General features: G+C 71.4%; 51 protein-coding genes (2 of these 51 cut by a window edge). 14 read left to right on the forward strand and 37 right to left on the reverse strand.

The features are described 5' to 3' along the window. On the reverse strand, positions 1-2,060 hold the 5' portion of the coding sequence (locus ACGFNN_RS26230) for a LuxR C-terminal-related transcriptional regulator (RefSeq protein ID WP_393559461.1). It extends 691 nt beyond the left edge of the window; the window shows 2,060 of its 2,751 coding nt (coding positions 1-2,060); its start codon is at positions 2,058-2,060; its stop codon lies beyond the left edge, outside the window. Positions 2,061-2,220: 160 nt separating this feature from the next. Between ACGFNN_RS26230 and ACGFNN_RS26235 the strand changes: the two genes are divergently transcribed. After that, complete coding sequence (locus ACGFNN_RS26235; RefSeq protein WP_393559463.1) at positions 2,221-2,994, forward strand: alpha/beta fold hydrolase; 774 nt, start codon at positions 2,221-2,223, stop codon at positions 2,992-2,994. 72 nt (positions 2,995-3,066) lie between these two features. Here ACGFNN_RS26235 and ACGFNN_RS26240 read toward each other — a convergent pair whose 3' ends face one another. The 9 genes from ACGFNN_RS26240 to hisD form a co-directional block, all read right to left on the reverse strand. Further along, positions 3,067-4,002: an alpha/beta hydrolase family protein gene (locus ACGFNN_RS26240; RefSeq protein ID WP_393559465.1), complete on the reverse strand. Its 936-nt coding sequence runs from the start codon at positions 4,000-4,002 to the stop codon at positions 3,067-3,069. 182 nt (positions 4,003-4,184) lie between these two features. Then, the gene (gene hisF / locus ACGFNN_RS26245) at positions 4,185-4,940 is read right to left on the reverse strand and encodes an imidazole glycerol phosphate synthase subunit HisF (protein WP_393559466.1); all 756 of its coding nucleotides are present in this window, start codon (positions 4,938-4,940) and stop codon (positions 4,185-4,187) included. Continuing rightward, positions 4,937-5,335 carry a RidA family protein gene (locus tag ACGFNN_RS26250; RefSeq protein ID WP_362547668.1) on the reverse strand — a complete coding sequence of 133 codons (399 nt, stop codon included), beginning with the start codon at positions 5,333-5,335 and terminating at the stop codon, positions 4,937-4,939. Before ACGFNN_RS26250 ends, hisF begins: the two co-directional genes overlap by 4 nt. Next, a complete protein-coding gene (gene priA / locus ACGFNN_RS26255) occupies positions 5,332-6,057 on the reverse strand; it encodes a bifunctional 1-(5-phosphoribosyl)-5-((5-phosphoribosylamino)methylideneamino)imidazole-4-carboxamide isomerase/phosphoribosylanthranilate isomerase PriA (protein WP_362547665.1) in 726 nt (241 codons plus the stop codon). The genes ACGFNN_RS26250 and priA overlap by 4 nt, the downstream gene beginning before the upstream one ends. Further along, positions 6,057-6,698, reverse strand: a complete 642-nt coding sequence (hisH, locus tag ACGFNN_RS26260; protein WP_362547662.1) for an imidazole glycerol phosphate synthase subunit HisH — start codon at positions 6,696-6,698, stop codon at positions 6,057-6,059. The genes priA and hisH overlap by 1 nt, the downstream gene beginning before the upstream one ends. 7 nt (positions 6,699-6,705) lie before the next feature. Further along, on the reverse strand, positions 6,706-6,873 hold the full coding sequence (locus tag ACGFNN_RS26265; RefSeq protein WP_014156783.1) for a hypothetical protein: 168 nt from the start codon (positions 6,871-6,873) through the stop codon (positions 6,706-6,708). Then, a complete protein-coding gene (gene hisB / locus ACGFNN_RS26270) occupies positions 6,870-7,466 on the reverse strand; it encodes an imidazoleglycerol-phosphate dehydratase HisB (RefSeq protein ID WP_362547659.1) in 597 nt (198 codons plus the stop codon). The genes ACGFNN_RS26265 and hisB overlap by 4 nt, the downstream gene beginning before the upstream one ends. Beyond that, positions 7,463-8,590 carry a histidinol-phosphate transaminase gene (locus ACGFNN_RS26275; protein ID WP_393559469.1) on the reverse strand — a complete coding sequence of 376 codons (1,128 nt, stop codon included), beginning with the start codon at positions 8,588-8,590 and terminating at the stop codon, positions 7,463-7,465. Before ACGFNN_RS26275 ends, hisB begins: the two co-directional genes overlap by 4 nt. Continuing rightward, positions 8,587-9,909 (reverse strand): histidinol dehydrogenase, encoded by a 1,323-nt coding sequence (gene hisD, locus ACGFNN_RS26280; protein ID WP_393559470.1) that lies wholly within the window; start codon positions 9,907-9,909, stop codon positions 8,587-8,589. The genes ACGFNN_RS26275 and hisD overlap by 4 nt, the downstream gene beginning before the upstream one ends. A 163-nt stretch (positions 9,910-10,072) precedes the next feature. On the opposite strand from hisD, the gene ACGFNN_RS26285 reads away from it, so the two are divergent. From ACGFNN_RS26285 to ybaK, 4 genes are all read left to right on the forward strand, one after another. Further along, complete coding sequence (locus tag ACGFNN_RS26285) at positions 10,073-11,674, forward strand: oxidoreductase (protein ID WP_393559472.1); 1,602 nt, start codon at positions 10,073-10,075, stop codon at positions 11,672-11,674. Positions 11,675-11,895: 221 nt separating this feature from the next. Beyond that, the gene (locus ACGFNN_RS26290) at positions 11,896-12,936 is read left to right on the forward strand and encodes a hypothetical protein (protein ID WP_393559473.1); all 1,041 of its coding nucleotides are present in this window, start codon (positions 11,896-11,898) and stop codon (positions 12,934-12,936) included. Between the two features lie 11 nt (positions 12,937-12,947). Then, positions 12,948-13,721: an LON peptidase substrate-binding domain-containing protein gene (locus ACGFNN_RS26295; RefSeq protein WP_393559475.1), complete on the forward strand. Its 774-nt coding sequence runs from the start codon at positions 12,948-12,950 to the stop codon at positions 13,719-13,721. Between the two features lie 17 nt (positions 13,722-13,738). Then, the gene (ybaK, locus tag ACGFNN_RS26300; RefSeq protein WP_362547641.1) at positions 13,739-14,239 is read left to right on the forward strand and encodes a Cys-tRNA(Pro) deacylase; all 501 of its coding nucleotides are present in this window, start codon (positions 13,739-13,741) and stop codon (positions 14,237-14,239) included. A gap of 60 nt (positions 14,240-14,299) precedes the next feature. Here the strand turns inward: ybaK and ACGFNN_RS26305 are convergent, their stop codons facing one another. The 4 genes from ACGFNN_RS26305 to ACGFNN_RS26320 form a co-directional block, all read right to left on the reverse strand. Continuing rightward, positions 14,300-15,010: an ABC transporter permease gene (locus tag ACGFNN_RS26305; protein WP_393559477.1), complete on the reverse strand. Its 711-nt coding sequence runs from the start codon at positions 15,008-15,010 to the stop codon at positions 14,300-14,302. Between the two features lie 34 nt (positions 15,011-15,044). Then, positions 15,045-15,893, reverse strand: coding sequence for an ABC transporter permease (locus ACGFNN_RS26310; protein ID WP_393559479.1), 849 nt, complete (start codon positions 15,891-15,893; stop codon positions 15,045-15,047). A 55-nt stretch (positions 15,894-15,948) separates the two neighbouring features. Beyond that, a complete protein-coding gene (locus ACGFNN_RS26315) occupies positions 15,949-16,932 on the reverse strand; it encodes an ABC transporter ATP-binding protein (protein ID WP_393559618.1) in 984 nt (327 codons plus the stop codon). Positions 16,933-17,050: 118 nt separating this feature from the next. After that, a complete protein-coding gene (locus ACGFNN_RS26320) occupies positions 17,051-18,322 on the reverse strand; it encodes an NYN domain-containing protein (RefSeq protein ID WP_393559481.1) in 1,272 nt (423 codons plus the stop codon). Positions 18,323-18,582: 260 nt separating this feature from the next. On the opposite strand from ACGFNN_RS26320, the gene ACGFNN_RS26325 reads away from it, so the two are divergent. Continuing rightward, positions 18,583-18,762, forward strand: a complete 180-nt coding sequence (locus tag ACGFNN_RS26325) for a hypothetical protein (protein ID WP_393559483.1) — start codon at positions 18,583-18,585, stop codon at positions 18,760-18,762. Between the two features lie 80 nt (positions 18,763-18,842). On the opposite strand, the gene dnaE is transcribed toward ACGFNN_RS26325, so the two are convergent. Beyond that, positions 18,843-22,382 (reverse strand): DNA polymerase III subunit alpha, encoded by a 3,540-nt coding sequence (gene dnaE / locus ACGFNN_RS26330; protein ID WP_393559485.1) that lies wholly within the window; start codon positions 22,380-22,382, stop codon positions 18,843-18,845. A 214-nt stretch (positions 22,383-22,596) separates the two neighbouring features. Here dnaE and ACGFNN_RS26335 point away from each other — a divergent pair, with 214 nt between their 5' ends. The 4 genes from ACGFNN_RS26335 (at position 22,597) to ACGFNN_RS26350 (ending at position 27,353) form a co-directional block, all read left to right on the forward strand. Beyond that, positions 22,597-23,922: a DUF2252 domain-containing protein gene (locus tag ACGFNN_RS26335; RefSeq protein ID WP_393559487.1), complete on the forward strand. Its 1,326-nt coding sequence runs from the start codon at positions 22,597-22,599 to the stop codon at positions 23,920-23,922. 60 nt (positions 23,923-23,982) lie between these two features. Further along, the gene (locus ACGFNN_RS26340; protein ID WP_393559489.1) at positions 23,983-24,708 is read left to right on the forward strand and encodes a hypothetical protein; all 726 of its coding nucleotides are present in this window, start codon (positions 23,983-23,985) and stop codon (positions 24,706-24,708) included. 42 nt (positions 24,709-24,750) lie between these two features. Further along, the gene (locus ACGFNN_RS26345) at positions 24,751-25,566 is read left to right on the forward strand and encodes a DsbA family protein (protein WP_393559491.1); all 816 of its coding nucleotides are present in this window, start codon (positions 24,751-24,753) and stop codon (positions 25,564-25,566) included. A gap of 122 nt (positions 25,567-25,688) precedes the next feature. Continuing rightward, on the forward strand, positions 25,689-27,353 hold the full coding sequence (locus ACGFNN_RS26350; protein ID WP_393559493.1) for an alkaline phosphatase D family protein: 1,665 nt from the start codon (positions 25,689-25,691) through the stop codon (positions 27,351-27,353). A 63-nt stretch (positions 27,354-27,416) separates the two neighbouring features. Here ACGFNN_RS26350 and ACGFNN_RS26355 read toward each other — a convergent pair whose 3' ends face one another. Then, a complete protein-coding gene (locus tag ACGFNN_RS26355) occupies positions 27,417-27,995 on the reverse strand; it encodes a dienelactone hydrolase family protein (RefSeq protein WP_393559620.1) in 579 nt (192 codons plus the stop codon). A 37-nt stretch (positions 27,996-28,032) separates the two neighbouring features. Here ACGFNN_RS26355 and ACGFNN_RS26360 point away from each other — a divergent pair, with 37 nt between their 5' ends. Next, a complete protein-coding gene (locus tag ACGFNN_RS26360; RefSeq protein ID WP_393559494.1) occupies positions 28,033-29,178 on the forward strand; it encodes a mechanosensitive ion channel family protein in 1,146 nt (381 codons plus the stop codon). A gap of 88 nt (positions 29,179-29,266) precedes the next feature. On the opposite strand, the gene ACGFNN_RS26365 is transcribed toward ACGFNN_RS26360, so the two are convergent. From ACGFNN_RS26365 to ACGFNN_RS26385, 5 genes are all read right to left on the reverse strand, one after another. Continuing rightward, on the reverse strand, positions 29,267-30,853 hold the full coding sequence (locus tag ACGFNN_RS26365) for a Na+/H+ antiporter (protein ID WP_393559496.1): 1,587 nt from the start codon (positions 30,851-30,853) through the stop codon (positions 29,267-29,269). A 110-nt stretch (positions 30,854-30,963) separates the two neighbouring features. Then, complete coding sequence (locus ACGFNN_RS26370; RefSeq protein ID WP_393559498.1) at positions 30,964-31,437, reverse strand: GNAT family N-acetyltransferase; 474 nt, start codon at positions 31,435-31,437, stop codon at positions 30,964-30,966. Next, positions 31,434-32,375 carry an RluA family pseudouridine synthase gene (locus ACGFNN_RS26375; protein ID WP_393559500.1) on the reverse strand — a complete coding sequence of 314 codons (942 nt, stop codon included), beginning with the start codon at positions 32,373-32,375 and terminating at the stop codon, positions 31,434-31,436. Before ACGFNN_RS26375 ends, ACGFNN_RS26370 begins: the two co-directional genes overlap by 4 nt. Positions 32,376-32,445: 70 nt before the next feature. After that, positions 32,446-33,057 (reverse strand): signal peptidase II, encoded by a 612-nt coding sequence (lspA, locus tag ACGFNN_RS26380; RefSeq protein WP_393559502.1) that lies wholly within the window; start codon positions 33,055-33,057, stop codon positions 32,446-32,448. 167 nt (positions 33,058-33,224) lie between these two features. Further along, a complete protein-coding gene (locus ACGFNN_RS26385; protein WP_393559504.1) occupies positions 33,225-34,067 on the reverse strand; it encodes a TraR/DksA family transcriptional regulator in 843 nt (280 codons plus the stop codon). Positions 34,068-34,643: 576 nt separating this feature from the next. Here ACGFNN_RS26385 and ileS point away from each other — a divergent pair. Beyond that, positions 34,644-37,793 carry an isoleucine--tRNA ligase gene (gene ileS / locus ACGFNN_RS26390; protein ID WP_393559506.1) on the forward strand — a complete coding sequence of 1,050 codons (3,150 nt, stop codon included), beginning with the start codon at positions 34,644-34,646 and terminating at the stop codon, positions 37,791-37,793. Positions 37,794-38,128: 335 nt separating this feature from the next. Here the strand turns inward: ileS and ACGFNN_RS26395 are convergent, their stop codons facing one another. The 16 genes from ACGFNN_RS26395 to rsmH all read right to left on the reverse strand — a co-directional run bounded on the left by ACGFNN_RS26395 (position 38,129) and on the right by rsmH (position 56,144). Further along, positions 38,129-39,271 carry a DivIVA domain-containing protein gene (locus ACGFNN_RS26395; protein WP_393559508.1) on the reverse strand — a complete coding sequence of 381 codons (1,143 nt, stop codon included), beginning with the start codon at positions 39,269-39,271 and terminating at the stop codon, positions 38,129-38,131. A gap of 49 nt (positions 39,272-39,320) precedes the next feature. Further along, the gene (locus ACGFNN_RS26400; RefSeq protein WP_014156754.1) at positions 39,321-39,617 is read right to left on the reverse strand and encodes a YggT family protein; all 297 of its coding nucleotides are present in this window, start codon (positions 39,615-39,617) and stop codon (positions 39,321-39,323) included. Positions 39,618-39,684: 67 nt separating this feature from the next. Next, positions 39,685-40,296, reverse strand: a complete 612-nt coding sequence (locus ACGFNN_RS26405; protein ID WP_362547593.1) for a cell division protein SepF — start codon at positions 40,294-40,296, stop codon at positions 39,685-39,687. Positions 40,297-40,423: 127 nt separating this feature from the next. Then, a complete protein-coding gene (locus ACGFNN_RS26410; RefSeq protein ID WP_362547590.1) occupies positions 40,424-41,143 on the reverse strand; it encodes a YggS family pyridoxal phosphate-dependent enzyme in 720 nt (239 codons plus the stop codon). A 3-nt stretch (positions 41,144-41,146) separates the two neighbouring features. Continuing rightward, positions 41,147-41,881, reverse strand: a complete 735-nt coding sequence (gene pgeF, locus ACGFNN_RS26415) for a peptidoglycan editing factor PgeF (RefSeq protein WP_393559511.1) — start codon at positions 41,879-41,881, stop codon at positions 41,147-41,149. Positions 41,882-41,898: 17 nt separating this feature from the next. After that, positions 41,899-43,116 carry a cell division protein FtsZ gene (gene ftsZ, locus ACGFNN_RS26420; RefSeq protein WP_393559513.1) on the reverse strand — a complete coding sequence of 406 codons (1,218 nt, stop codon included), beginning with the start codon at positions 43,114-43,116 and terminating at the stop codon, positions 41,899-41,901. A gap of 276 nt (positions 43,117-43,392) precedes the next feature. Further along, the gene (locus ACGFNN_RS26425) at positions 43,393-44,187 is read right to left on the reverse strand and encodes a cell division protein FtsQ/DivIB (protein ID WP_393559515.1); all 795 of its coding nucleotides are present in this window, start codon (positions 44,185-44,187) and stop codon (positions 43,393-43,395) included. A gap of 49 nt (positions 44,188-44,236) precedes the next feature. Beyond that, complete coding sequence (murG, locus tag ACGFNN_RS26430; RefSeq protein WP_362547578.1) at positions 44,237-45,331, reverse strand: undecaprenyldiphospho-muramoylpentapeptide beta-N-acetylglucosaminyltransferase; 1,095 nt, start codon at positions 45,329-45,331, stop codon at positions 44,237-44,239. 6 nt (positions 45,332-45,337) lie between these two features. Next, a complete protein-coding gene (gene ftsW, locus ACGFNN_RS26435) occupies positions 45,338-46,777 on the reverse strand; it encodes a putative lipid II flippase FtsW (protein WP_393559517.1) in 1,440 nt (479 codons plus the stop codon). A gap of 132 nt (positions 46,778-46,909) precedes the next feature. Continuing rightward, positions 46,910-48,385, reverse strand: a complete 1,476-nt coding sequence (murD, locus tag ACGFNN_RS26440; protein WP_393559519.1) for a UDP-N-acetylmuramoyl-L-alanine--D-glutamate ligase — start codon at positions 48,383-48,385, stop codon at positions 46,910-46,912. Further along, positions 48,367-49,437, reverse strand: a complete 1,071-nt coding sequence (gene mraY, locus ACGFNN_RS26445) for a phospho-N-acetylmuramoyl-pentapeptide-transferase (protein WP_365526825.1) — start codon at positions 49,435-49,437, stop codon at positions 48,367-48,369. The genes murD and mraY overlap by 19 nt, the downstream gene beginning before the upstream one ends. Then, positions 49,434-50,852: a UDP-N-acetylmuramoyl-tripeptide--D-alanyl-D-alanine ligase gene (murF, locus tag ACGFNN_RS26450; protein WP_393559521.1), complete on the reverse strand. Its 1,419-nt coding sequence runs from the start codon at positions 50,850-50,852 to the stop codon at positions 49,434-49,436. The genes mraY and murF overlap by 4 nt, the downstream gene beginning before the upstream one ends. Before the next feature lie 4 nt (positions 50,853-50,856). Then, positions 50,857-52,587: a UDP-N-acetylmuramoyl-L-alanyl-D-glutamate--2,6-diaminopimelate ligase gene (locus ACGFNN_RS26455; protein WP_393559523.1), complete on the reverse strand. Its 1,731-nt coding sequence runs from the start codon at positions 52,585-52,587 to the stop codon at positions 50,857-50,859. Positions 52,588-52,602: 15 nt separating this feature from the next. After that, on the reverse strand, positions 52,603-54,594 hold the full coding sequence (locus ACGFNN_RS26460; protein ID WP_393559525.1) for a peptidoglycan D,D-transpeptidase FtsI family protein: 1,992 nt from the start codon (positions 54,592-54,594) through the stop codon (positions 52,603-52,605). A gap of 4 nt (positions 54,595-54,598) precedes the next feature. Continuing rightward, on the reverse strand, positions 54,599-55,129 hold the full coding sequence (locus ACGFNN_RS26465; RefSeq protein ID WP_393559527.1) for a septum formation initiator family protein: 531 nt from the start codon (positions 55,127-55,129) through the stop codon (positions 54,599-54,601). 49 nt (positions 55,130-55,178) lie between these two features. Beyond that, entirely contained in the window at positions 55,179-56,144 is a 966-nt protein-coding gene (gene rsmH / locus ACGFNN_RS26470; RefSeq protein WP_393559529.1) for a 16S rRNA (cytosine(1402)-N(4))-methyltransferase RsmH, read from the reverse strand. Positions 56,145-56,552: 408 nt separating this feature from the next. Here rsmH and ACGFNN_RS26475 point away from each other — a divergent pair, with 408 nt between their 5' ends. Together ACGFNN_RS26475 and ACGFNN_RS26480 are read left to right on the forward strand one after the other, a co-directional pair. Beyond that, complete coding sequence (locus tag ACGFNN_RS26475; RefSeq protein WP_393559531.1) at positions 56,553-57,122, forward strand: beta-class carbonic anhydrase; 570 nt, start codon at positions 56,553-56,555, stop codon at positions 57,120-57,122. Positions 57,123-57,309: 187 nt separating this feature from the next. After that, positions 57,310-57,671 carry the 5' end (the start) of an AAA family ATPase gene (locus tag ACGFNN_RS26480; RefSeq protein WP_393559533.1) on the forward strand. 682 nt of this gene lie beyond the right edge of the window, so the window shows 362 of its 1,044 coding nt (coding positions 1-362); its start codon is at positions 57,310-57,312; its stop codon lies beyond the right edge, outside the window.

The raw sequence follows: 57,671 nt of genomic DNA on the forward strand, positions 1-57,671 counted from the left end.
CCGGCGGCCAGATCGGCGCGGGCGACCGCCCAGGTGGCGAGCGTGGCCGCCTGGGTGAGGCCGTGCGGCCCGGCTCCGGCGAGAGCGGCGTCGGCGTGGGCGGAGCACGCCTCGGCGGGCCCTTCGACCGACGCGGCCAGCGCGAGGACGGCGTGCAGGTTCGTGGCGGAGTTCTGCTGCCCGGTGCGACGGGCCGCGTGCAGCCCCTCCAGGGCGTGGGTGCGGGCCCTGGCGTGCTGCCCCGCGCGCAGTTCGGCGTAGGCCAGCTGCTCAAGGGCGTGCGGCAACAGGGCCTCCGGGCCCCGGGTGCGTACGGCGGCGAGGGCGCGGGCTCCCGCGCGGCAGGCGGCGTCGACCTCGCCGAGCACCAGAGCCGCGGCGCCCGCCCGCAGGAGTTCGCCGGCTTCCTCGGCGCGCTCCGCGGAGTCCAGGCAGCACCGCAGGAGGGCGTGGCCCCGGTCGGGGTGACCGGCGAGCACCGCGCACATCCCGGCCCGGTACTGCGCCATGGACCGGTCGGTCGCCGCGACGGGGATGCGGTTCATCGCGTCGAGGTAGGCGATCGCATCTCCCATGTCCCATGCCGCCTCGGCGGCTCCGAACAGTGCGTCCAGGGTGAGGGCGGGGTCGTACGGGGCGAGGAGTTCCGCCGCGTTCAGGAGTGCCTCGCGGGCGTCGGCCACCGGCCCGTCGCGCAGGGCGAGCATGCCGCGTACGTAGGGGGCCGTGCCTCCGGCCGGCTGGGGTCCGACGCGGGCGAGCATCGCTCGGGCGCGGCCGGTGTCGCCCGCGAGCCGCGCCTGTTCCGCGGCGGCGGCGAACCGTGCGGCGCGCAGGGCGTCGTCGGTGGAGAGCGCGGCGGCACGGGCGAGAGCGGCGGAGCGTTCGCCGTGCGGCCGGGGCGCGACGGCCGCCGCCTCCAGTTGCCCGGCGAGGGCCGCGTCGGGACCGGTGGCGGCGCAGGCGCGTTGGACGAGGGCGGGCAGCGGCGCGGCACCGGGCCCGGCGAGCAGCCCGGCGAGCAGTTCGTGCACCGCCCTGCGGCGGCCGGGGAGCGCACGGTGCAGGACCGCCCGGCGCAGCAGCGGGTGGCTGAAGTGCACCCGGCTGCCGGCTCGCTGGAGCGCTCCGGCCGTCCCGGCGGGGGCGAACAGCACGCGGTCCAGGTGGGCGGCCGTCAGTCCGGCCCGGCTGCCGGCCCGCAGGAGCAGGGCCGCGTCGGCCCCTGCTCCGTCCGGCTCGTGCTCCTCGGCGGCGGCGGCGAGCAGGAGCAGGGTGCGGGTGTCGTGGGACAGCCCGTCGAGGTGTCCGGCGTGGGCGTCCAGGACGCTCTCGGCGCCGGGCAGGGGGTAGGGCAGCGCGTTGCGTCCGGCGAGCTGACCGGGGGTGAGACGGTCGACGAGTCCGGCCAGCAGCCGCGGGTTCCCGGCGGCCTCGCGCAGCAGTTCGCTGCGGACCACGGGGTCGACCTCAGCGGTCGTCTCGGTGAGCCGGTCCAGGAAGGCGGTGGCCGCGTCGTCGTCGAGCGGTCCGAGGCGCAGCGCGGGCAGCCCGGCGAAGACGGTCTCGTCGGCGGAGCCGATGACGACCGCGACCCGGCTGCCCGCGCCGAGTCTGCGTGCGGCGAAGCCCAGCGCCGCACGGGAGTCGGGGTCCCAGGCGTGCGCGTCGTCCACGCAGACCAGCAGGGGCTGTTCGGCCCCCAGGCCCCGGAGCAGGCCGAGGAGTTCTCCCGGGCTGATGCCGGAGCGCAGGACGGTGTCGGGTGCGAGGGGCAGCGGGCCGGGGGCGGCGCAGAGCAGGGCGTGGAGCCCGCTGTAGGGCAGTCGTTGCTCGGTGGGCGACGCGGCGGCGTACATCACGGGGCCGCCGTGGCCGGCGCGGTAGTGGGCGGCCGCCTGCAGCAGCAGGGCGGTGCGGCCGAGGCCGGGGGGCGCGGTGAGCACGAGGGCTCCGCCGTCACCCGCCCGCAGTCGACTCGACAGGGTGTCCAGGATGGCCAGTTCACCGCTGCGGCCGTACAGCCGGAGCGGACTGTGCACGGTCGTCGATGGGGTCACGCTTTCACGTTACTTCCGCGTAAACAGCGTCGGAAGGCTCGCGTCCGCTCCCGGTTCCCGGACGGCCCCGAGCGGTGCGGGCTCCCAACGCGAGCGCGGACCCGGTGTGCGGGGGCACAGTCCGGGCCCGTTCCCCGGCGGCTGCCCCTAGCGTCGGTGCATGACTCGTGAATTGCGCACACATGACGGTTTGACCCTGCGTTACCGGTTCTGGTCACGCGATCCCGAACCCGCGCTGCCGCCCGTGGTGCTGCTGCACGGATTCGCCGCGGACGCCCGGATGAACTGGGAGGGGCCCGGGATCGTCGAGGCACTCGTGGCACGGGGACGCCGGGTGTACGCGATGGACGCCCGTGGTCACGGCGAGTCGGACCGGCCGCACGACGACACCCTGTACGGCGAGTCCCTGATGGCCCGTGACGTGAGTCTGCTGATCGACCGTATCGGCGCGGACGAGGTGGACGTCGCGGGGTATTCCATGGGCGCCGTGGTGGCGCTCCTCGCCACGGCCCGGGACAGCCGCGTGAGCCGTCTGGTGGCGGGTGGCGTCGGCGCGGGGGCCGTCGAGGTGGGCGGGCTGGACACCCGGGTCATGCCGCCCGAACTGGTGTCGGCGGCGCTGACCGCGAAGGACGCGGCGCACGCGCCGGAGCGGACCCGGGGCTTCAGGATGCTCGCCGACGCGGTCGGCGCCGACCGGCTCGCGCTCGCCGCGCAGATACGGGCGGTGCACCGGGGCGCGTTGCCGCTGGACCGGATACGTGTGCCCACCCTGGTTCTCGCCGGTGCGGAGGATCCCCTGGCCTCGCGGCCGGAGGTGCTCGCGTCGTCGATCGCCGGGGCGGAGCTCGCGGTCCTGCCCGGTGACCATCTGACGGTCGTACGCGATCCCGGGTTCGCCGGGGCGATCTGCTCCTTCCTCGCGCGGGACTGACCGGCCGTTCGACGACGGCGAAGGGGGCCGGACCGCGGTACGCGCGGCCCGGCCCCCGGTGTTCCCCCGTGGTCAGGAGGTGTGCGGGCAGTTGCCCTTGTACTCGGCGATCGTGAGGCTGGCCGACGGCAGCGGGCAGAGGAACTGCTCGTAGCGGGTGTCGTTGTCGATGAAGCGCTTCAGCCAGGAGATGCTGTACTTCGCGATCGTGGTGTTCGACGTGTTCGGGGTGAAGTGGGTGGCCCCGCGCAGCTCCAGGTACGCCTTGTCGAGCGAGCCCGGCAGCGAGTTGTAGAACGGCTTGGAGTGCGTGGCGACGGGGGCGATCGTGTCGCCGTCGGCGCCGATGACGAGGGTCGGGGTCTTGAGCTCGGGCCAGGTCTTGTCGGTGTTCCAGCCGGTCAGCGGGATGGCGGCCTGGAGCGACGGGCGGTCCTTGGCCGCTTCCAGCGTGCCGCCGCCGCCCATCGAGTGGCCCATCACGCCGAGCCGGGAGGCGTCGACCCGGCTGCGCACCGAGCTGTCCTCGGTGAGGTAGTCCAGCGCGGCCAGCAGCTGGTCACCGCGGCTGGCCGGCTGGTCCACCGTGGTGTTGGTGTCGATGGTGAACACCACGAAGCCCTGCGAGGCGAGCCGCTCCCCCAGCCAGGCGATGCTCGACTGGTAGGCGGTGAAGCCGGGCGAGATGACGACGGCGCCGAACGTCCCGTCGGAGGTGGTCGTCGGGTAGTAGATCGTGCCCCCGCCGAAGCCCCGGACCAGGAGCGAGGACACGGAGACGTCCGAGACGGAGTAGGGGCCGCGGAGCGCCTCGATGCTGGAGTTGCTCGGCGCGGGACCGCGCTCGTACGGGTTGGCGGCGGCCTGGGCGCCACCGGGGACGAGGGCGGTGAGCAGACCGGTGGTCGCCGCGGCGGCCACCAGTGCGCCCTTCAGGGTGCGGGAGCGGCTCTTCGACATCCGGTGGCGGCGCGGGGAGGTGTCGCCGGAGGGGAGGTGCTGCTGCACGAGGGAGTCCTCTCGGTATGGCGCACCACACCGCCGGCTCCGGACGGCCCGTCGTCCTGGGGTCCGGGGGGATACCGCGTGGGTGGCGCCGTCATGGGCTGACGGCGCCACTCTGGGGGCTGCGGCCCGGCGCGGACATCGGTGATATCACCGGTCTTCCGCCCCGGCGTTCGCCGCCGGGATCAGCGGACGGGGTGTCCCGCCTCGCGCAGCGCGCCCTTGACCTCGGAGATACGCAGGTCGCCGAAGTGGAAGACGGACGCGGCGAGGACCGCGTCGGCGCCCGCGCCGACGGCGGGCGCGAAGTCCTCGAGCTTGCCCGCGCCGCCGGAGGCGATGACGGGGACCGTGACGTGGGCGCGTACGGCCTCGATCATCTCGGTGTCGTAGCCGTCCTTCGTGCCGTCGGCGTCCATCGAGTTGAGCAGGATCTCACCGGCGCCGAGCTCGGCCGCGCGGTGCGCCCACTCGACGGCGTCGATGCCGGTGCCCTTGCGTCCGCCGTGGGTCGTCACCTCGAAGGTGCCCTCGGGGGTGCGGCGGGCGTCGACGGAGAGCACGAGCACCTGCCGGCCGAACCGTTCGGCGATCTCACGGATCAGGTCGGGGCGGGCGATGGCCGCGGTGTTGACGCCGACCTTGTCGGCGCCCGCCCTCAGCAGCTTGTCGACGTCGTCGGGGGTGCGGACCCCGCCGCCCACGGTGAGCGGGATGAAGACCTGCTCGGCGGTGCGGCGCACCACGTCGTACGTCGTCTCGCGATCGCCGCTGGAGGCGGTGATGTCGAGGAAGGTCAGCTCGTCGGCGCCCTCGGCGTCGTAGAGCTTGGCCATCTCGACGGGGTCGCCGGCGTCGCGGAGGTTCTGGAAGTTGACGCCCTTGACGACACGCCCGTTGTCGACGTCCAGGCAGGGGATGACGCGTACGGCCAGGCTCATCGCTCACCTGCCCGGTAGGCCTCGACCTCGACCTCGACGACGAGGGAGGGGTCGACGAAGCCGGACACGATGATCATCGAGGCCGCGGGGCGGACGTCGTCGAACAGCTCCTTGTGGGCGCGGCCCACCTCGTCGACGTCCCGGGCGTGCGTGATGTACATCCGGGTGCGTACGACGTCCTCGCGGCCGAGGCCCGCCTGCTTCAGCGCGTCGAAGGCGGCCTGGAAGGAGGCGACGGCCTGCTCGTACGGACCGCCCGCCGAGATCTGTCCGTTGACCACGGAGGTGCAGCCGGAGACGAGGACGAGTCCGTTCGGGAGCGCCACGGCCCGGGAATAGCCGAACTTCTCCTCCCAGGGGCCGTCCGAGGAGAGGCGGCGGACGGAGTCGGTCATGCGGCGACCGCCTTGAGGGCCTCCTCGAGGGTGAACGCCTTGGCGTACAGCGCCTTGCCGACGATGGCGCCCTCGACGCCTTCGGGGACGAGGAGCGAGATCGCGCGCAGGTCGTCGAGGGAGGAGACGCCGCCGGAGGCGACGACCGGCCGGTCGGTGGCGGCGCAGACGTCCCGCAGCAGGCCCAGGTTGGGGCCCTCCAGCGTGCCGTCCTTGGCGATGTCGGTGACGACGTAGCGGGCGCAGCCCTCGGAGTCGAGGCGTTCCAGCGTCTCGTAGAGGTCGCCGCCGTCGCGGGTCCAGCCACGGCCGCGCAGCGTCGTGCCCCGGACGTCGAGGCCGACGGCGATCTTGTCGCCGTGCTCGGCGATGACCTTGGCCACCCACTCGGGGGTCTCCAGGGCGGCGGTGCCGAGGTTGACCCGGCGGCAGCCGGTGGCGAGTGCGGCGGCGAGCGACGCGTCGTCACGGATGCCGCCGGAGAGCTCGACCTTGATGTCCATGGCGCCGGCCACCTCGGCGATCAGCGCGCGGTTGTCGCCCGTGCCGAAGGCGGCGTCCAGGTCGACGAGGTGCAGCCACTCGGCGCCGGAGCTCTGCCAGGCGAGGGCGGCTTCGAGCGGGGAGCCGTAGGAGGTCTCGGAGCCGGACTCGCCGTGCACGAGGCGGACGGCCTGTCCGTCCCGGACGTCGACGGCGGGGAGCAGTTCAAGCTTCGGCATTACAGCGTCTCGATCCAGTTGGTCAGCAGCTGGGCGCCGGCATCGCCGGACTTCTCGGGGTGGAACTGGGTGGCCCACAGCGCGCCGTTCTCGACGGCGGCCACGAACCGCTCTCCGTGTGCGGCCCAGGTGACCCTGGGGGCACGGATCTTGGCGTTGGTCACTTCGAGGGACCAGTCGTGCACCGCGTAGGAGTGCACGAAGTAGTACCGGGCCTCGGGGTCCAGGCCCGCGAAGAGCTGGGATCCCTCGGGGGCTTCGACGGTGTTCCAGCCCATGTGCGGGACGACGTCGGCCTTCAGCGGTCCGACGGTGCCGGGCCACTCGTCGAGGCCCGCCGTCTCGACGCCGTGCTCGATGCCGCGCTCGAACAGGATCTGCATCCCGACGCAGATGCCCATGACGGGACGGCCGCCGGAGAGCCGGCGGCCGATGATCCACTCGCCGCGCGCCTGCTTCAGACCCGCCATGCACGCGGCGAAGGCGCCGACGCCGGGGACGAGCAGTCCGTCGGCGTTCATCGCGGTGTCGAAGTCGCGGGTGATCTCCACGTCGGCGCCGACGTGGGCCAGGGCCCGCTCGGCGGAACGCACGTTGCCGAAGCCGTAGTCGAAGACGACGACCTTCTTCTTGTCAGTCACGGATTCCTCAGTCCCAGAGTCCCTGGATCCGCATGACGCCCGCCACCAGGCACATCACGGAGCCGATCCCGAGGAGCACGACGACGCCCTTGGGCATGCCCTGCTTCCAGAAGGAGTAGACCCCGCCGGCCAGGAAGAGGCCGACGAGGATCAGAACGGTGTTGAGGCCGGTCACAGGGCGCCCTTCGTGGAGGGGAGGATGCCGGCCGCGCGCGGGTCGTGCTCACTGGCGTACCGCAGGGCGCGGGCCAGCGCCTTGAACTGGCACTCCACGATGTGGTGGGCGTTGCGCCCGTACGGGACGTGGACGTGCAGGGCGATCTGCGCCTGGGCGACGAAGGACTCCAGGATGTGCCGGGTCATCGTGGTGTCGTACTCGCCGATCATCGGCGCCATCTTCTCCGGCTCGGTGTGCACCAGGTAGGGGCGGCCGGAGAGGTCGACGGTGACCTGGGCGAGCGACTCGTCCAGCGGGACGGTGCAGTTGCCGAAGCGGTAGATCCCGACCTTGTCGCCGAGCGCCTGCTTGAAGGCGGCACCGAGCGCGAGGGCGGTGTCCTCGATGGTGTGGTGGCTGTCGATGTGCAGGTCGCCCTCGGTCTTGACCGTGAGGTCGAAGAGCCCGTGGCGGCCGAGCTGGTCGAGCATGTGGTCGTAGAAGCCGACCCCGGTGGAGACGTCGACCTTGCCGGTGCCGTCGAGGTTGATCTCGACGAGCACGGACGTTTCCTTCGTGGTGCGTTCCACGCGGCCTACGCGGGGGCTCATGCGTCGTGCTCCTTCTTGAGTTCGCGTACCGCATCGAGGAACGCGTCGTTCTCTTCCGGGGTTCCCGCGGAGACCCGCAGCCATCCCGGTACGCCGTTGTCACGGACCAGGACGCCCTGGTCGAGGATCTGCTGCCAGGCGGCGTGGCTGTCGGCGAAGCGGCCGAACTGGACGAAGTTGGCGTCCGAGTCGGTCACGGCGAAGCCGAGCTCCCGCAGCCCGTCGACCAGCCGGTCGCGCTCGCTCTTGAGCTGGGCGACGTATCCGAGCAGCGTATCGGTGTGCTCCAGGGCGGCGAGCGCGGTGGCCTGGGTGACGGAGGACAGGTGGTACGGCAGGCGCACCAGCTGGACCGCGTCCACGACCGCGGCGGCCGCCGCGAGGTAGCCCAGGCGCAGTCCGGCCGCGCCGAAGGCCTTGGACATGGTGCGGGAGAGCACCAGGTGGGGGCGGCCCTTGATGAGAGGGAGCAGCGAGGGGTGGTGGCTGAACTCGCCGTACGCCTCGTCGACGACGACCATCGAGGGCCGGGCGGCCTGGGCGGCGTCGTACAGCGCGACGACGGTCCCGGCGTCGACGGCGGTGCCGGTGGGGTTGTTCGGCGAGGTGATGAAGACGACCTCGGGCCGGTGCTCGGCGATGGCCTTCTTCGCCGCCTCCACGTCGATGGTGAAGTCCTCGTTGCGGGGCCCGGAGATCCAGCCGGTTCCGGTGCCGCGCGCGATGAGGGCGTGCATGGAGTACGAGGGCTCGAAGCCGATCGCGGTCCGCCCGGGTCCGCCGAAGGTCTGCAGCAGTTGCTGGAGGACCTCGTTGGATCCGTTGGCCGCCCAGACCTGGGCGGCGGAGACCTCGTGCCCGGCGGTGCGGGTGAGGTAGCGGGCGAGCTCGGTGCGGAGCTCGACGGCGTCGCGGTCGGGGTAGCGGTTGAGGTCGCGTGCGGCCTCGCGGACCCGTTCGGCGATGCGCTCGACGAGCGCGTCGGGCAGCGGGTACGGGTTCTCGTTGGTGTTCAGCCGGACCGGTACGTCGAGCTGGGGCGCCCCGTACGGGGACTGGCCGCGCAGTTCGTCGCGGATCGGGAGCGCGTCCCACGCGTTCAGGGGGGTGCTGCTGTTCGTCACGCCTGCGGAACCTTCCAGCCGAACCTTGCCTTGAGTGCGGCGCCGTGGGCGGGGAGGTCCTCCGCCTCGGCGAGGGTCACCACGTGGTGGGTGACCTCGGCCAGCGCGTCACGGGTGTAGTCGACGATGTGGATGCCGCGCAGGAAGGACTGGACGGACAGGCCCGAGGAGTGGCAGGCGCATCCGCCGGTGGGCAGGACGTGGTTGGAGCCCGCGCAGTAGTCGCCGAGGGAGACGGGCGACCATGGGCCGACGAAGATCGCGCCGGCGTTGCGGACGCGGCCGGCGACCGCGGCGGCGTTCTCCGTCTGGATCTCCAGGTGTTCGGCGCCGTACGCATCGACGACCTTGAGGCCGTCCTCGATCGAGGAGACGAGGACGATCGCGGACTGGCGGCCGGCCAGCGCGGGCTCGATGCGCTCCTCGATGTGCTTGGTCGCGGCGACCTGGGGCTTCAGCTCGGCCTCGGTGGCGGCGGCGAGCTCCTCGGAGTCGGTGACCAGGACGGCTGCGGCCATCGGGTCGTGCTCCGCCTGGCTGATCAGGTCGGCGGCGACGTGCACGGGGTCGGCGCTCGCGTCGGCGAGGATCGCGATCTCGGTCGGGCCGGCCTCGGCGTCGATGCCGATGCGGCCCTTGAGGAGGCGCTTGGCGGCGGCGACGTAGATGTTGCCGGGGCCGGTGACCAGGTTGACCGGGGAGCAGTCCTCGGTGCCGTACGCGAACATCGCGACGGCCTGGGCACCGCCGGCCGCGTAGACCTCGTCGACGCCGAGGAGGGCGCAGGCGGCGAGGATCGTGGGGTGCGGCAGTCCGCCGAAGTCCTTCTGCGGCGGTGAGGCGACGGCGAGGCCCTCGACGCCGGCCTCCTGGGCCGGGACGACGTTCATCACGACGGAGGACGGGTAGACGGCGCGGCCGCCGGGGACGTAGAGCCCGACACGCTCGACGGGGACCCACTTCTCGGTGACGGTGCCGCCGGGGACGACCTGGGTGGTGTGCGTGGTGCGGCGCTGCTCGCGGTGGACGAGCCGGGCGCGGCGGATCGACTCCTCCAGGGCGGCGCGGACGGCGGGGTCGAGGCTCTCCAGGGCTCCGCTGATCGCCTCGGCGGGGACCCGGACCGATTCGAGCCGTACGCCGTCCAGCTTCTCCCCCCACTCGATCACTGCCGTCGAGCCACGATGGCGTACGTCCTCGCAGATGGGCCGCACCGTCTCCAGGGCGGCTTCCACGTCGAACTCGGCACGGGGCAGCAGGTCGCGCAGGTCGCCGCCCTCGGGAAGGGCGGTGCCGCGCAGATCGATTCGAGAGATCACACCGCAATTCTCTCAGACCGGTTCCGGCGTCCGGTCGCCCGTATCACTGGCTGATACATGTCCCGGCTGTCACTGCTGACCGTTAGCGTTCACGTCGTCACACAGAGGGAATGAAACGGGTGGACGGGGCGCGGCACGGGCCGCGCGGGGCGGAGGTGCGGCGGTGACCGAACCGCAGGACGGCGAGATCCCGGACGGGCTCAGCGCGGCGGAGCTGGGCATGTGGCAGTCGTTCCGCAACGGCACCACCTACGACCTCCGGTCGCACGACGCGGGACGCGACGATCCGTTCGCCCCGCACATCTGGGGTCCGGAGCGCAGCGTGGGCGCCCGGACGGTGGCGCGGCTGCTGCTGAGCGGGCCGTCGGCGCGGCCAGGCCGGGTGGCCGCCCTGAAGCTCCGGGGCGTCCGCATCACGGGGAAGCTGGATCTGGCGGGGGGCCGTGTCTCGCCGTACGTCGAGCTGACGGGGTGCCGCTTCGAGCAGGAGGTGGTGCTGCCCGAGTGTCATTTCACGACGTTGCGCATGGTGGGCTGCGCGGTGCCGAGGCTGGACGCGGCCCGGCTGCACACGGAGGGTGATCTCCATCTGCCGAGGTGCCGCGTGGAGCGGGGTATCCGGCTGACGGACGCGCAGATCGGCACGGACCTGCTGATCAACCAGATCCGGGTCGGGCCGGACCGGCGTGGCCGCTCGTTCGTCGGCGACGGGATGTCGGTGGCGCAGGACCTCCAGGCCGAGATGATCGAGACGCGCGGCGAGCTCAGTCTTCGCGGGGCGACGGTGGGCGGTTCGCTGAGCCTGCGCGGCAGCCGGCTGCGGGCGTCGGACGGCCGCCGGGCGCTGAACGCCCCGCAGCTGAGCGTGGAGCGCACGCTGTACATGACGGAGGCGTGGGTCAGTGTCGAGACGGGGAACCAGGGCACCACTCCCCCGTACGGCATCGCGCGCGGCGGCGGTCCGGCGCGTGGGACGCGCGCCCAGTTCTTCGAGTGCCGCGGCGCAGCGCGGCTGGACGACGGGCGCTTCGGGGACGCGGTGGACCTCCACAGCGCCCGTTTCACGCTGACCGGCGGCGAGGAGCTGTCGCTGCGCAGGATCGTCACCCCCGAGCTGCGGTTCAACCTGGAGCGCCCCCGCGAGGGCCGAGTCGTGCTGAACGGCGCGAAGGTCGTCACGCTGATCGACGTGGCCGCCAGCTGGCCGGGCCCGGGCGGCCTGGCCATGGGCGGGTTCGTGTACGAGAACCTCGTCCCGTACGGCCACTTCCCGCTCTCGAGGCGCCTGGAGTGGGTGCTGGCCGCGACACCGGAGTACGTGCCGGAGCCGTACGAGCGCCTGGCCACGGTGCTCCGCAGCTGCGGGGAGGACGCGGACGCCCGGGAGGTGCTGCTGGCCAAGCAGCGCAGGCGCCGCGAGACGCTGCCGCTCGCGGGCCGGATCTGGGGCCACCTGCAGGACCTGACGGTGGCGTACGGCTACCGCCCCGGGCGTGCCCTGGTCTGGATGGCGGTGCTCTGGGCCGCGGGGGCGGTGGCCTTCTCGCAGTACCGCCCCGAGTCGCTCAAGGGGAGCGAGCATCCCGAGTGGAATCCCGCGCTGTACTCCCTGGACCTCCTGGTGCCGGTGATCGACCTCGGACAGGACGGCTACTGGCTCCTGGAGGGCGGATGGCAGTGGGCGGCCGCGGCCCTGGTGCTGCTGGGGTGGATATTGGCCACGACGGTCGCGGCGGGCGCGTCCCGGCTGCTGCGGCGCGGATGACGGAAAGGGGCGGAGCCGGCCCGCCGCATCCCTGACAGGTCGGCGTCCGCGGGGGCCACCGGCACCTGGCGGGCCGGGCGGCGTCGATTACCGGAAAGGCGGAATCAAGCCATCGGCACTCCCCTCCTTTGCCTTTTCTTGACTCGCCCCAGGGCAACCCTCCGACTCGGCACAGAAGCTTCACAAGCCGCCTCTGGCGCCGCCCCCACCTGGGCTTTTCAATGGTCTGCACCATGGCTTTCCTCCGCGCACTGCTGACCACCGCGCGTTCCCGTCACGCCCCCGGGCAGACGGCCGGCCACACGGATCTGCCGGCGGACGACGCGGTGATGCTCGACGCCCCCGACGACCGGCTCTCACCCGCGCTGGTGGCCGCGGCGCTGGGGGACTTCGAGCCCGCGGCCAAGCTCCTCGCCACCACCAGGGACGCGGGCGACTGGGAGTTCCGCGACCGCACCCTGGCCCGCCTCGTCACCTTCGCCCGCAGCCGTGACGACTGGCTCACCGGCTGGCTGGCCTCCGCGCCCCGGGACCCCGACGCCCTGCTGGTGAAGGCCTCGCTCGCGGTACGCCGGGCCTGGGACTCCCCCGCCCACGCCGAGCTGCTGCGCGAGGTGGGCCCGCTGATCACCGCGGCGGCGGACGCCGAGCCACGCGACCCGGTGCCGTGGCGTCTGGCGCTCGACCACGCCCGGGGCACCCACGCGCCGCACACGGTCTTCGAGTCGCTGTGGGAGCAGGCCGTGCGCCGGGCCCCGCACCACTACGGCAGCCATGTCTCCGCACTGCGCTACCTCTCGGCCGAGTGGTACGGCTCCCACCGCGAGTGCTTCGACTTCGCCGAGCGGGCGGCCGAGGACGCCGCGGGCGACTCCCTGGTCCAGGCGCTTCCCGTCCGGGCGGCCTACGCACTGCTGCGGGACGAGAAGGCGGCGGCCCGGGCGACCTCCGTGCAGCAGGACCGGGTGGACGCCGCCGCCGATCTCGCGATCGGCTTCTCCGCCCGCTTCCCGGTGGCCGATCCCTGGCCGGCGGAGGTACGGAACCTCCTGGCCTGCGTCCTGGTGGCCAGGGGCCGCACGGACGAGGCGATGGAGGAGTTCCGGCGGATCGGACCGTACGCGACCTCCTTCCCCTGGGCGGGGATGACCGGCGAGGCGCTCGGAGGGTTCCTCGCCGCGCGGGCGGATGTCCGGGCCCGGGTCGCCTCGGCCACCGCTGTGCGCGGGAGGCCGGAGCACAGCGGCCGCCGCGGCCATTAGGCTTGGCGGCTGTGACCACCGCTCGCCTGCCCCTCTTCCCGCTGAACGCGGTGCTGTTCCCCGGCCTCGTGCTGCCGCTCAACGTCTTCGAGGAGCGTTATCGCGCCATGATGCGCGAGTTGCTGAAGATCGACGAGGACGAACCGCGCCGCTTCGTGGTGGTCGCGATCCGCGACGGCCGCGAGACCGCCCCGACGGCGACCGGGATGCCGGACACCGCGGCCACCGCTCCCCCCGTGGAGCGGGCACCGGCCGACGGCTTCGGCCCCGATCCCATCCAGACCTTCCACCGTGTCGGCTGTGTCGCCGACGCGGCCAAGATCCGTGAGCGCGCCGACGGCAGTTACGAGGTGCTGGCGACCGGAACCACCCGGGTCAGGCTGCTCTCCGTCGACGCGAGCGGCCCCTTCCTGACGGCCGAGGTCGAGGATCTGCCCGAGAATCCCGGCGCCGAGGAGGACGACACGCCCACCGACGAGGCCGGCGCCCTCGCGGAGGGTGTCCTGCGGGCGTTCCGCAGCTACCAGAAGCGGCTCGCGGGAGCCAGCGAGCGCTCGCTGACGACCGGTGCGGACCTCCCCGACGATCCGTCCGTCGTCTCGTACCTGGTGGCCGCCGCGGCCGTGCTGGACGTCCCCACCAAGCAGCGGCTGCTCCAGGCCCCGGACACCGCGACCCGGCTGCGGGAGGAGCTGGCGCTCCTGCGTAAGGAGACGGCCGTCATCCGGCACCTGCCGTCGCTCCCGGCGGCCGATCTGACCCGCGATCCCACGCACCCCAACTGAACCGAGGGACCTGCCCGGTGGCGAAGAAGTCCAGGAAACAGCAGCCCGGCGGAACCCCGGCCACGGTCGCGCTGACCGCGGCCGGGACCGAGTTCACCGTCCACGCCTACGACCACGACCCGGCGTCCCCGTCCTACGGCGACGAGGCGGCCCAGGCGCTCGGGGTCTCCCCGGACCGGGTTTTCAAGACGCTGGTCGCCGACGTCGACGGCGAGCTGGTCGTCGCCGTGGTGCCCGTCGCCGGGTCGCTGGACCTGAAGGCCCTGGCCTCGGCGGTGGGCGGCAAGCGGGCGGCCATGGCGGACCCCGCCGCGGCCGAACGGACCACGGGATACGTACGGGGCGGGATCTCCCCCCTCGGCCAGCGCAAACGCCTGCGCACGGTGCTGGACGAGTCGGCGGGGTCGCACCCGACGGTGTGCGTCTCGGCGGGACGCCGGGGCCTGGAGGTCGAACTCTCGCCGGCCGATCTCGCCGCCCTGACCGGGGCGTCCCTCGCCCCGATCGGCCGCGGCTGAGAGGGCCCTGCCCGCCGCCGGACCGCGGTCAGGGCCCGGGACGGCGGTCGGCGCCAGGTCTCAGGAGTTTCCCTCGGCGCGCTTGTCCGGCCACTGCTGGTACGGCGTGGCGCCCCCGGCCCCCGGGGTCTGCTCCCCAGCGGCGTACGGCATCCCCTGGGCGACGTCCCACTCGGGCTCGGGGTCCCGCGGCCCGAACAGTGCGGTCAGGCCGAGGTGGGCGATCATCGCCGCGACGGGCCAGGCGAGGACCGCCGCCCCCACGGCATGCAGTTCGAGCGGCGCGTCGAAGGTGACGCCCTTGCCGACCTCCTTGGCGTGGGCCACCACGTCGGAGGTGGGACCGAACCAGGTGCCGATCCCCCAGGCGAGCAGCGAGCCGAGGAGGCCGCCGAGGGCGAGCCCGACCACCAGCGGAATGCCGCCGCGCCTGCGGAAGAGGAAGACCGCGGCGCCGGTGACCAGACCGAAGGCCAGTCCGAGGAGGACGAAGGTGCCGTCGGCGCCGATGGCCTCCTCGGACTCGCTGTTCTTCAGGAAGACGGCGGTGTCGTCGGAGACAAGCGGCACCCGCGGCGCCAGCCAGAGCCAGAGCAGCCCGAGGGCGAGACCCGCCACGGTCAGCACCGCGGCGATCACCGCGCCCTGTCTGATCTCCGTGCGCCGCTCGTCGCCCGGCTGCTCTCCGGGCACGGCGTGCGATCCGGACGGCGTGGCCTGCCACGGGTCGTTCGGCTGGGGCTGGTGCGGCGGCGTCAACGGTGCGGTCACGGTGCCATCGTGCCAGGCGCCGGAAGGCACCGCTTCACCGGACCGCCGCGCGGCGGTAGGCCCAGGTGGCCACAGCCAGCGAGAGCACGCCGACAGCGGCGCAGACCGCGAGGTCCAGCGCCACGACCGCCCAGTCGGGGTGGGCGTCGAAGGACCGGGACAGCGCCTCGACCCCGTACGTGGAGGGCAGCAGATCGCGCGCCCACCCCACGGGCCCCGGCAGCCGCTCGGCGGGCAGCACGCCCAGCAGCAGGGCGGCGGACATGCCCAGCTGTCCGAGCAGCGTCGCCAGTTCCTGCCGGGGGGCCAGCAGCCCGAGTGCGGCGCCCAGCCCGGACAGCGCGGCCCCCGACAACGGGATGACCGCGACGAGGACCCACAGGTGTGTCATGGGCAGCCCGAACAGCGCGCTCCCCGCGACCGCCGTGACGATCGTGCCGGGCACGGTGAAGGACGCATACGCCCCGGCCGCCCCCAGTACCACCGCGGCAGGGGGCACCGGCAGGGTTGCGTAGTGGTCGAGTCCGCCGCCGGCGCGGAGCTGCCCGAAGTACTGGGCGAGCAGGTTGAGGGCGACGAAGGCCACGACCAGCACGCTGGACCCGGCCACGACGGCCCGTGCCTCGGCGCCGCCGTCGACGACCCCGCGCATCAGGACCATGATCCCGACCGACTGGAAGGTCGCCACGAAGAGCAGCGGGATGCGGGCGACCCTCGCCCGTGACAGCTGCGCCCGGTAGACGGCGGCCAGCGAAGGCAGCAGTCCGGCGCGCGGTGCCAGGTCGGCCGGGGCCGTGCGGGCGGACGGGCCGCCGGGGACGGCGGAGGTCCGCGCCTTCGTCTCGGACACCTGCACGACCTCCGTGGGAACGATGCTCGTCACCTTGCGACGCTCCCGTCCGACTCCGGAACGAATTCCGACACCTTCACCGTCCTGATCACGCCTTCACCAGCCCCTCGGTAGCCCTCGCGGCGTCCCCGCCGAGGGCGAGGTAGACGTCCTCGAGGCTGGGCGTGGCCAGCGTGAAGTCGTCGAGCGAGGAGAACGCCGCCCCGCCGGTCACCGCGGCGACCGCGGCGCGTGCCTCGTCGGGGCCGAGACGCAGCACCCAGGTACGTCCCGACTCCTGCGCCGATCCGCGGAGGGCCGCCACCTCCGGGACCTCCAGCGGGGCGCGCTCGCGCCAGACCAGCTCGACCCTGACCTCACCGGCCACCCGCTCCTTGAGCCCGGCCGGGGTGTCGCAGGCGATCACGGCGCCGCGCTCCATGACCGCGACGCGGTCCAGGACCGTCTCGGCCTCGATGACGTTGTGAGTGACGAGCAGCACGGTCGTACCGTGCTCGGCCCGGCGCCGGTCGACGGCGGACCAGACGGAGCGCCGGGCGACGGGGTCCATGCCGGTCGTCGGCTCGTCCAGCACCAGGAGGGGGCGTTCGCCCACCAGCGCCGCGGCGAAGCAGGCGAGCCGGCGCTGTCCGCCGGACAGCTTCTTGATAGGACGCCCGGCGAGCTCGGTGAGCCCGAGCTCCTCCAGCACCGCGTCACGCGCGGCCCGCGCCTGCCGTACCGGAAGGCCCCGCAGCCGGCCGGTGGTCTCGGCGGCGAGGGACACGGTCAGCTCGTCGAGGGCGGTGGACTCCTGCCCGAGGTAGCCGATGAGCCGGGACGCGCGCTCGGGGTGGCGCACGAGGTCGTGTCCCAGCACCTCGACGCTCCCGGAGTCGGGGCGCATCAGTCCGGTCAGCTGGCGTACGAGCGTGGACTTGCCCGCTCCGTTGGGGCCGAGCAGGCCGAAGATCTCCCCGCGCCGGACATCGAGGCGGACCCCGTCGGTGGCACGCACCTCGGGAGTGGCCGCGCGGCCGCGTCGGCCGCGGACGGCGGGGTAGGTCTTGACCAGGTCACGCACCGCGCACACGGTCCCGGTCCGTGCCTGTGCCGTGCCCGCAGCCTGTGCTGTGCCCGTACTCACGAGGTATGAGACTACGGGGTCGGATGCCCCGTATTGCGCCCGGGGCCGGGCAGTGCCGCCCCGCTCACTCCCCGGAGGGCACGTGCTCGGCTGCCGCGCGTACGTCGACCTCCCGCCAGAACCCCGCCCTGATGGCATAGCGGTCGTGCTCGTCGATCTGGTCGTCCTTGTGCGCGAGCAGACCGAAGCGCGCGGCGTACCTCAGGAGTTCACCGTCGATGCGGTGCGGGATCCGGGGGTACATGGTGGACAGCTTCTGCAGGTGGACGGTCTCCGGGAGGCGTTCCATCCACCGCCGGGCGAAGACCTGGCCGACCTCGAAGGGGTCGCCGCCGACGGTCGTGATGTCCTCCTCCCTGTCCGCCCAGCGCTGTTCCGCACTGGTGAGCTGCGCCAGGGTGGGCAGGGAGGCGGTCTCCGCCGGCTCCCCGAGGGGGCCACCGCGTTCCACCCAGCCCTTGTCGGAGGACCAGCGCAGCGTCGCGTTGGCGGCGGGCGGCTGGGGGGCGTGCTGGGCGGCGCGGTCGCCGGGGGCGCGCAGGCTCGCCAGGTCCTTGGGCGTCGGTACGCCCTTGTGCCCGGGCGCCGGCTGCGGGTGCGGGTGCGGGTGCGGGGTCTCCTCGGCGGGCGGTGCGGCGGCGGTGCCGTTGCGGGCGGCGGCCTGGGCCTCGGAGGCCCGTTCCGCGGAGGCGGCGAGCGCGGCCTCGGGCAGGGGGGCGGAGAGGATCGCGGCGATCTCGGGCCGGGTGACGGGCGCGGGCGCGCACACCCCGCCGGTCTCCTTGGCGCGTACGGCCTTGGTGATCCAGGCCCGGTCCAGGACGCGCCGTTCGTCGGCCTCGGCGACCAGGTCCTCGGACTGGTTGTAGTCGCCGTCGGCGGCCTGCACGGCCCAGAGATGGACCGCGACGCCGTGCTCCTTGGCGGACATCAGGCCGGGCAGCAGATCGCCGTCGCCGGTCACGAGCACCACGTCGGAGCAGGCGCGGTTCCTGGCCAGCTCGGTCAGTTCCGCGTGCATCGCGGCGTCGACGCCCTTCTGGGCCCATCGTCCGTCACTGCGGGTGAGGGCCCCGAGCCGGACGGTCACCCTGGGCATGACCCGGAGCCTGCGGTGTTCCGGCTGGGGCACGCGGTCGGGGGCGCCGTCGAACCAGTAGATGCGCAGCAGCGGCTGCTGGGTGTCGGCCTCGGCGCGTTCGCGCAGGCCCTGGATCAGGGCCGCGTGGTCGACGGTGATGCGGGAACGGGCGGGCTCTCCGGCCAGCAGGCTCGCGGCTGCGCCCAGCAGGTAGCCGGCGTCCACCAGGACGACGCAACGGTCCACGCGTTCCACCCTCTTCCAGTTCCGGGAGCGGATCGACGGATCCGGACATGGGGGTGGGTCCGCCGACTCGCTTACTCAGGGTTTCCTTCGAGTCTGCCCGACGGCAACGGCGTTAAGGTCCGGAACTCGATCATCGGCGTGGCGGATCCGGAAGCGGCGCATGATACCTCGCCTACTACGCTCGGTAATGATCCAACATGCGGCCTATGCGGTGATATGTGAGTCTGACAGCGGTTCTGGACCCCAGATCTCCCCCAGGAGGCATGACGATGGCGAAGAACAAGAACCGCAAGCAGGGCAGCCAGCGCGACCGCGCGACCGCCGCGGAGCGTGGCACCGAGGACGCGAAGTCGGCGGCGTACGAGTCGCAGACCCAGGCGCAGTCGCAGGCGCAGGGCAGCCCGGCGGACGTGGCGCGCAAGCACCAGAAGCGCTTCGGCCACAACTGACGGTTCGCGGGCCTCACAGGCCGACAGGGGCGCCCCGCCACATGGCGGGGCGCCCCTGTCGTGGGTGCGGGTGCCGGGCCTCAGCCGGCCAGGCAGGAGGGGCCGAGGAGGACCTTCAGGTCGCCGAAGAGGGCGGGGTCCGGCTTGACGCGGTGCCGGTCGAGACGGAGCACGGTGGTCTTGCGGGGGCCCTGGAGCCTGATGCGTACCTCGGTGTCGCCCCGGTGGTTGCTGAGGACCTCACCGAGCCGGCTGACCATGGGCGGGGTGACCCTCACGGTGGGGATGGTCAGGACGACGGGCGCGTTGGACCCGGCGTTGGAGATGTCGGGCACCTGCATCTCCATGGCGACCAGGCGGGGTACGTCCTCGCGCTTGTCGAGGCGCCCCTTGACGAAGACGACGGTGTCCTCGACGAGCTGGGTGGAGACCAGCTGGTAGGTCGCGGGGAAGAACATGCACTCGATGGAGCCGGCGAGGTCCTCCACGGTCGCGATGGCCCAGGCGTTGCCCTGCTTGGTCATCTTGCGCTGGAGGCCGGAGATGATGCCGCCCACGGTGACGATCGCGCCGTCGGAGTGCTCACCGCCGGTGAGCTGGGAGATCGCGGCGTCCGACTTGTCGGACAGGACGTGCTCCAGCCCGAAGAGCGGGTGGTCGGAGACGTAGAGGCCGAGCATCTCGCGCTCCTGGGCGAGCAGGTAGGACTTCTCCCACTCGATGTCGGAGAACTCCACGTCGAGGCCGAAGCCCGGCTCGTCGCTCGCCTCGTCGCCCATGCCGCCGAAGAGGTCGAACTGTCCCTCGGCCTCCTTGCGCTTCACCTGCACCACGTTGTCGATCATGGGTTCGTGGTGGGCGACCAGCCCCTTGCGGGTGTGGCCCATCTCGTCGAAGGCGCCGGCCTTGATGAGCGACTCGATCGTCCGCTTGTTGCAGACGACCGCCTCGACCTTGTCGAGGAAGTCGGGGAACGTGGAGTACTTCCCCTTGGCCTTGCGGCACCTGATGATCGAGTCGACGACGTTCTGCCCGACGTTGCGGACGGCGGTCAGCCCGAAGAGGATCACGTCGTCGCCCTGGGCGGCGAAGTTCGGCTCGGACTCGTTGACGTTCGGCGGGAGCACCTTGATGCCCATGCGCCGGCACTCGTTGAGGTAGACGGCCGACTTGTCCTTGTCGTCCTTGACGGAGGTCAGCAGGGCCGCCATGTACTCGGCGGGGTAGTTCGCCTTGAGGTAGGCGGTCCAGTAGGTGACCAGGCCGTACGCGGAGGAGTGCGCCTTGTTGAAGGCGTATCCGGCGAAGGGGACCAGGACGTCCCAGAGTGCCTGGATCGCCGCGTCGGAGAAGCCGTTCTTCTTGGCCCCGGCCTGGAAGAGCACGAAGTTCTTCGCGAGCTCCTCGGGCTTCTTCTTGCCCATCACACGGCGCAGGATGTCGGCCTCGCCGAGCGAGTACCCGGCGATGATCTGGGCGGCCTTCTGGACCTGCTCCTGGTAGACGATGAGGCCGTAGGTGAGGCCGAGCGTCTCCTTGAGGGGCTCCTCCAGCTCCGGGTGGATCGGGGTGATCTCCTGGCGGCCGTTCTTGCGCTCGGCGTAGTTCGTGTGCGAGTTCATTCCCATCGGGCCCGGCCGGTAGAGGGCCGAGACGGCGGAGATGTCCTCGAAGTTGTCGGGCTGCATCTGGCGCAGCAGGGAGCGCATGGGACCGCCGTCGAACTGGAAGACGCCGAGCGTGTCACCGCGGCAGAGCAGTTCGTACGTCTTGGGGTCGTCCAGCGGCAGGGCGAGCATCTCCAGGTCGATGCCCTTGTTGGCCTTCACCATCTTGATGGCGTCGTCCATGATCGTCAGGTTGCGCAGGCCGAGGAAGTCCATCTTCAGCAGGCCGAGCGACTCGCACTGGGGGTAGTCCCACTGCGTGATGGTGACGCCGTCGGTGTGCCGGACCCAGACGGGCGCGTGGTCGACGATGGGTTCGCTGGACATGATCACGCCGGCCGCGTGCACACCCATCTGCCGGACGAGGCCCTCGACGCCCTTGGCGGTGTCGATGACCTTCTGGACGTCCGGCTCGTTCTCGTACATGCCCCGGATCTCGCCGGCCTCGCTGTAGCGCGGGTGCTTGGGGTCGGTGATGCCGCTGAGGTCGATGCCCTTGCCGAGGACGTCGGCGGGCATGGCCTTGGTGAGGCGGTCGCCCATCGCGTAGGGGTAGCCCAGGACGCGCGCGGAGTCCTTGATCGCGTTCTTGGCCTTGATCTTTCCGTACGTGCCGATCATGGCGACCTTGTCGGCGCCGTACTTCTCGGTGACGTACCTGATCACCTCGACGCGCCTGCGCTCGTCGAAGTCGATGTCGACATCGGGCATGGAGACGCGCTCGGGGTTGAGGAAGCGCTCGAAGATCAGCCCGTGGGTGATCGGGTCGAGGTCGGTGATGCCCATGGCGTACGCGACGATCGATCCGGCCGCGGAGCCTCGGCCGGGGCCGACCGCGATGCCGTTGTTCTTGGCCCACATGATGAAGTCGGCGACGACGAGGAAGTACCCCGGGAACCCCATCTGGATGATGATGTCCATCTCGTACTCGGCCTGCTTCTGCCGGTCCTCGGGGACGCCGTCCGGGTAGCGGCGGCCCATGCCGACCCGGACCTCCTCCTGGAACCACGTGACCTCGGTGAAGCCGTCCGGGATCTCGAACTTCGGCATCAGGTCGCGCTTCTCGAACATGCCGGTGGTGTCGATCTGCTGCGCGACCAGGAGGGTGTTCGCGCACCCCTCCTGCCAGGCGTCCGAGGAGTCGACGGCGTACATCTCGTCCGTCGTCTTGAGGTAGTAGCCGGTGCCGTCGAAGCGGAAGCGGTCCGGGTCGGAGAGGTTCTTGCCGGTCTGGATGCAGAGCAGCGCGTCGTGCGCGGTCGCCTCGTGGGCGTAGGTGTAGTGCGAGTCGTTGGTGACGAGCGGCGGGATGTCCAGCTTCCGGCCGATCTCCAGGAGCCCGTCGCGGACCCGGCGCTCGATCTCGATGCCGTGGTCCATCAGCTCCAGGAAGTACCTGCCCTCGCCGAAGATGTCCTTGTAGTCGGAGGCCGCCTGCACCGCCTCGTCGAACTGCCCGAGCCGCAGCCGGGTCTGCACCTCGCCGGAGGGGCACCCGGTGGAGGCGATCAGGCCCTCGGACCACTGGGAGATGGTCTCCTTGTCCATGCGCGGCCACTTCTGCAGCCAGCCCTCGGCGTACGCGTCCGAGGAGAGCTTGAACAGGTTGTGCAGCCCGGTGTTGTTCGCCGCCCAGATCGTCTTGTGGGTGTAACCGCCGGAGCCGGAGACGTCGTCGCGCTTCTGGTGCGGCTGCCCCCACTGGATCTTCCGCTTGTGCTTGCGCGACTCCGGGGCGACGTACGCCTCGATCCCGATGATCGGGGTCACACCGGCCTTCTTGGCCGAGTGGAAGAAGTCGTAGGCGCCGTGGAGGTTGCCGTGGTCGGTCATCGCGATGTGCGACATGCCCATCGTGTTGGCCGCCTCGAACATGTCCTTGAGCCGCGCGGCACCGTCCAGCAGCGAGTACTGGGTGTGGACGTGCAGGTGCGTGAAGGGCGGCTTGGTCACGGCGCTGTGCCTCCGGGGTTTCGGTGATCGGTGTGGCGCGGGGCCCCTGGGCGAGGGGGGGCGGACGGCGGGTGAACGGTCGGGGGGACAGCGTGGAAGTCTACGTCTCCCCGATCCCTGACGACGGGCACTCCGGGGTACGGTCGCGCGTTGGAAGGGCTGGGACACCCGTCCCTTTTGTCATGAACGCCCATGCAGCAGGAGGCAGCGAACGATGTCGGACACGCGGACCGGTGCGGAACAGCGCGGGGATCAGATTCTCGAGGTCTTCGACACCGCATTCGGGCGGCTCCTGGCCGCCGACCCCGCAGCCTTCCGCGTGAAGTTCCGCAAGATGGCCGGATCGGCGTTCGCCTTCTACCGGGGCTCGGCCGCCCTGTTCTACGCCGATCTGGACCGCGAGCAGCACGCCGGCCCCTACCTGGACGAGCGGACCAGCCGGGTCTGGATCCACGGCGATCTGCACGCCGAGAACTTCGGCACCTACATGGACGCCAACGGCCGCCTGGTCTTCAACGTCAACGACTTCGACGAGGCGTACGTGGGCCCCTTCACCTGGGACCTCAAGCGCTTCGCCGCCTCCGTGGCCCTCATCGGGTACTCCAAGGCACTGGGTGACGACCAGATCACCGAGCTCGTACGGGTCTACGCCGCGGCCTACCGGGAGCGGATCCACGCCCTGGCCACGGGCGCCAAGAACGACGAGGTGCCGCCGTTCACGCTGGACACGGCCGAGGGACCGCTGCTGGGTGCGCTGCGCGTCGCACGGTCGATGACGCGGTTCGGGCTGCTGGAGTCGATGACGGAGATCCGGGACTTCGAGCGCCGCTTCGGCGCGGGCGGCGGGGCGATCGACCTGGACGCGGCGACGCGGTACAAGGTGCTCGCGGCGTTCGACGGCTACCTCGAGACGCTGCCCGAGTCGAGCCTGGCGCGGCCGGACTCGTACCGCGTGAAGGACGTCGTGGGCCGCCGTGGCATCGGCATCGGGTCGGCGGGCCTGCCCTCGTACAACATCCTCCTGGAGGGCAACAGCGACGCCCTGGAGAACGACGTGGTGATCTACCTCAAGCAGGCGCAGACCCCGGCGGTCTCCCGGCATGTGACCGACGCGACGGTACGGGACTACTTCCAGCACGAGGGGCACCGCACGGTGATCTCCCAGCGCGCGCTCCAGGCGCACGCCGACCCGTGGCTGGGCTGGACGGAGCTGGACGGTGCGGGGCAGTTGGTCGCCGAGGTCTCGCCGTACGCGGTGGACCTGGACTGGTCCGACATCGACGAGCCGGAGGAGATCGCGGCGGTGGTCGCCGATCTCGGCCGGGCCACGGCGACGATGCACGCGGCGGCGGACGACGAGAGCGGCCACTCGCTGGTGCCGTTCTCCACCGAGCGCGCCATCGACGCGGCCGTCGCGGCCGACGAGGAGGGCTTCGCGGAGCTGCTGGTGGACTTCGCCCACAGCTACGGCGCCCGCGCCCGCGCGGACCACCAGATCTTCGTGGACCTCTTCCGCAACGGCCGCATCCCGGGCCTCTGACGCGGCTCCCGCGGGTTCCTTAAGGGCCCCTTACAGGAACGCATGACACACTCTGCGTCGATGGACGTATCAGGGACCCGGATCAGAGCGGTACGCGCGGCGCTGTTCACCGCGCTCGTCGTCACGCTCTCGTCCGCCTCCCATGTGCTGCTCTCCCGGGTCCCGCTGCCGCTGACCGTGGTCGCGCTGCTGGCGGGGGCCGTCTTCGCCGTGGCGTACGCGCTGGCGGGCCGGGAGCGAGGGTTCGGGGCGATCGCCGGGCTGTTGGTTCCGCTGGAGCTGGCCGCCGACACGGTCTTCACCACCGGCCAGCACCTCTGCTACGGCGCGGCCGGCGGCCCCATCGCGGGTCCGCTGCGCTCCGTGGGCGTCGATGTCCTCTGCGGCGGCGATGCCGGTGCCGGCCCGGACGGGCTGACGGGTGTGGCGGCGGTGGGCACCCCGCTGGCCGGTGTGACCACGGGCGGGGACCGCGCCGCCGCCCTCCTGGCCTCTCCCGGCCCAGCCGTCCCGTGGCTGCTGCTGGCCGCGCACGTCACGGTGGGCCTGCTGGCCGCGGCCTGGCTGCGGCGCGGTGAGGCCGCGCTCGCCGGGCTGCTGCGGGCGGCGGCGGCCGTCGCCTTCCGCCCGCTGCTCGTCGCGGTCGCGGCGGTGGGTGCGACGCGACGCCCCGCCCGTGCCGGTGCCCGTCGTACGGGCAGCCCGCACCCGCTCGCGCCCGCCCGTTTCCCGGTGCACTCCGTGGGACGGAGGGGTCCGCCGCGCTCGGCTCCCACCCCTGCCTGAGTCGCGGTAACCCCCCTTTCGACACGTCTACGGAGCATTCCCATGAGCAAGCGCAACACCCAGGCCAACAAGTCCGCCGCCCGTGAGCGGCTGCGCGTGGAGCGCGAGCGCCAGGCCAAGAAGGACAAGGCACGCAAGCAGATCGTCGTCGGCGTCTCGGTGGTCGCCGTCCTCGCGATCGCCGGCGGTGTCAGCTACGGCGTGATGCAGCTGAACAAGCCGTCCGCCTGGGAGGCCGCGGCGGACGCGAAGAACGTCACGGCGCCGAAGAACACCTCGGGCACCGACGGCACCACGGTCGTGATCGGCGAGTCGAGCGCGAAGAAGACCCTGGAGCTGTACGAGGACTCGCGCTGCCCGATCTGCGCGACCTTCGAGCAGACGGTCGGCGAGACGGTCGCCAAGGACGTCGAGGCCGGCAAGTACAAGATCAAGTACGTCGGCGCCACCTTCATCGACAACTCCGACAGCGGCGAGGGGTCGAAGAACGCCCTGAGCGCGCTGGGCGCGGCCCTCGATGTGAGCCCCGAGGCCTTCCTGGAGTACAAGACGGCCCTGTACTCGGCGAAGTTCCACCCCGAGGAGACCGACGACAAGTTCGCCAAGGACAGCTACCTGATCGAGGTGGCCGACTCGGTGGACGCCCTGAAGGACAACAAGGCCTTCCAGAAGGCCGTCGAGGACGGCACGTACGACGCCTGGGCGGTCAAGATGTCCAAGACCTTCGACAAGAGCGGGGTCCAGGGCACGCCGACCCTGAAGATGGACGGCAAGAAGGTGACCGCCGAGGGCAGCGAGAACGCGCCGATGACGGTGGCCGAGTTCAACACGGCGATCACCAAGGCCCTGAAGGGCTGACCGCAGAATCCGCGCCTGACGGGTGCGGTCGCCGTAACTCGCGGTGTCTTCCGGCCAACAGGCGGGCGAACTTCCTTTGTTCGCTCGCCTGTTCGCCTTACCCGCCAGTAGGGTGAGCGCCCGTGACCAGACCAGAGCTCACCACCGCACCCACCCGCCGCACGGTCGTCAAGGCAGCCGCCGCCACCGCGGTCGCCGGCACCGTGCTGACCTCCACGAGCGCCAGGGCCGCCGACGGCCCGGCCTTCCTGCACGGCGTCGCCTCCGGTGATCCCCTGCCCGACGGCGTCCTCCTGTGGACCCGCGTCACCCCGTCGCCCGAAGCGGTCGCCGGGTCCGGCCTCGGCCCCGACACGGAGGTGTTCTGGGAGATCGCCGAGGACAAGGCCTTCTCCCGGGTGGCCGTCCGGGGCACGACCGTCGCCCGGGCCGCCTCGGACCACACCGTCAAGGCCGATGTCCGGGGACTGCGCGCGGCCACGACGTACTGGTTCCGCTTCTCGGCGGGCGGAGCGGGATCCGGAGGCGGACAGGGCGTCATGTCCCCCGTGGGCCGCACCCGGACCGCACCGGCCGCCGGGGCCACGGTCGCCGGGCTCCGCTTCGGCGTGGTGTCCTGCGCGAACTGGGAGGCGGGCTTCTTCTCCCCGTACCGCCACCTCGCGGCGCGTTCCGACCTGGACGCCGTTCTGCACCTGGGCGACTACATCTACGAGTACGCATCGGGCAGTTACCCGACGCAGGACACCGTCGTACGCCCGCACGCCCCGCTCCACGAGATCCTCACCCTCGCCGACTACCGCCTGCGGCACGCCACCTACAAGACGGACGCGGACCTCCGGTCGCTGCACGCCGCCCACCCGGTGATCGCGATCTGGGACGACCACGAGTTCGCCAACGACGCCTGGTCGGGAGGGGCCGAGAACCACACCCCGGACACCGAGGGTTCCTGGGCGGCCCGGGTGGCCGCCGCGAAGCAGGCGTACTTCGAGTGGATGCCCGTCCGTGCCTCGACCGAGGGCACCGTCTACCGGCGGCTGAGCTTCGGCTCACTGGCCGAACTGCACCTGCTCGACCTGCGCAGCTTCCGCTCCGAGCAGGCGTCGATCGGTGACGGCGCGGTGGACGACCCGGAGCGCTCGATCACCGGGCGGGCCCAATTGGACTGGCTGAAGGCGGGGCTGACCGCGTCCGACGCCGCCTGGAAGCTCGTCGGCACCTCGGTGATGATCTCCCCGGTGGCCTTCGGCGCGCTCCCCGCCCATCTCCTGGGCCCGGTCGCGGAACTGCTGGGCCTGCCCTCGGAAGGGCTCGCGATCAACGTCGACCAGTGGGACGGCTATACGGACGACCGCAGGGAACTGATCACGCACCTGCGGGACAACGCGGTCACCGACACGGTCTTCCTGACCGGCAACATCCACATGGCCTGGGCCAACGACGTGCCGGTGAAGGCGGCGACCTACCCGCTGTCCCCCTCGGCGGCCACGGAGTTCGTGGTGACGTCGGTCACCTCGGACAACCTGGACGACATCCTGCGGATCGCGCCGGGGACGGTGTCGGCCGTCGCGGCGGGCGCGCTGAAGGCGGCCAACCGCCATGTGAGGTGGGTGGACCTCGACTCGCACGGCTACGGCGTGCTGGACGTGACCGCCGAACGCTCGCAGATGGACTACTACGCGGTCTCGGACAAGACGGACCGGAACGCCACCTCGTCCTGGCTCCGCTCCTACCGCACCCGCAGCGGCACTCAGAAGGTCGAGCGGGCCGACGCCCCCGTCCGCTGAACCGGCACCGGCCCGGCCTGCAATCCGGCCGCGCACCCGCTCCGGGCGCGCGGCCCACGACGCCTACAGGGTGGCGAGGAAGCCCAGCGCGACCTTCCAGGTCAGATCGGCGGCCGCCTGGTCGAAGTCGGGCAGGTCCGGGTCCGTGTAGAGGTGCCCGGCCCCGGGGTAGCGGTAGATCTCGACGTCGGCACCGGTCCGCTGCATCTGGAGGTACCAGCTGTTCAGCCAGTCACCGGACTCGAACGCGTCGGGGTCCGCGACGTGGAGCTGCACGGGCAGGTCGTCCACCGTGACGTTCGGGGCCAGGTCCGACGTGCCGTGGAGCAGCAGCAGGCCCCGCGCCTTGGCATCGCCGAGGGCGAGGGTCTGGGCGACGGACGCGCCCAGGGAGAATCCGGCGTAGACGAGACCCTGGTCCGAGTAGGGAGCGGCGGCCAGCACGGCACGCTTCAGCAGCTCGTCCTTGCCGATCTCCTCCTGGAAGGCCATTCCCTCCTCGACCGTCTCGAAGGTGTGACCCTCGAAGAGATCGGGCACGCGCACCTCGTGGCCGGCTGCGCGCAGCCGGTCCGCCGAAGCGTGCACGGCCGGCCGCAGACCGTAGGTCGAGTGGAAAAGCATGATGTTCATGCGGTCCATGGTGCCAGGCACGCCCCGACTCTTGGAGGACGACCGAATGGAGAACATACTGCGGCCGCTGCTGGTGGTGGGCGGTTCGGTGGTGATCACCCTGGTCCTCGGCTGGGTGGTCGACCTGCTGCTGCGGCGCGCCGACAGCCGGCACCACGAGACCCCGCTGTGGGGTCTGCTGCGCCGCTGCCGGCCACCCCTGCAGGTGGTGTTCTGCACGGCACTGCTGAGGGCGACCTTCACCCAGATCCGTCTGGACCCGATCAAGGACCACCGTGCCCTGATCGGCCAGGTCCTCACCCTGGTGCTGATCGCGGCCTCGGCCTGGCTGGTCCTGCGCGTCGCGGCGACGGTGGTGGAGTCGTCCTACGCCCGCTACGCCTCGGCCTCCCGCGACGCGGCGCGCGTACGCCGGGTCCGGACGCAGGTCACCCTGATCCAGCGCGTGGTCACCTTCGTGGTCGCGACCGTGGCGATCGCCGCCATGCTGCTCACCTTCCCCGAGATGCGCACGGTCGGTACCTCGATGCTCGCGTCGGCCGGTGTGGTCGGCATCGTCGCCGGTGTCGCGGCCCAGTCGACGCTCGGCAACCTCTTCGCCGGGTTCCAGATCGCCTTCGGCGACATGGTGCGCATGGGCGACACGGTCGTGGTGGACGGCGAGTGGGGCACCGTGGAGGAGATCACACTGACCTTCCTCGCCGTGCGCACGTGGGACGAGCGGCGGATCACGATGCCGGTGTCCTACTTCACCAGCCGGCCGTTCGAGAACTGGTCGCGCGGTGGGGCCCAGATGACCGGCACCGTCTACTTCCAGCTGGACCACTCCGCGCCGATCGCCGCGATGCGGGACCGGATGCGGGAGATCCTGGGCGAGTGCGCGGCGTGGGACGGCCGGAACTGGTCCCTGGCCGTGACGGACACCACACCCACGACGATCGAGGTGCGCGCGGTGGTCACCGCCAAGGACGCCGACGACATCTGGACCGCCCGGTGCACGGTGCGGGAGCAGATGATCGGCTGGCTCCGGGACGAGCACCCGTACGCACTGCCCCGTGTGCTGACCGCGCCGGCCGCGCTGACACCGGGCGACCACTGGCCGGAGTTGACGGGCGCCTCCCCGCGCAGGAGCCCTTCGGCGAACGGGCAGCGGCCCGAGATGGACAAGGCACCCCGTACGGGCCGCGGCTGAGACCTCCGGAAGACCGCCCGGGCCGTCAGGCGCGGCCTGCTCGCCCGCCCGGGGCCCGTCACAGCGCGGCCTTCGCCCGGAGGCCCCGTCAGCGCAGGCTGCGCACGTCCAGGTTGCGCAGCACCCGGTCCACGACCTCCGGGTCGGAGCCGGGTTCGCTGCGTGCCGAGAGCACCTCGTGACGGGCCGCGGAGAGCAGTTCGCGCTGTACCCGGCCCAGCGTCTTCAGGCGCTGCGCCCGCTGGGTGTACGCCTCCCGCCGCTCCTCGTCGACCATGTCCGGGCTGATCCGGGCCCCGATGTCGTAGGCGGCCCGCTGCAGCCGCTCCTGGACCTCCTCGGGGAAGTCCTCGGCCTCCTCGATCTCCTTGAGGCGCTTCCTGGCCGCCTTGGCGGCCCGGATCGCGAGGGTTCGTTCCAGGGCCTGTTCGGCGTCGGTGTCGGCCCTGACGCCGAGCTTCCGCACCAGCCACGGCAGCGTGAGGCCCTGGACGACGAGGGTGGCCATGACGACGGCGAAGGCGATGAAGACGATCTCGTCCCGCCCGGGGAACGGCTTCCCGTCGTCGGTCTCCAGGGGGATCGCCAGGGCGAGCGCCACGGAGGCCACGCCACGCATCCCCGCCCACCACATGACGGTGGTCTCGCGCCAGTCGGTGGGGATCTCCTCGTCGTAGTCCCGGCGCTCGTGGAGCCGGGTGGCCAGCCAGGTCGCGGGCAGCAGCCACAGCAGGCGTACACCGACGACGACCCCGACGATCGCGAGCCCCCAGCCCAGCAGTTCCAGCTCGCGCCCGTCGGCCGTGCCGAAGACGCTGTGGAGTTCGAGCCCGATGAGACCGAAGGCGACCCCGGTCACCAGGGTGTCGACGATCTCCCAGAAGGATCTGCCGGCGAGCCTGCCGAGGACGTCGTCGGCGTCGGCGGTGTGCTCGGCGAGGAAGAGCGCGGTGGTGAGGACGGCGAGCACGCCCGAGCCCCACAGTTCCTCGGCCAGCACGTAGCTGACGAAGGGCACCAGGAGGGTCAGCCCGACCTGGAGGGTCGCGTCGCCCAGCAGCCCCATCAGTTTGATGGTGAGCCAGCCGAGCACCAGCCCGACCACCACGGCGACGACGGCGGAGAGCACGAGCAGCCCGAACGCCTCCGGGAGCGAGAAGGTGCCGCTCACGGCGGCGGCGATCGCCACGTGGTACAGGACGATCGCCGTCACATCGTTGAACAGCCCCTCCCCCTCCAGGATGGAGACGAGACGGCGGGGCAGTCCGAGCGACCCGGCGACCGCCGTGGCCGCGACGGGGTCGGGCGGGGCGACGAGTGCCCCGAGCGCGACGGCCGCGGCGATGGGCAGCCCGGGGACGATCGCGTCGGCGACGGCGGCGACGGCCGCCGTCGTGACGAAGACGAGGGCGACCGCCAGCAGGAAGATGGGCCGCTTGTTGGCCGCGAACTGACGCCAGGAGGTGCGCTGCACGGAGGCGTAGAGCAGCGGCGGAAGCAGCGCGGGGAGGATGATCTCCGGCGGGATGTCGACGTCGGGGACGAAGCTGGCGAAGGCCATGCCGATCCCGGCGAGCGTCATCAGGACGGGCGCGGGAAGCCCGAGCCGTTCCCCCAGTGGCACCGAGACCACCGCTCCGAGGAGAAGCAGGAGCAGGAGTGCCATCTGGTCCACGTGGTGCCTTCCCAACCGCGCCGGGACCGGCCCCGCCGATCAGCGGGCCGGGGCTCCCAGCCTGCCACGCCGGGCCGGAGGCGCTCCGCCAACCCGTGCGTGCCGCGCGGTCAGAGGACCCGGCGCATCGACCGGTGCGGGATCCCTGCGTCCGGGAACTCGGGTCCGTACGCGGCGTAGCCGAGCCGCTCGTAGAAGCCGAGGGCGTGGGTCTGGGCGTGCAGGTCGACGGCGGCGAGGCCCAGCCCCCGTGCTTCCTCCTCGATGGCGCGGACCAGCGCGGCGCCGACCCCGAGGCCGCGGGCGGCCCGGGTCACCGCGAGCCGGCCCAGCGAGCCGACCGTGAGATCGCCGCCGGTGCGGTCAGCTGCCGTCTCGCCGTGCAGCAGACGGCCGGTGCCGAGCGGTGAGCCGTCGGCGGCGACGGCGAGGACGTGCACGGCCGTGGCGTCGAGCGCGTCGTACTCGATGTCCTCGGGGACACCCTGCTCACCGACGAATACGTCCTTGCGGACCTGGAAGCAGGCGGCGCGGTCGCTCTCGTCGAGGGCCCTGCGGGTGCTGTACGAGGTGGTGGCGGTCACTGGCTCTCCGCGGAGATGGTGTCGAGGGCGTGGCGCAGGTCGTCGGGGTACTCGCTCGCGAACTCGACCCAGCTGCCGTCGGCGGGGTGCTCGAAGCCCAGGCGGACCGCGTGGAGCCACTGCCGGGTCAGGCCGAGGCGCTTGGCCATCGTCGGGTCGGCGCCGTAGGTGAGGTCGCCGACGCAGGGGTGGCGGTGGGCGGACATGTGCACCCGGATCTGGTGGGTGCGGCCGGTCTCCAGCTTGATGTCGAGCAGACTCGCCGCCCGGTAGGCCTCGATGAGGTCGTAGTGGGTCACGGAGGGCTTTCCCTCGGCCGTGACGGCCCACTTGTAGTCGTGCTGCGGGTGGCGGCCGATGGGGGCGTCGATGGTGCCGCTCATGGGGTCGGGGTGGCCCTGGACCAGCGCGTGGTACTTCTTCTCGACGACCCGGTCGCGGAACTGCGCCTTGAGCAGGGTGTACGCCCGCTCGGACTTGGCGACGACCATCAGGCCGGAGGTGCCGACGTCCAGCCGGTGCACGATGCCCTGGCGTTCGGCGGCGCCCGAGGTGGAGATGCGGTAGCCGGCGGCGGCGAGGCCGCCGATCACGGTGGTGCCGGTCCAGCCGGGGCTCGGGTGGGCGGCCACGCCGACCGGTTTCATGATGACCACGATGTCGTCGTCGTCGTGGACGATCTCCATGCCCTCGACGGGTTCGGCGACGATCTGGACCGGGGCGGGCGCCTGGGGCATCTCCACCTCGAGCCAGGCACCGCCGTGCACCCGCTCGGACTTCCCGGCGACCGCGCCGTCCACCTGGACCTTCCCGGCCGCGGCCAGCTCGGCCGCCTTCGTGCGGGAGAAACCGAACATCCGGGAGATGGCGGCGTCGACTCGCTCGCCCTCCAGACCGTCGGGTACGGGCAGGGTGCGGACCTCGGGATACGTACTCACCAGTCGAGTATGCCTTGCGCCCGCCGTTGCCGTGACCGGAGGTTTGCCTTTCCGGTCACGGCACGGGACGTCAGTCCTTGTGGACGGTGCCGTCGGGGTCCAGGCCCTTGAAGGAGAGGATCACGATGAGGATTCCGCCACACACGATCGCCGAGTCGGCGAGGTTGAAGACGGCGAAGTGGGCGGGGGCGATGAAGTCGACCACCGCGCCCTTGAAGACTCCGGGCGCCCGGAAGATCCGGTCGGTGAGGTTGCCGAGCGCCCCGCCGAGCAGCAACCCGAGGGCGATGGCCCAGGGCAGGCTGTAGAGCTTGCGGGCGAGCCGGACGATGACGACGATCACCACGGCCGCGATGACCGTGAAGATCACCGTGAAGGCCTCGCCGATCCCGAAGGCGGCGCCCGCGTTGCGGATCGCGTCGAACTTCAGCCAGTCGCCGAGGATCTCGACGGGTTCCTGGTGCTCCAGCTTCGCGACCACGATCATCTTGCTGATCAGGTCGAGCAGGTAGGCCAGCACGGCCACGACGAGGAGGACCAGGATCTTCTTCCGCCCCCGGCCACCGGGCTCGTCCTCGCCGGCCGGGCCGTGGCCCTCGGCGGGCTGCCGGTCCTCGGGCCCGTCAGGCCCTTCGGCATCGGGGATATCCGGCGTACCGATGATGCGCTCCGCCTCTGCCACGTGAGTCCCTCAACCTAGGTGCCTGACTGAGGACGAGGGTACGACACACCCGGGGATACGGGGGCCTCAGGCCCGGACCGTCCTGAGTTCCGGTACGGGGCCGTGACGGCCGGGCGGGGCCGGGCGCACGTGGCGCGTGTCCGGCCCCGCCCGGAGCGGCCGGTGCCTCAGCCTCTCCGTTCCTGCTTCTGCTTGTCCTCGACGCAGAGCGTCGCACGGGGGAACGCCTGCATCCGCGCCTTGCCGATCGGCTTGCCGCAGACCTCGCAGAGTCCGTAGGTCCCCGCGTCGAGGCGGGCGAGGGCACGCTCGGTCTGGTCGAGCGTCTCCTGGGCGTGGGCGGCCAGGGACAGCTCGTGCTCGCGGGTGATGTTCTTGGTGCCCGTGTCCGCGTCGTCGTCGCCGGCCCCGTCACCGGAGTCGCGCATCAGTCCCGCCAGCGCCGCCCCGGAGGCCTCCAGCTCGGTGCGGAGTCTGAGCACCTCCCCGGACAGCTCGGTACGCGCCTCCTCGACCTCCTCCGGCGTCCAGGGGTCCTCCCCCGGCCGGACCGCGAGGTCTCCGGGCGCTGTCGCGACCCCTGCCCGGGCGGAGGGGACCGCGGTCGCGGTGCCCTCCCCCGCCGTGGTCCGGGCCGCGCTCTTCTTGGCTACCACCGTGTGGGCTCCTGTCTGCTCGGCGGCCTGGGCCGCCCCCGTGGCCTTCTTCGACGCCTTCTTGGCTGCGCTCTTCTTCGCGGTGCTCTTCTTGGCCGCACTCTTCTCGGCGGGTCCGTGGCCGCCCGGCTCCGAAGGGTGTGAAGCCGTCTTCTTCGCCGAAGCCGTCTTCTTCGCCGCGGCCGTCTTCTTGGCTGCGGCCGTCTTCCTGGCCGCCTTCTTGGCGGTGGCGCCCGATCGCCGGTCGCCGTCCGTCTCCGGTCCGGCCTCATCGCCGGCGCTCCCGTTCCCCTCCCCGGCAGCCGCAGCCGTGGATCCTCCGGACGCCGGTACGGCGCTCTTCTTCGCCACCATGGCCGCGGCCCCTTCACATATTGTGATCTTGCACGCGAATCGTGCTGGGACGATAAATCGACCCCAGCCCCGCGGCAACGGGGCACGCCGCCGGTTCGCCCCTGCCCTCGTCGGGACGCCGACGCGCCTGCAACCGTTGTGCCCAGCTCCCCGCCCGGTAATCCGCCCGCGCACACCCCGCGAGACCGCATCCGTCCCGGGTGGCCATTCGGGTGCACGCCCCTCCTCCGCGACGGCGGGCGGAAATCGGTCGGCCGTCACCCGTGAGGGCCCGTACACTGGCCGCAGCGAGAGGCATGGATGGGACGAGTAGCGTCGTACGCAGCCAGGAGCGACCCGGGGACGGTGGGAGCCCGGGGGCGAGCGCGTCGTGAAGATCACCCCGGAGCCGCCGGAAGAAAGCTCGGGACAGTGGGCACCGCCCACGGGTCCCGGGGCGACTAGAACCGGCATCGCGACCCCAATGAGGGGGCTCAGGGCGCACACCCGGGGCCAAGGAGGGTGGTACCGCGGGAGCCGATCCGGTTCTCGTCCCTCCGACGGAAGTGGAACGCGTCCGCCGGAGGAAGTCCGCACATGACATCGCCGCAGTACCGCCAGGTACCCGCCCAGGTCGACCTGCCCGCCCTCGAGCACGCCGTGCTCGACTTCTGGCGCGACGGCAAGGTCTTCACCAAGAGCCTCGAACAGTCCGAGGGCCGCCCCGAGTGGGTCTTCTACGAGGGTCCGCCCACCGCCAACGGCATGCCGGGCGCCCACCACATCGAGGCCCGCGTCTTCAAGGACGTCTTCCCGCGCTTCCGGACCATGCAGGGCTACCACGTCGGCCGCAAGGCAGGCTGGGACTGCCACGGCCTTCCGGTCGAGCTCGCGGTGGAGAAGGAGCTGGGCTTCAACGGCAAGAAGGACATCGAGGCCTACGGCATCGCGGAGTTCAACGCGAAGTGCCGCGAGTCCGTGACCCGGCACACCGACGCGTTCGCCGAGCTCACGACCCGTATGGGGTACTGGGTGGACCTCGACGACGCGTACCGGACGATGGACCCGGAGTACGTCGACTCCGTGTGGTGGTCCCTGAAGCAGATCTTCGAGAAGGACCTGCTGGTCCAGGACCACCGAGTCGCCCCCTGGTGCCCGCGGTGCGGCACCGGCCTCTCGGACCACGAGCTCGCCCAGGGGTACGAGACGGTCGTCGACCCGTCGGTCTTCGTGCGCTTCCCGCTGACGAGCGGCCCGCTGGCCGGCCAGGCCGCCCTGCTGGTCTGGACGACGACTCCCTGGACCCTGGTCTCCAACACGGCGGTCGCCGCGCACCCCGACGTCACCTATGCCGTGGCGACGGACGGCACGGAGAAGCTGGTCGTGGCCAGTCCTCTGGTCGAGAAGGCGCTCGGCGAGGGCTGGGAGCTCACCGGCGAGACCTTCACCGGCCGCGAGATGGAGCGCTGGACGTACGAACGCCCCTTCCAGCTCATCGAGTTCCCGAGCGAGGCGCACTTCGTCGTCAACGCCGAGTACGTGACGACCGAGGACGGTACGGGTCTGGTCCACCAGTCCCCCGCCTTCGGCGCCGACGACCTCCAGGTCTGCCGCTCGTACGGTCTGCCCGTGGTCAACCCGGTGCGCCCCGACGGCACCTTCGAGGACGGCCTGCCGCTCGTCGGCGGGGTGTTCTTCAAGAAGGCCGACGAGGCCCTCACCGAGGACCTGGACGCCCGCGGGAAGCTCTTCCGTCACGTCCCCTACGAGCACAGCTACCCGCACTGCTGGCGCTGCCACACGGCGCTGCTCTACTACGCGCAGCCGTCCTGGTACATCCGCACGACGGCGGTCAAGGAGCGGCTGCTCCAGGAGAACGAGAAGACCAACTGGTTCCCGGACTCCGTCAAGAACGGCCGCTTCGGCGACTGGCTGAACAACAACGTCGACTGGGCGCTGTCCCGTAACCGCTACTGGGGCACCCCTCTGCCGATCTGGCGCTGCGAGGAGGGTCACCTCACCTGCGTCGGCTCCCGCGCCGAGCTCACCGAGCTGACCGGGGACGACCAGTCGGACCTCGACCCGCACCGCCCGTTCATCGACGCGATCACGTTCACCTGCTCCCACGAGGGCTGCGCGCTGGAGGCCTCCCGCGTCCCGGAGGTCATCGACGCCTGGTACGACTCGGGTTCGATGCCGTTCGCACAGTGGGGATACCCCTACAAGAACAAGGAGATCTTCGAGAGCCGTTACCCGGCGCAGTTCATCTCGGAGGCCATCGACCAGACCCGCGGCTGGTTCTACACGCTGATGGCCGTCGGCACCCTGGTCTTCGACAAGTCCTCCTACGAGAACGTCGTCTGCCTGGGGCACATCCTCGCCGAGGACGGCAGGAAGATGTCCAAGCACCTGGGCAACATCCTCCAGCCGATCCCGCTGATGGACCAGCACGGCGCCGACGCCGTCCGCTGGTTCATGGCGGCGGGCGGTTCGCCCTGGGCGGCCCGCCGCGTGGGCCACGGCACGATCCAGGAGGTCGTCCGCAAGACGCTCCTCACGTACTGGAACACGGTGGCCTTCCAGGCCCTGTACGCCCGCACGTCGGGCTGGGCGCCGTCCGCGGCCGACCCGGCCCCCGCCGACCGCACGGTCCTCGACCGCTGGCTGCTGGGCGAGCTCGGCACGCTGGTCGAGGAGGTCACCGCGGCTCTGGAGGGGTACGACACCCAGCGCGCCGGAAAGCTGCTCTCGGCGTTCGTCGACGACCTGTCGAACTGGTACGTCCGCCGCTCGCGGCGCCGGTTCTGGCAGGGCGACAAGGGCGCCCTGCGCACGCTGCACGAGGTCGTGGAGACGGTCACCCGGCTGATGGCCCCGCTGACTCCGTTCATCACCGAGCGGGTCTGGCAGGACCTCGTCGTCCCCGTGACCCCGGACGCCCCGGAGTCGGTGCACCTTTCGTCGTGGCCGAAGGCGGATCCGGCGTCGGTCGATCCGGCGCTCTCCTCGCAGATGGCGCTGGTGCGCCGCCTGGTGGAGCTCGGCCGGGCGACGCGGGCCGAGTCGGGCGTCAAGACCAGGCAGCCGCTGTCGCGCGCCCTGGTCGGGGCCACGGGCTTCGAGGCACTGACGCCGGAGCTGCGGGCGCAGATCACGGAGGAGCTGAACGTCTCCTCGCTGGCCTCGCTCTCGGAGGTGGGCGGCTCGCTGGTCGACACCACGGCCAAGGCGAACTTCCGTGCGCTGGGCAAGCGCTTCGGGAAGGGCGTCCAGGCGGTCGCCAAGGCCGTCGCGAACGCCGACGCCGCCGCGCTCTCCCTCGCGCTGCGCGAGGGCAACGCCTCGGTCGAGGTCGAGGGCGAGCCGGTCGCGCTGGCCCCCGACGAGGTCATCATCACCGAGACGCCGCGTGAGGGCTGGTCGGTGGCTTCCGACTCGGGCGCGACGGTCGCGCTGGACCTGGAGATCACCCCGGAGCTGCGGGCCGCCGGACTGGCCCGTGACGCGATCCGGCTGATCCAGGAGGCCCGGAAGAACAGTGGCCTGGACGTGGCGGACAGGATCGCGGTCCGCTGGACCTCCGCGTCCGCGGAGACGGCCGGCGCCCTGACCGAGCACGCGACCCTGATCGCCGACGAGGTCCTCGCCCTGGACTACGCGCAGGGCGAGGCGGACGACACGTACGGCGAGCCGTTCGAGGACGAGGGCCTGGCCCTCATCTTCCGCCTCCGCAAGACGGAGCGCTGAGCCTCCTCGCGCAGTCGCGGGGCCCGTCCGCCAGGCCGGGCCCCGCACCACCGAAGAGCCCGGCCGGACACGTTCCGGCCGGGCTCTTCGCGTACCGCGTACGCCACGGCTCCGGGCGTGGCCGCCGTACGCCCCCCTAGCTCGCTCCCCTACGACCGGCGAGGCGTCCCCGCAGCCCGCTCCTGGGCCGCCTACGGCCCGGACGCCCGGCCGCCAGGGGACCGGCCCACCGGCACGTGCGCCCGGGCGCACACGCAAAAGGGCCGGGCCCCGGGGAAACCCGGGGCCCGGCCCTCTGCCTGCCGACGGCTACGCGCTCAGCGAGCGCGTCCCGCTCAGTTGTCGTCCTCGTCGATCAGGAACCCGCGCATCGGCGACGGGGCCTGCTGCATCGGCTGCGGCGCCTGCGGCCGCACCGGTGCCATCGGCTGCGTCATCGCGGGCGACATCTGCTGCTGGCCGCCTCCGTAGGACGGGCCACCGCCCATGGACTGGCTGCCGCCGCCCATCTGCTGGTTGCCGTGGCCACCGTGGTTGCCGCCCATGGTGTGTCCCATGGCACCCGCACCGGCCGGAGCCAGCGAGGGCGACGGCGGCAGCGAGGCGGCAGCCGGGGTCCGCGGCGGGGCCAGCGAGTCGTCGGCCTGGGTCTCCAGCTGACGCAGCTGGCTCTCCAGGTACGACTTCAGACGGGTCCGGTACTCGCGCTCGAAGCCACGCAGGTCCTCGACCTTGCGCTCCAGCGTCGCGCGGGCCGACTCCAGCGAGCCCATCGCCACGCGGTGCTTCTCCTGGGCGTCCCGCTCCAGGGCGTCGGCCTTGGCACGGGCGTCACGCTCGAGGCCCTCGGCGCGGCTGCGCGCCTCGCCGACGATCTTGTTGGCCTCGGAACGGGCCTCCGCGATCGCCTGGTCGGCGGTCTGCTGCGCGAGGGAGAGGACACGGGCGGCGCTGTCGCCACCGGGGCCCTGACCGGGCTGCTGCATCTGCTGCTGCATCTGCTGCATCTGCTGCTGGGGGGCGTGACCGCCCATGGGGCCGCCCATCGGGCCACCCATGGGACCGCCCTGCATCGGGCCGGGGCCGTGCGGGCCCTGCGGACCGGGGCCGTGGCCGCCCTGAGGACCATGGCCGCTGGGGCCGGCGGGCAGCTGCGGAGCGCCACCGGGCAGCTGGGGGGGACCCATCTGCGGGGGCTGCTGCTGCACCGGCGGACCAGATATGGCGGCGGGCACGGGGGCCCCTGGCCGCTCCTGCTGCTCCGGGGGTTTGCGCATGCCCTGCTGCTGCTGGTTCTGCGCGGCCGCGCGCGTGGCGGCGGCCAGCTTGGCGCGCAGGTCCTCGTTCTCACGGAGCAGACGCGTCAGTTCAGATTCGACCTCGTCGAGGAAGGCATCGACCTCGTCCTCGTCATAGCCTTCTCGGAGGCGGACGGTCGTGAACTGCTTGTTCCGCACGTCCTCAGGGGTCAGCGGCATCTCTTCTTCACCTCTACGTAGTCGTCGGCAGTCGGCAAGACCGTATCGTTCACACGCTGCTCGCAAGCTTGCCCACGAGGCTGAGCAGAATGTAGACGATGATCATCAGAACGAAGAAGGACAGGTCAAGTGCCACGCCCCCGAGACGCAACGGCGGTATGAACCGCCGCAGAAGCTTCAGCGGTGGATCCGTGACAGTGTAAGTGCCCTCGAGAACGACCACCATCGCCTTGCCTGGCTGCCATGAACGTGCGAATTGGAAGACGTAGTCCATGACCAGCCGGAAGATCAGCACGATGAGGAAACACATCAGCGCGATATAGACCACATCCAGTGCGACGCCCATGTCCCGCGCTTCCCTCTCCCCTGGCTCTCGTGGCCCGGCCTCCCGGCCGGGTTCGTTCCCGGTGTTCTCAGCTCTGGTTGAAGAACCCGCCCTCAGCGATACGGGCCTTGTCCTCCGCCGTGACATCGACGTTAGCAGGCGACAACAGGAACACCTTCTGCGTCACACGCTCAATGCTGCCATGGAGACCGAAGACGAGTCCCGCGGCAAAGTCGACAAGTCGCTTCGCATCGGTGTCGTCCATCTCCGTGAGATTCATGATCACCGGAGTGCCCTCACGGAAGTGTTCCCCGATGGTACGGGCCTCGTTGTAGGTCCTGGGGTGCAGCGTCGTGATCCGGTAGGGCTCCCGCTCGGACACGACCTTGGGCATGATCACCGGTGCGTTCTTCTCCAGGTTCGGGCGGTCAGGTGTGATGGATGCCACGGGGGCGATTCGGGCGGGTCGTCCGCTTTCCGCCGGCAGCTGAACCGGTTCCCGCGGGGCGGGGGGCTGCACCGCTCGCACCGGCTCCTCCCGTTCACGCTCCACCGGATGCGCGGGCTGATGCCGCCGCCGGTCGCGTTCGGGCTCCGGCTCGGGTTCGAATTCGTCGTCGGGGTCGAACCCCGGACCGTCGTACCCATCGTCCTCCACGAGGCCGAGGTAGACCGCCATCTTGCGCATCGCGCCGGCCATGCTCCGAGTCCTCCGCTCTGTGGTGGATCGGCATTCGTGTCACCAAGTGCCCGAGATCCACTCCGGCCCACCCGCGTCGAGCGGGAATGACCATATTTTCTGCTGTGGTCCGACTTGCTTCGCGACGTTACCCGAGCCGGGGTCGGACTCCGAGTACCGCCGTACCGACGCGTACATGTGTCGCCCCGGCCGCGATCGCGTCCTCGAGATCCGCGCTCATCCCAGCAGAGACCATGTTCGCAGCCGGATGGTTCCCGCGCAGGCGGGATGAGATTTCCATCAGGCGGTCGAAAGCGGCCCGTTGCCGTCCGGCGTAGGCGCCGGCGAGCGGCGCGACGGTCATCAGACCGTCCAGCCTGAGGCCTTGTGCCGCGTCCACCGCGGCGGCCAACTCCTCGACCGCGTCCGGTGCGACGCCTCCGCGCTCACCGCGTGCACCGCTCCCGGCGTCGAGCGCAACCTGGATCAGGCAGCCGAGCTCGCGCTCCCCCCTGACCGCCGCCGCCGACAGGGCCGTGACCAGCTTCACCCGGTCCACCGACTGCACCATGTCGGCATAACCCGCCACGGAACGGACTTTGTTGGTCTGCAACTGTCCGACGAAGTGCCAGGTGAGCGACAGATCCGCACAATCGGCCGCCTTCGGCGCCGCGTCCTGGTCGCGGTTCTCCGCGACATGGCGCACTCCGAGTCCGTGCAGGATGCGCACGTCGGATGCCGGGTAGGTCTTGGTGACGACGATGAGCGTCACCTCGTCCCGCTCCCGGCCGGCCGCGGCGCACGCCGAGGCGATGCGTTCCTCCACCCGCTCCAGGTTCGCGGCGAGTTGGGTCCTGCGATCCGTCATGCCCTATCCGTCCAGCCAGACATAGCCGGCGAGCCGCCCCGTGGTGCGGTCGCGGCGGTACGAGAAGTGATCGGCCGACTCCAGCGTGCAGTGCGGCGAGCGGTGCCGGTCGCGCACACCCAGCTCGTCGAGCTGTGCGTGGACCCCGGCCGTGACGTCCACCGCGGGCGTACCCCAGCTCGTCCGCGACCAGCTGGCCGGTACCGCCTCGGCGACCTCGGCACGCATCTGCTCCGGGACCTCGTAGCACCGGCCGCAGACGGCCGGTCCCGTGTGGGCGACGATCCTGGAGGGGAGTGCGCCGAGTGTGATCATCGCCTCGACCGCGGCCGGGACGACACCCGCGACCAGGCCGGGACGCCCGGCGTGGGCGGCGGCGGCGACACCGGCCACCGGATCGGCGAGGAGTACGGGGGTGCAGTCCGCGGTGAGCACCGCGAGCGCGAGTCCGCGCCGGGCCGTCACCACCGCGTCGACGGAGGGGATGTCCCGGGTGTCGCCCCAGGGGCCGTCGACCACCGCGACGTCGCGGCCGTGCACCTGGTTCATCCAGACCACGCGGACCGGATCGAGACCGAGGGCCCCGGCCGTACGCGCGCGGTTCGCGACGACGGCGGCGGGGTCGTCACCGACCGCGCCGCCGAGGTTGAGCTCCTCGTACGGAGCGGCGCTCACTCCGCCCCACCGGTCGGTGAAGGCGAAATGGGCGCCGCCCGCCGAAGACTCCGCGGTTTCCACCGCGTGCTGCGGACCTATCACTTCAAGAAGTCCGGTACGTCCAGCTCTTCGGCCTGGCTGTCCTGGTAGGGACGGGCCGTCGGGACGTGCGGCGGGGAGACCGGGGGGAGCGAGGTCTCGTTGGCCACGGGGGCCGGCTCGGCCGGCGCCTGGGGCTGCTCCTCACGCGGGGGTACGGAGCCCAGCCCGCCGGTCTGGCGCGCGGGCTCGGCGCTGCGGGCCGGCGGGGCCGGCTCCTCGCGCTTGCCCGCTCCCGCCCCGAGGACGTTCTCCCTGCGGGCAGGCGGCTGCCCGCCGTCGAATCCCGCGGCGATGACCGTGACCCGGACCTCGTCACCGAGGGCGTCGTCGATGACGGCGCCGAAGATGATGTTCGCCTCGGGGTGGGCCGCCTCGCTGACCAGCTGCGCGGCCTCGTTGATCTCGAAGAGACCGAGGTCGCTGCCGCCGGAGATGGAGAGCAGGACACCACGGGCGCCGTCGATGGACGCCTCCAGGAGCGGCGAGGAGATCGCCATCTCCGCGGCGGCCACCGCACGGTCGTCGCCACGTGCGGAGCCGATGCCCATGAGGGCGGAACCCGCCTCGGACATGACCGACTTGACGTCGGCGAAGTCGAGGTTGATCAGACCCGGGGTGGTGATGAGGTCGGTGATGCCCTGGACACCCGAGAGCAGCACCTGGTCGGCCGACTTGAAGGCGTCCAGCACGCTGACCTGACGGTCCGAGATGGACAGCAGCCGGTCGTTGGGGATGACGATGAGGGTGTCGACCTCTTCGCGGAGCTCGGCGATGCCGTCCTCCGCCTGGTTCGCGCGCCGCCGGCCCTCGAAGGTGAACGGGCGGGTGACCACACCGATCGTCAGGGCGCCCAGCGAGCGTGCGATGTTGGCGACGACGGGTGCGCCGCCGGTGCCGGTGCCGCCGCCTTCTCCGGCGGTGACGAAGACCATGTCGGCCCCCTTGAGGACCTCCTCGATCTCCTCACGGTGGTCCTCTGCCGCCTTGCGACCGACTGCCGGGTTCGCCCCGGCTCCGAGGCCACGGGTGAGTTCACGGCCGACGTCGAGCTTGACGTCGGCGTCGCTCATCAACAGTGCTTGCGCATCGGTGTTGATCGCGATGAACTCGACGCCCTTGAGACCGACCTCGATCATTCGGTTGATGGCATTGACACCACCGCCGCCGACACCGATGACCTTGATGACTGCGAGGTAGTTCTGCGGTGCTGCCACGTCGAAGGCCTCTCGCCTCGAGTTACGTGTCGTCGCTGCGCGGTTGTCCCGCGGCGACGACGGATGCCGATGGGGCCGGTCCGGACGCCGACCCAAACCCTAACGCTGAAGTTTAGGGTTACCAGTGTGTCTGCTTCTTGGACTCTTCCGAACAGGACACTAAGTCGACAAGTGGCGCACGTTCAACGAACACGCCGAACCTCCCGTTTTTCTTTTCACCCTATGTGATCACCCGTAGCGCTGACCAACCAGGGGGCTGGCCAGGCGAAACGTGCGTCAACTCCTCGACGCGGCCGGTGCGGTGGGCGCACTCACGTCGAAGTGTCCCGCTTTGGGAGACGCCTTCATGAGAGCGGTGAGCACTCTCACCTTGACGGGCCCCTCCTCGCTGCTCCCCCACATCACCGTGCGGTCCCGCGTCAGTTGCAGGACGGCCGAGTCGTAGGAGGTGATCCGCACGACCTCGGTCTCACCGGACAGCTTCGCCGGGAGGTCGCCCGCGATGCGGACCGCCTCCCGCACCAGGCGGTCGGCGCCGAAGCGGCGCAGACTCGCGGACCGGTCCGGCTCCAGCTCCAGCAGGGGCACATGGGCGGGAGCTTCGTCCACCGTGGCGAAACGAACGCCCTTGGCGTCCACTTCGATGAACTTCCCGCCCTTTTCCATCAACAGGACGGGCTTACGTTCGGTCACTTCAAGACTGACACCGTGCGGCCATGACCGAACGACATCCACGGAGTCGACACGAGGCAACTTCTGGCGCAACCGCCCGGCGATCGCATCGGTGTCCACGGAGACCAGCGGGGATCCGACGGGAGCCCTGGCGGCCGTCTCGACCTCGCTGCGGCTCAGCACGTCGGTTCCGGTGATCGTCACGCGTTCCAGCCTGAACCAGGACGATCCGTAGAGCACCCATACCGTGGCGCCGGCGGTCACCACGAGGCCAAGTACGGCCAGGACCAGTCGCGTACGGCCGGTCAGCCGCCGCCCCCCGGGGCCGATGTGGGGTGGGCGGGCCGGGGTGTCCGCCCGCTCGGCCTCGCCGCGCTGGGCGGTCGTCGGTCCGGCCACGCTCACTCCTTCGCCGGACCCGGGGCGCGCGCCCCGGGTCCGCACCGCCTCACGCCTTTCGGCGTGCGGCAATCGCCTCGTACACCATGCCGACGAGGAGGTCGTCGGCGTCCCGTCGCCCGAACTCCGCGGCGGCACGGGACATCTCGTACAGCCGGTGCGGATCCGAGAGCACCGGAAGGACGTTGCCCTGCACCCATTCCGGGGTGAGAGCCGCGTCGTCCACCAGCAGGCCGCCGCCGGCGTTCACCACCGGCTGGGCGTTGAGCCGCTGTTCACCGTTGCCGATCGGCAGCGGGACGTAGGCGGCGGGAAGCCCGACGGCGGAGAGTTCGGCGACGGTCATCGCGCCCGCGCGGCAGAGCATCATGTCGGCCGCCGCGTACGCGAGGTCCATCCGGTCCACGTACGGTACCGGGATGTAGGGCGGCATCCCGGGCATGTTGTCGATTCGCGGCAATTCGTTCTTCGGGCCGACCACATGGAGGATCTGGATACCCGACCGCTGGAGCAGCGGCGCGATCCGCTGGACGACCTCGTTGAGGTGACGGGCCCCCTGCGAACCGCCGGAGACGAGCAGGGTCGGCAGGTTGGGGTCGAGGCCGAAGGCCGCGCGTGCCTCCGGGCGGACGCGGGCCCGGTCCAGGGTCGCGATGGTGCGGCGCAGCGGGATCCCGATGTAGCGGGCGTCACGCAGCTTGCTGTCCGGTGTGGAGACGGCGACCCCGTGGGCGTACCTCGAACCGATCTTGTTGGCCAGGCCGGGCCGTGCGTTGGCCTCGTGGACGACGATCGGGACACCGGCGCGCTTGGCCGCGAGGTAGCCGGGCAGAGCCACGTAGCCGCCGAATCCCACCACGCAGTCAGCCTTGGTGCGTTCCAGGATCTGCTCGGCGGCCTTGATGGTGCCGCGCAGCCGCCCCGGCACGGTGATCAGTTCGGGGGTGGGCTTGCGCGGCAGCGGTACGGCGGGGATCAGTGCCAGTTCGTACCCCCGCTCGGGTACGAGCCTGGTCTCGAGTCCGCGCTCCGTGCCGAGGGCAGTGATTCCCACGGTCGGGTCCTGCCTCCGCAGGGCGTCTGCGAGGGCAAGCGCGGGCTCGATGTGTCCGGCGGTCCCCCCGCCGGCGAGTACGACATGCACCGAAATTCACCGCTCTCCGGACGGACGCTTCGTGACGCGCCGTCTCATCGTCTTCCATCTGACCCCGGGCCTCCGCATGGCCAGGGCCGCTTTCGCCGCAGGGTCGTCACGCGCGAACGCGATCATGAGCCCGACGGCGAACATGGTCGGCAGCAGGGCCGACCCCCCGTAGGAGAACAGCGGCAGCGGGACTCCGGCGATCGGCAACAGGCCGAGCACCGCACCGATGTTGATCACGGCCTGCGCCGTGATCCAGGTGGTCACGCCTCCCGCTGCGTACCTCACGAAGGGGTCCTCCGTGCGTCCGGCCACGCGGATACCCGCATAGCCTAGAGCCGCGAAGAGGGCGAGTACCGACAGCGTCCCCGCCAGCCCCAGCTCCTCACCTGTGATGGCGAAGATGAAGTCGGTGTGCGGCTCGGGAAGTTGACCCCATTTTTCCACACTCGCACCGAGCCCGGATCCGAACCATCCGCCGGACGCGAGGGCGTAGATTCCGTGCACCGCCTGCCAGCACGAGTCCCCGGGGCCTGGTTCGGACGCCCCGATGCAGCCGAGCCGGGACATCCGGTTGGGGCTGGTCTTGATGAGCAGGAAGCCGATCAGACCCGCGAAGGCGAGCACCCCGGCGAAGAGCCGGGTGGGGGCGCCGGCCAGCCAGAGGAGACCGAACAGGATGGCGGTCAGGATGATGGCGGTGCCCATGTCGCCGCCGAGCATGATCAGTCCGAGCAGCATGAAGGCGACCGGGACCAGCGGGACGAGCATGTGCTTCCACTGGGCCAGCAGCCGCTTGTCCTGCTTGCGGGCGAGCAGGTCCGCGCCCCAGAGGATGAGGGCGAGCTTGCCGAACTCACTGGGCTGGAGCTGGAAGGGGCCGCCGACGCGGATCCAGTTCTGGTTGCCGTTGACCGACATCCCTATCCCCGGCACCTGGACCAGGACCATGAGGAAGACCGTCACCATGAGCAGCGGGTAGGCCAGCGCCCGGTGGAGTTTGACGGGCATTCTGGAGGCCAGCAGCATCAGCCCCGCCCCGATCACGGCGGCGAGGAACTGCTTGCGGAAGAAGTAGGTCCCCGGCCGTGCCAGCTCCAGGGCCTTGATCATCGAGGCGGAGTAGACCATCACGAGGCCGAGCACGATGATCAGCAGGCTCGATCCGAGGATCAGGTAGTAGGCGGTGAGGGGGCGGTCCCAGGCCCGTCGCGCCTGTTCGTACAGCCGCCGCACGCCGGCTCCTCGGCGTGGCCCGGCAGGTGGTGCGCCGGCCCCGCGCGGGCCACGTGACGACGCGGGGGGCCGCCGGGACCCGGCGGCGGGCCCGCTCCTCGCGGCGAGTCCCGGGAAGGGACCGGCGGGCAGGGGCGGGGTGAGCGCCCGGGGGGCCGCCGCGGTGACCCGCGGGCGGCCTCCGCGCGCGGCTGCGCTCTCGTCGGCCGGCATTGTCGCTGTCCCCTCCACTGCTCGTGCTCGGGGGCCTGCGCACGGCGCCCGGGCCCGCGGCGGTGCCGCAGGCGACCGGGTCTCCGGGCGGCTCCGGTACTCCGGGACAGTACGACGCGGAGACCGGGCCCGTCAGTCGCTCTCGTCGGCGAGTTGGCGGACGGCGTCCGCGAACGCCTCGCCGCGCTTGTTGTAGTTGACGAACATGTCCATCGACGCGCAGGCCGGGGCCAGCAGTACGGTGTCGCCCGGCCGGGCGAGCCGTGCCGCTTCGCGGACCGCCGCGGACATCGCCCCAGTGTCGGTCCGTTCGAGGTCGACCACCGGCACCTCGGGGGCGTGTCGTGCCAGGGCTTCACGGATCAGCGCCCGGTCGGCGCCCATCAGTACGACACCCCTCAGCCGCTTGGCGGCGCCGGACGCCAGTCCGTCGAAGGTGGCTCCCTTGGCGAGGCCTCCGGCGATCCAGACGATCGGGTCGTAGGAGGCGAGGGACGCCTCGGCCGCGTGGGTGTTGGTGGCCTTGGAGTCGTCGATGTACGTGACCCCGTGCACGTCGGCGACGTGCTCGATGCGGTGGGCGTCGGGCCGGAAGGCCCGCAGCCCGTCGCGTACGGCGGCGGGAGCCACGCCGAAGGCCCTGGCCAGTGCCGCCGCCGCGAGGGCGTTGGCGATGTTGTGCGGGGCCGGCGGATCGATGTCGCCGACCTCGGCGAGCTCCTGGGCCTGCTTCTGCCGGTCGGCCACGAAGGCCCGGTCGACGAGGATTCCGTCGACCACTCCGAGCTGGGAGGGGGCGGGGGTACCGAGGGTGAATCCGATGGCCCGGCAGCCCTCCTCGACGTCGGCCTCGCGGACGAGGTCCTCGGTCGCGGTGTCCTGCGCGTTGTAGACGCAGGCGACGCTGTTGCCCTCGTAGATCCGGCCCTTGTCGGCGGCGTAGCCCTCCATCGAGCCGTGCCAGTCCAGGTGGTCCGGGGCCAGGTTGAGAACGGCGCCGGAGTGGGCGCGCAGGGAGGGCGCCCAGTGGAGCTGGTAGCTGGAGAGTTCGACGGCGAGGACGTCGTACTCCTCGTCGCCGAGGACCGCGTCCAGCAGGGAGACCCCGATGTTGCCCACGGCGGCGGTGCGCAGACCGGCCGCCGCGAGGATCGAGGCCAGCATCCGGACCGTCGTGGTCTTGCCGTTGGTACCGGTGACCGCGAGCCAGGGTGCCGCGTCGGGCCCCCGCAGCCGCCAGGCGAGTTCGACGTCGCCCCAGACGGGGACGTCCGCCTCGGCGGCTGCCAGGAAGAGCGGCTTGTCGGGCTTCCAGCCGGGAGCCGTGATGACGAGCTCGGTGGACGGGGGCAGGGTGTCGCCGTCACCGAGGCGCACGGTGATCCGTCGCCCGCCACCGTTCTCACCGGAGGCGCTGCGCGCGGCAGCCCATTCCTCCAGTTCGGCGGCCTGCGCGCGGGACCGCTCGTCGTCTCCGTCGTTGACGACGGTGACCACGGCCCCCCGCTGGTGCAGGGCGCGGGCCGCGGGGATACCGCTGACGCCGAGCCCGGCCACCGTGACGTGCTTGCCCTGCCAGTCCACTTCGCTCACTTCTTGGCTGCCCATCCGGCGTAGAAGAGGCCCAGTCCGACGATCACGCACATGCCCTGGATGATCCAGAAGCGGACCACGACGAGGACTTCGGACCACCCCTTGAGTTCGAAGTGGTGCTGGAGCGGGGCCATGCGGAAGACCCGCTTGCCGGTCATCTTGAAGGAGCCGACCTGGATGACCACCGACATGGTGATCATCACGAAGAGGCCGCCGAGGATGGCCATCAGGAACTCGGTGCGGGAGCAGATCGCGAGGCCGGCGAGCGCGCCGCCGAGGGCCAGCGAACCGGTGTCGCCCATGAAGATCTTCGCGGGCGAGGTGTTCCACCACAGGAAGCCGAAGCAGGCGCCCATCAGGGCGGAGGCGACGACCGCGAGGTCGAGCGGATCGCGTACCTCGAAGCAGGCGTTGGGATTGGTCAGGGTCTCCGCGTTGGCGCAGGACTCCTGGAACTGCCACAGCCCGATGAAGGTGTAGGCGCCGAAGACCATCACCGAGGCGCCGGTGGCCAGTCCGTCCAGACCGTCCGTCAGATTCACGCCGTTGGACATGGCGAGGATCATGAACAGCGCCCAGACACAGAACAGCACGGGGCCGATCGACCAGCCGAAGTCCTCGACGAAGGAGAGCCTGGTGGATGCGGGAGTGTTCCCCTGCGCGTCCGCGAACTGGAGCGAGAGCAGGGCGAAGGCGATGCCGACGATCAGCTGGCCGGCCATCTTCGCCTTGGCCCGCAGCCCCAGCGAGCGCTGCTTCACGATCTTGATGTAGTCGTCGAGGAAGCCGACGAGGCCCATTCCGGCCATCAGGAACAGGACGAGCACCCCGGAGAAGCGCATGTCCTCGCCGGTGATCACCTTCGCCAGTACGTAGGCGATGATCGTGGCCAGGATGAAGGCGATACCACCCATGGTGGGTGTGCCCTTCTTACTGCCGTGCGTGCGCGGGCCGTCATCCCTGATGAACTGCCCGTAGCCCTTGCGGGCCAGGAGTTTGATCAGCAGCGGGGTGCCGACCAGCGTAAGGAAGAGCCCTATGGCTCCCGCGAAGAGGATCTGCCTCATCGGACGGCGACCTCGCCCTCGGTCGTCTCCAGCAGAGCCTGTGCGACCTTCTCCAGGCCGACCGACCGGGACGCCTTCACCAGCACGACGTCTCCCGGGCGCAGTTCACTGCGCAACAGGTCGACGGCCGCCTGTGCGTCGGACACGTGCACCGACTCCTCACCCCACGAACCCTCGTTATATGCGCCCAGTTGCAGCCAGGAGGCTTCTTGCCCCCCGACAGCGACGAGCTTGCTGACGTTGAGCCGGACGGCGAGCCGTCCGACCGCGTCGTGCTCGGCGAGCGACGCGTCACCGAGCTCGGCCATCTGACCGAGCACCGCCCACGTGCGCCCCCCTCCCGCCTGTCGGGCCTTGCCCATGGCGGCCAGCGCACGGAGGGCGGCCTTCATGGATTCGGGGTTCGCGTTGTAGGCGTCATTGACGACCGTCACACCGTCCGGACGCTCGGTGACCTCCATGCGCCAGCGGGAGAGGGTGCCCGCCTCCGAGAGCGCCTCGGCGATCTCGGTCACGGACATGCCCAACTCATGGGCGACGGCGGCCGCGGCGAGCGCGTTCGACACGTGGTGCTCACCGTACAGGCGCAAGGTCACGTCGCTGCACCCGGTGGGTGTGTGGAGCGCGAAAGCGGGCCGCCCGTCGTCGGTGAGCCGCACGTTCTCTCCCCGTACGTCCGCTTCCGGGCCCTCCCCGAAGAGGAGCACCCGGGCTTTTGTGCGGGACGCCATCGCCCTCACGAGCGGGTCGTCGGCGTTGAGCACGGCGACGCCGTCCTCCGGGAGGCCCTCCACGAGCTCGCCCTTGGCCTGGGCGATCGCCTCACGGCTGCCGAACTCCCCGAGATGGGCGCTTCCCACGTTGAGGACCAGGCCGATCCGCGGGGGCGTCAGGCCGGTGAGGTAGCGGATGTGCCCGATGCCGCGCGCCCCCATCTCCAGCACGAGGTGACGGGTGTCCGGGGTGGCGCTCAGCACGGTGAGCGGGAGGCCGATCTCGTTGTTGAAGGAACCCGGCGTCCAGACCGTGGGCGCCTTGCGCTGGAGCAGCTGGGCGATCAGGTCCTTGGTGGACGTCTTGCCCGCCGACCCGGTCAGCGCGACCACGGTGGTTCCGAGGCGCTCGACGGCGGCGCGTGCGAGGGCTCCGAGCGCGGCCACGACGTCGTCCACGACGATCGCCGGAACACCGACGGGACGGGCGGCGAGCACGGCGACCGCGCCCGCCTCGACGGCACGCTCCGCGTAGTCGTGGCCGTCGACGCGCTCGCCGGCGAACGCTGCGAACAGGGAGCCCTGCCGCACCTCCCGGGAGTCGATGACGACGGGGCCGGTGACGACGGCGGACGGGTCCGGCACGTCGTGCGGCCGCCCGTCGACGATTGCGGCGATCTCGGCGAGGGAAAGGGCGATCACTTGGTCATCCCTGACTGTTGTTCTCATGGGTGTGTACGCGGTCCTCGGGGGCGCTCCCGGCGCCGGTGCGCCCCAGGGAGCTCTCGATGGCGTCGCGCAGGACCTTGCGGTCGTCGAAGGGGCGCACCACTCCGTGGATGTCCTGCCCCTGCTCGTGCCCCTTGCCTGCCACCAGGAGGGTGTCGCCGGGCTCCGCCCGTGCGACGGCCGCGGCGATCGCGGCGGCCCGGTCGGCCTCCACGAGCACGTCGCCGCGCTCGTGGACGGGCACCTCGGCAGCGCCGAGGAGCATCGCCGCGAGGATCGCGAGGGGGTCCTCGGAGCGTGGGTTGTCCGAGGTCAGTACGGCGGTGTCGGCCAGCCGCGCGGCCGCGGCGCCCATCGGGCCGCGCTTCGTCGTGTCGCGGTCGCCGCCGCAGCCGAGCACGATGTGCACCCGGCCCTCGGTGACCTTCCGCAGGGACTTCAGGACCGATTCGACGGCGTCGGTCTTGTGCGCGTAGTCGACCACCGCGAGATAGGGCTGTCCGGCGTCGACGCGCTCCAGCCGGCCGGGGACACCGGGGACGGCCGCGACCCCGTCGGCGGCGGACTGCGGGTCCACACCGGCGACGGCCAGGGTCACGATCGCGGCAAGGGTGTTGGCCACGTTGAAGGGGCCGGGCAGCGGGGCCCGGGCCTTGATCCGCCGGCCGTCGGGGCCGACCACGGTGAAGGTGCTGTCCTGGGAGCCGATCTGGACGTCCTGGGCCCGCCATTCGGCGTCCGGGTGGCCCTCGGCGGAGAAGGTGACGACCGGGACGGACGCCTCCTTCACCAGCCTGCGGCCGTACTCGTCGTCGAAGTTGACGACGCCGAGCTTGCTGCGGCGCGGGGTGAACAGCTGCGCCTTGGCCTGGAAGTAGTCCTCCATACCGGAGTGGAACTCCATGTGCTCCGGGCTGAGGTTGTTGAACACCGCGACGTCGAAGACGCAGCCGTCGACCCGGCCGAGCACCAGGGCGTGGCTGGACACCTCCATGGCGACCGCCTCGACGCCGCGTTCGCGCATGACGGCGAACAGCGCCTGGAGGTCGGTGGCTTCGGGCGTGGTGCGCTCCGACTTGATGCGCTCGTCACCGATCCGCATCTCGACGGTGCCGATGAGTCCGGTGCTGCGTCCGGCGCCACGCAGTCCGCCCTCGACGAGGTAGGCGGTGGTGGTCTTGCCGGAGGTTCCGGTGATACCGATCTGGAGGAGGTCCTCGCCGGGGTGTCCGTAGATCTCGGCGGCGATCTCGCCCATCCGGCCGCGCGGGTCCCCGGTGACCAGGACCGGCAGGCCGGTCGCCGCGGCGCGGTCGGCGCCCGACGGGTCGGTGAGGATCGCGGCGGCTCCGAGACCGGCGGCCTGGGCGGAGAAGTCGGCGCCGTGGAAGCGGGCGCCGGGCAGGGCCGCGTACACGTCCCCCGGGCGTACGGCCCGGGAGTCGTGGGTGATGCCGGTGACCTCACCGGAATCTTGCGGTCCGGCACCGAGCCGGGCTGACAGCTCTCCGAGCGCGGTCGGGCTGAGCCGGTCCGGTCGGGGCGCTCCCGGGTAGGTCACAGGCGCGTCCTTCTGAGTGGTTTGGCACTGATCAGCGTGGGGCACGGCGGTGAGCGTACCGGGCGGACCGGGCCTCTCGCGAAGTGAGGGCCCGGGGTTGCGGTACTTCTCGTTCCGGTTCCCGGGATCCGGGGTGATGGTCGTCACTGAGGGGTCCCCGAGTCACTCGCCGGGCTTGAAAGCCACCGGCAGCCGTGCGGGATCGCTGCCGGAGGGAGGTGTCTGGAGGGTCTTGAGGGCGAACTCCATGACCTTCTTGTAGATCGGACCGCAGATCTGGCCGCCGAAGTAGCTGCCCTTCGTGGGGTTCTGGATGGCGCAGTAGACGGTGATCTGAGGGTCGTCGGCGGGGGCGAAGCCCGCGAAGGAGGCGGTGTAGCCCTTGTAGACGCCCCGCACCGGGTCGACCCGGTTGGCCGTACCCGTCTTGCCGGCGACCCGGTAACCCTGGATGTGGGCCTTGGTCCCGGTGCCCTCCCGGTCGTCCACCACGGACTCCAGCATCTTCGACAGGGTCCTGGCCGTCTTCTCGCTGACCACCCTGGTGCGCTTCGGTGCCTCCGCCGCCGTGTAGCGGCCGTCGGCGTCCTTGGTCCCGCGGACCAGGGTCGGCTCGATCCTGACACCGCCGTTGGCGACCGTCTGGTAGACCGATGCCGCCTGCATGGCGTTGAGCGAGAGCCCCTGGCCGAAGGGGATCGTGTACTGCTGGGAGGTCGACCAGTCCCCGGGCTTGGCCACGATGCCGGGCGACTCTCCCGGGTAGTCCAGGCCCGTGGTGCTGCCGAGGCCGAACTTCCGCAGGTAGGAGTAGAGGACCTTGTTCGCCTCGGGCTGCGTCTTACCGAGCTGGCCGGTCGCCAGGATGGTGCCGATGTTGCTCGACTTGGCGAGTACGCCGTTGAGCGTGAGGTACCAGGTGGGGTGGTCGATGTCGTCCCTGAAGAGCCGGTCGCCCCGGTGCAGCCTGTTGGGGACGGTCACGTGCGTGCCGGGCGTGGCGACGCCCTCCTCCAGCACCGCGGCCATCGACATGACCTTGCTCGTGGAGCCGGGTTCGTAGACGTCCTGGAGGGCCGCGTTGCCGAGGGCCGCCCCGTTGGCCTGCGCGAGGTCGTTGGGGTCGTAGCCGGGTGCGTTGGCCATCGCGAGCACCTCGCCGGTCCTGGTGTTCTGGACGATGACGTACCCGCGGTCGGCCTCGGACTTCTCGACCTGGTCGGCGATGGCGCGCTGGGCGGCCCACTGGATGTCGCGGTCGATGGTCAGCTCGACGTCGGTCCCGGCGACCGCGGGGATCTCCGTGGAGCCGGCGGTGGGTACGGGCCGGCCGCCCGCCTGGGCGTAGCGGATCTTGCCGTCCTCGCCCTGGAGCCGCTTGTTGAGCTGGGCCTCGAGCCCGCCGCCGCCCTTGCCCTCGGCGTTGACGAACCCCAGTATCCCGGCGGCGAGGTCGCCGTTGGGGTACACCCGCTTGGTGGTGGGTTCCTGGAGCACTCCGGCCAGCACGTTGACTCCGGGGCCGCCCTTCGCCTCGTCCTCGGCGGCCTTCTGCGCGAAGGCCGACTTGAGGTCCTTGATCTGCTTCCACACCTGGGGGGTCTGACGCCTGGCCAGCACGGTGTAGCGGCTCTTGGGCGCCGAGAGCTTCTTGGCCAGCTCCGCCTCCTCCTTGCCGAGGATCGGGGCGAGCAGGGCGGCGGCCTGCTGCGGCGCGTCCGGGGCCTTGCTGTCCTCGGGGGTGAACAGCTTCGGGTCGGCCGTGATGTCGTGGGCGTCGACGCTGGTGGCCAGGGCGATGCCGCTGCGGTCGGTGATCTCTCCGCGCTCGGCGGCGATCGTGTACTCCAGGTAGCGGTTCTTCTCGGCCTTGGCCGCGTAGGTGGAGGCGTCGACCGCCTGCACCTGGAGGAGGCGGACGACGAACGCCACCATGACGAGGGTCAGACAGAGGCTGATGAGACGCAGCCGGGGGCGCGGGCTGCCGAGCCGGATGGACCGCGGGGAACCGCCGCGGCGCTTCGCGGGCGCCGTCCGCCGTGGCCGGCGGTTCTCGGGCCGGGCGGTGGGCCGGGGGCGCCCCGATCCGCCTGCCGCGTTGCGTGGGCGCGCGGGGCCGGGTACTCGGCGGCGCGGCGGTTCCTTCGGGGGCACAGGGTCACCTGCCGGAGCTCGTCGGAAGCGGTGTGGTCGGGGTCGTGGACGGCGTCGCGGGGGCGGCCGGGGCGGAGGCCCCATCGTCGGTACCGGGCGGGGAGGCGGAGCCGGTCACCCCGGTCGCACCCGTTTCCGGTTGGGAGGCCGGGGTGGGGGACGGCTGCGCGGTCGCCCGCTCGGGCACTCCGCGGACCTTCCCGTCGGGGCCGAGGAAGGCGGGGTTGCCGCCGGGCACCATGCCGAGTTCGCGGGCCTTGCGCTCCAGGGCGTCTGGCTTGGAGTAGCCGTCGACGTCCCGCTGCAGGGCCTGCTGCTCGTCGGTGAGTTCGGTGGTCTCCCTCTTCAGCTCGCTCAGCCTGAACGATCCTTCGTTGAGCGCCGAGTTCAGCAGCAGGAGCGAGATGAGGCCACCGGTGAGCAGCAGCACGACCAGCAGGACGAAGGGGGTGCGGGCGGCTGTGCTCGGCCCCGCCGGCATCAGCCGGGCGAGCCGGCCGGCCCGCCCCTTCATCTGCTCGGCCGCCTTGGTCACCGCGCTGCCACCGTCCTCTTCCGCCTACGGCCGGTACGCCAGGAGCCGCTCATCGCTCCTCCTCCCGGATCCTCTGGGCGCCTCGCAGCCGGGCGGGGGCGGCACGCCGGTTCTCGGCGACCTCCTCCTCCGTGGGCAGTTCGGCACCCCTGGTCAGCAGCTTCAGCCGGGGCTGGTAGCGCTCGGGCACGACGGGGAGCCCCGGGGGCGCGGTGTTGGCCGCGCCGGCCGCGAAGACCTGCTTGACGAGCCGGTCCTCCAGCGAGTGGTAGGAGAGCACGGCGATCCGGCCTCCGACGGCGAGACTGCCGACCGCCGCCGGGACGGCACGCTCCAGGACGCCGAGTTCGGCGTTGACCTCGATGCGCAGGGCCTGGAAGGTCCGCTTGGCCGGGTTTCCGCCGGTGCGCTTGGCCGCCTGGGGCAGGGAGTCGCGGATCAGCTCGACGAGGCGGGCGCTGTTGTCGAAGGGTTCCTTCTCGCGTTCGCGCACGACGGCCGAGACGATGCGCTTGGCCTGCTTCTCCTCGCCGTACGCGCGCAGGATCCGCACGAGTTCGCCCGGCGGGTAGGTGTTGAGCACCTCGGCCGCGCTGATGCCGGTCGTCTGGTCCATCCGCATGTCGAGCGGTGCGTCCTGGGCGTAGGCGAAGCCCCGGTCGGCCTCGTCGAGTTGCATGGAGGAGACGCCGAGGTCGAACAGGACGCCCTGGACCTTGGGGATGCCCAGCCGGTCGAGGACCTCGGGCAGTTCGTCGTAGACCGCGTGGACGAGCGTGGCGCGGTCACCGTAGGGGGCGAGGCGTTCGCCGGAGAGCCGGAGCGCCTCCTTGTCGCGGTCGAGGGCGACGAGCCGCACCTCGGGGAAGGCGGCGAGCAGCGCCTCGCTGTGTCCGCCGAGCCCGAGGGTGCAGTCGACGACGACCGGGGGCCGCGGGCCGGTCGCCTCCAGAGCCGGGGCCAACAGGTCCAGGCATCGCTGGAGCATCACCGGGACGTGTCGGGTCTGGCTCAAAGCGCCCTCTCAGGCTCTGTCCGCGACGGCCGCACGTGCGGTCCGGTCCCCACCCGCCCGGAAGGGGAGGTCCGCCGGCGCCGGGGAAGGGGCGTCGGCCGACCGCGGGCGGGAGAGGGCCGGGCCGCACGTGCGCCGCACATCACGGGGAAGTCGAAACATGTAGAAATATGCATAATGCGCAGGCAGCTGGGTAACTTCGCGTCACTTTAGTCCACCCTGCCATCCGATCCATTCCCGATCAACGAACCGGGCAGCGCGTCGCACGTACCCCGGCGGCGCGGGCACCTCACCCGGTCGGCCCTTCAGGTGTGAGACTTGTGGTTTACCTCACAACACGCCCCGTTGACCTTCTTTGTCCCCTTCCAAAGCACTCCTGGGGCCTGTGTGGCGACTAACGTCGTCTCCATGTCGACTTCCGCGCACTCTTCCGCCGAGACCGTTTCCCCCACCGGCTCCGACGCCCGTACCGGAGAGACCGTCACCGACCGCCTGGTCGAGCTCAACACCCGCTACTCGGAGGCGTTCACCGATCCGGGCATGGACGCGAAGCCCGTCCTGCGTGTCGCGATCGTCGCGTGCATGGACGCGCGCCTCGACCTCCACCGGGCGCTCGGCCTGGAGCTCGGCGACTGCCACACCATCCGCAACGCGGGCGGCGTGGTGACCGACGACGTCCTGCGGTCGCTGACGATCAGCCAGCGCGCCCTCGGCACGCGCAGCGTCGTACTCATCCACCACACGAACTGCGGGATGGAGTCGCTGACCGAGGACTTCCGCAAGGACCTGGAGCTCGAGGTCGGCCAGCGCCCGGCCTGGGCCGTCGAGGCGTACTCCGACGCCGACCAGGACGTCCGGCAGTCGATGCAGCGCGTGCGCACCTCGCCCTTCCTCCTGCACACGGACGACATCCGCGGCTTCGTCTTCGACGTGACGACGGGCAAGCTCCGCGAGATCCTCCCCGCCACCACCGCCTGAGCCCTCGACATACGGACCACATCCGGCATATCGCTCCCACTTGTCCGCAGGCGAGTGACACGAAGCGGTAACGGCAACAAGAATGCGGGTGTGACATCTCTCCGGGTCCTCCGGAGAGTGTCCGTATTTCGGGGCGGGACGGGCGCTTTGCGCGCCGGCCCGTGCACAAGGGGCCGAGGAGGGCCGGGTGACGACCTATGACGATCGAGCGAGCCTTACAGATCTGACCACCACAGCCGAGCGGGTACGCAGGTCGGTGGAGGGTGTGATCGAGGGCAAGCCTGAGGTCGTACGGCTTTCGCTGACCGTGCTGCTCGCGGAAGGGCACCTCCTCATCGAGGACGTGCCCGGGGTCGGGAAGACGATGCTGGCGAAGGCGCTGGCGCGGTCCATCGACTGCTCGGTGCGCCGCATCCAGTTCACACCGGATCTACTGCCCTCGGACATCACCGGTGTCTCGATCTTCGACCAGCAGCGGCGGGACTTCGAGTTCAAGCCCGGCGCGATCTTCGCCCAGATCGTGATCGGGGACGAGATCAACCGGGCGTC

The sequence above is a fragment of the Streptomyces sp. NPDC048590 genome, assembly GCF_043199535.1.
Lineage (GTDB): Bacteria > Actinomycetota > Actinomycetes > Streptomycetales > Streptomycetaceae > Streptomyces.

Excerpts from the sequence above, each read along its gene's own strand:
- ACGFNN_RS26405 (WP_362547593.1), bottom strand. The coding sequence starts at position 40,296 with ATGGCCGGCGCGATGCGCAAGATGGCGGTCTACCTCGGCCTCGTGGAG.
- ACGFNN_RS26360 (WP_393559494.1), top strand. The coding sequence starts at position 28,033 with ATGGAGAACATACTGCGGCCGCTGCTGGTGGTGGGCGGTTCGGTGGTG.
- ACGFNN_RS26250 (WP_362547668.1), bottom strand. The coding sequence starts at position 5,335 with ATGACCGACTCCGTCCGCCGCCTCTCCTCGGACGGCCCCTGGGAGGAG.
- ACGFNN_RS26335 (WP_393559487.1), top strand. The coding sequence starts at position 22,597 with ATGTCGGACACGCGGACCGGTGCGGAACAGCGCGGGGATCAGATTCTC.
- ACGFNN_RS26475 (WP_393559531.1), top strand. The coding sequence starts at position 56,553 with ATGTCGACTTCCGCGCACTCTTCCGCCGAGACCGTTTCCCCCACCGGC.
- hisB (WP_362547659.1), bottom strand. The coding sequence starts at position 7,466 with ATGAGCCCCCGCGTAGGCCGCGTGGAACGCACCACGAAGGAAACGTCC.
- ftsW (WP_393559517.1), bottom strand. The coding sequence starts at position 46,777 with ATGCCGGCCGACGAGAGCGCAGCCGCGCGCGGAGGCCGCCCGCGGGTC.
- ACGFNN_RS26235 (WP_393559463.1), top strand. The coding sequence starts at position 2,221 with ATGACTCGTGAATTGCGCACACATGACGGTTTGACCCTGCGTTACCGG.
- ACGFNN_RS26325 (WP_393559483.1), top strand. The coding sequence starts at position 18,583 with ATGGCGAAGAACAAGAACCGCAAGCAGGGCAGCCAGCGCGACCGCGCG.
- mraY (WP_365526825.1), bottom strand. The coding sequence starts at position 49,437 with ATGAGGCAGATCCTCTTCGCGGGAGCCATAGGGCTCTTCCTTACGCTG.
- ileS (WP_393559506.1), top strand. The coding sequence starts at position 34,644 with ATGACATCGCCGCAGTACCGCCAGGTACCCGCCCAGGTCGACCTGCCC.
- ACGFNN_RS26345 (WP_393559491.1), top strand. The coding sequence starts at position 24,751 with ATGAGCAAGCGCAACACCCAGGCCAACAAGTCCGCCGCCCGTGAGCGG.
- ACGFNN_RS26385 (WP_393559504.1), bottom strand. The coding sequence starts at position 34,067 with ATGGTGGCGAAGAAGAGCGCCGTACCGGCGTCCGGAGGATCCACGGCT.
- ACGFNN_RS26410 (WP_362547590.1), bottom strand. The coding sequence starts at position 41,143 with ATGACGGATCGCAGGACCCAACTCGCCGCGAACCTGGAGCGGGTGGAG.
- ACGFNN_RS26340 (WP_393559489.1), top strand. The coding sequence starts at position 23,983 with ATGGACGTATCAGGGACCCGGATCAGAGCGGTACGCGCGGCGCTGTTC.
- ACGFNN_RS26355 (WP_393559620.1), bottom strand. The coding sequence starts at position 27,995 with ATGGACCGCATGAACATCATGCTTTTCCACTCGACCTACGGTCTGCGG.
- priA (WP_362547665.1), bottom strand. The coding sequence starts at position 6,057 with ATGCCGAAGCTTGAACTGCTCCCCGCCGTCGACGTCCGGGACGGACAG.
- ACGFNN_RS26395 (WP_393559508.1), bottom strand. The coding sequence starts at position 39,271 with ATGCCGCTGACCCCTGAGGACGTGCGGAACAAGCAGTTCACGACCGTC.
- hisF (WP_393559466.1), bottom strand. The coding sequence starts at position 4,940 with ATGAGCCTGGCCGTACGCGTCATCCCCTGCCTGGACGTCGACAACGGG.
- murD (WP_393559519.1), bottom strand. The coding sequence starts at position 48,385 with ATGGGCAGCCAAGAAGTGAGCGAAGTGGACTGGCAGGGCAAGCACGTC.
- ACGFNN_RS26290 (WP_393559473.1), top strand. The coding sequence starts at position 11,896 with ATGGTCTGCACCATGGCTTTCCTCCGCGCACTGCTGACCACCGCGCGT.
- ACGFNN_RS26400 (WP_014156754.1), bottom strand. The coding sequence starts at position 39,617 with ATGGGCGTCGCACTGGATGTGGTCTATATCGCGCTGATGTGTTTCCTC.